Source organism: Kribbella sancticallisti, assembly GCF_039530625.1.
Classification (GTDB): Bacteria; Actinomycetota; Actinomycetes; order Propionibacteriales; family Kribbellaceae; genus Kribbella; species Kribbella sancticallisti.
This window is the reverse complement of the sequence record NZ_BAAAOS010000056.1, coordinates 312917-369767: the sequence shown is the minus strand read 5'-3', so window position 1 is coordinate 369767 and position 56851 is coordinate 312917. Positions and strand designations below refer to the sequence as shown.

Annotated in this window: 52 protein-coding genes (2 of these 52 cut by a window edge); 16 read left to right on the top strand and 36 right to left on the bottom strand. The window is 68.7% G+C overall.

Annotation, left to right across the window (positions count from 1 at the left end; genetic code table 11):
* Nucleotides 1–236 carry the 3' portion of a PspC domain-containing protein gene (locus tag ABD255_RS36605; protein ID WP_344221376.1) on the top strand. 94 nt of this gene lie to the left of the window's left edge, so only the last 236 of its 330 coding nucleotides appear in the window; the start codon falls outside the window, past its left edge; it ends in the stop codon at nucleotides 234–236.
* A 111-nt stretch (nucleotides 237–347) separates the two neighbouring features.
* On the top strand, nucleotides 348–1616 hold the full coding sequence (locus ABD255_RS36600) for a M48 family metalloprotease (protein WP_344221375.1): 1269 nt from the start codon (nucleotides 348–350) through the stop codon (nucleotides 1614–1616).
* On the opposite strand, the gene ABD255_RS36595 is transcribed toward ABD255_RS36600, so the two are convergent.
* Nucleotides 1613–2578, bottom strand: coding sequence for a glycerophosphodiester phosphodiesterase (locus ABD255_RS36595; RefSeq protein ID WP_344221374.1), 966 nt, complete (start codon nucleotides 2576–2578; stop codon nucleotides 1613–1615). The two genes, ABD255_RS36600 and ABD255_RS36595, sit on opposite strands and share 4 nt — an antisense overlap.
* 131 nt (nucleotides 2579–2709) lie before the next feature.
* Between ABD255_RS36595 and ABD255_RS36590 the strand changes: the two genes are divergently transcribed.
* Together ABD255_RS36590 and ABD255_RS36585 are read left to right on the top strand one after the other, a co-directional pair.
* Entirely contained in the window at nucleotides 2710–4443 is a 1734-nt protein-coding gene (locus ABD255_RS36590) for an ABC transporter ATP-binding protein (RefSeq protein WP_344221373.1), read from the top strand.
* On the top strand, nucleotides 4440–6176 hold the full coding sequence (locus ABD255_RS36585) for an ABC transporter ATP-binding protein (protein WP_344221372.1): 1737 nt from the start codon (nucleotides 4440–4442) through the stop codon (nucleotides 6174–6176). The genes ABD255_RS36590 and ABD255_RS36585 overlap by 4 nt, the downstream gene beginning before the upstream one ends.
* A 71-nt stretch (nucleotides 6177–6247) precedes the next feature.
* Here ABD255_RS36585 and ABD255_RS36580 read toward each other — a convergent pair whose 3' ends face one another.
* Entirely contained in the window at nucleotides 6248–6805 is a 558-nt protein-coding gene (locus ABD255_RS36580) for an rRNA adenine N-6-methyltransferase family protein (RefSeq protein ID WP_344221371.1), read from the bottom strand.
* Between the two features lie 63 nt (nucleotides 6806–6868).
* Nucleotides 6869–8005 carry a CapA family protein gene (locus ABD255_RS36575; protein WP_344221370.1) on the bottom strand — a complete coding sequence of 379 codons (1137 nt, stop codon included), beginning with the start codon at nucleotides 8003–8005 and terminating at the stop codon, nucleotides 6869–6871.
* Between the two features lie 181 nt (nucleotides 8006–8186).
* Here ABD255_RS36575 and map point away from each other — a divergent pair, with 181 nt between their 5' ends.
* The gene (gene map / locus ABD255_RS36570) at nucleotides 8187–8954 is read left to right on the top strand and encodes a type I methionyl aminopeptidase (RefSeq protein WP_344221462.1); all 768 of its coding nucleotides are present in this window, start codon (nucleotides 8187–8189) and stop codon (nucleotides 8952–8954) included.
* 105 nt (nucleotides 8955–9059) lie between these two features.
* Here the strand turns inward: map and ABD255_RS36565 are convergent, their stop codons facing one another.
* Nucleotides 9060–10205: an Rv2578c family radical SAM protein gene (locus tag ABD255_RS36565; RefSeq protein WP_344221369.1), complete on the bottom strand. Its 1146-nt coding sequence runs from the start codon at nucleotides 10203–10205 to the stop codon at nucleotides 9060–9062.
* 44 nt (nucleotides 10206–10249) lie between these two features.
* Nucleotides 10250–11083 carry an NmrA family NAD(P)-binding protein gene (locus tag ABD255_RS36560; protein ID WP_344221368.1) on the bottom strand — a complete coding sequence of 278 codons (834 nt, stop codon included), beginning with the start codon at nucleotides 11081–11083 and terminating at the stop codon, nucleotides 10250–10252.
* A gap of 180 nt (nucleotides 11084–11263) precedes the next feature.
* Here ABD255_RS36560 and ABD255_RS36555 point away from each other — a divergent pair, with 180 nt between their 5' ends.
* Nucleotides 11264–12040 carry a TetR/AcrR family transcriptional regulator gene (locus ABD255_RS36555; protein ID WP_344221367.1) on the top strand — a complete coding sequence of 259 codons (777 nt, stop codon included), beginning with the start codon at nucleotides 11264–11266 and terminating at the stop codon, nucleotides 12038–12040.
* On the opposite strand, the gene ABD255_RS36550 is transcribed toward ABD255_RS36555, so the two are convergent.
* Nucleotides 12030–13640 carry a tetratricopeptide repeat protein gene (locus tag ABD255_RS36550; RefSeq protein WP_344221366.1) on the bottom strand — a complete coding sequence of 537 codons (1611 nt, stop codon included), beginning with the start codon at nucleotides 13638–13640 and terminating at the stop codon, nucleotides 12030–12032. The two genes, ABD255_RS36555 and ABD255_RS36550, sit on opposite strands and share 11 nt — an antisense overlap.
* 41 nt (nucleotides 13641–13681) lie before the next feature.
* Nucleotides 13682–14644 (bottom strand): endonuclease/exonuclease/phosphatase family protein, encoded by a 963-nt coding sequence (locus tag ABD255_RS36545; protein ID WP_344221365.1) that lies wholly within the window; start codon nucleotides 14642–14644, stop codon nucleotides 13682–13684.
* A gap of 186 nt (nucleotides 14645–14830) precedes the next feature.
* Here ABD255_RS36545 and ABD255_RS36540 point away from each other — a divergent pair, with 186 nt between their 5' ends.
* The gene (locus ABD255_RS36540; RefSeq protein ID WP_344221364.1) at nucleotides 14831–16600 is read left to right on the top strand and encodes an HSP90 family protein; all 1770 of its coding nucleotides are present in this window, start codon (nucleotides 14831–14833) and stop codon (nucleotides 16598–16600) included.
* Complete coding sequence (locus tag ABD255_RS36535) at nucleotides 16597–19272, top strand: hypothetical protein (protein ID WP_344221363.1); 2676 nt, start codon at nucleotides 16597–16599, stop codon at nucleotides 19270–19272. Before ABD255_RS36540 ends, ABD255_RS36535 begins: the two co-directional genes overlap by 4 nt.
* 270 nt (nucleotides 19273–19542) lie before the next feature.
* On the opposite strand, the gene ABD255_RS36530 is transcribed toward ABD255_RS36535, so the two are convergent.
* Nucleotides 19543–19794, bottom strand: a complete 252-nt coding sequence (locus ABD255_RS36530) for an amphi-Trp domain-containing protein (protein ID WP_344221362.1) — start codon at nucleotides 19792–19794, stop codon at nucleotides 19543–19545.
* Between the two features lie 324 nt (nucleotides 19795–20118).
* On the opposite strand from ABD255_RS36530, the gene ABD255_RS36525 reads away from it, so the two are divergent.
* Both ABD255_RS36525 and ABD255_RS36520 read left to right on the top strand, forming a co-directional pair.
* On the top strand, nucleotides 20119–20577 hold the full coding sequence (locus ABD255_RS36525; protein ID WP_344221361.1) for a helix-turn-helix domain-containing protein: 459 nt from the start codon (nucleotides 20119–20121) through the stop codon (nucleotides 20575–20577).
* Between the two features lies 1 nt (nucleotide 20578).
* A complete protein-coding gene (locus tag ABD255_RS36520) occupies nucleotides 20579–21130 on the top strand; it encodes a PIN domain-containing protein (RefSeq protein ID WP_344221360.1) in 552 nt (183 codons plus the stop codon).
* Nucleotides 21131–21630: 500 nt separating this feature from the next.
* Here ABD255_RS36520 and guaA read toward each other — a convergent pair whose 3' ends face one another.
* The 10 genes from guaA to ABD255_RS36470 form a co-directional block, all read right to left on the bottom strand.
* Nucleotides 21631–23187, bottom strand: coding sequence for a glutamine-hydrolyzing GMP synthase (gene guaA / locus ABD255_RS36515; protein WP_344221359.1), 1557 nt, complete (start codon nucleotides 23185–23187; stop codon nucleotides 21631–21633).
* Between the two features lie 22 nt (nucleotides 23188–23209).
* Complete coding sequence (locus ABD255_RS36510; RefSeq protein ID WP_344221358.1) at nucleotides 23210–24013, bottom strand: cytochrome P450 family protein; 804 nt, start codon at nucleotides 24011–24013, stop codon at nucleotides 23210–23212.
* 5 nt (nucleotides 24014–24018) lie between these two features.
* Nucleotides 24019–24297, bottom strand: a complete 279-nt coding sequence (locus ABD255_RS36505) for a hypothetical protein (RefSeq protein ID WP_344221357.1) — start codon at nucleotides 24295–24297, stop codon at nucleotides 24019–24021.
* 11 nt (nucleotides 24298–24308) lie between these two features.
* Nucleotides 24309–25067 (bottom strand): ATP-dependent dethiobiotin synthetase BioD, encoded by a 759-nt coding sequence (gene bioD / locus ABD255_RS36500; RefSeq protein ID WP_344221356.1) that lies wholly within the window; start codon nucleotides 25065–25067, stop codon nucleotides 24309–24311.
* Nucleotides 25064–26260, bottom strand: coding sequence for an 8-amino-7-oxononanoate synthase (locus ABD255_RS36495; RefSeq protein ID WP_344221355.1), 1197 nt, complete (start codon nucleotides 26258–26260; stop codon nucleotides 25064–25066). Before ABD255_RS36495 ends, bioD begins: the two co-directional genes overlap by 4 nt.
* Entirely contained in the window at nucleotides 26260–27570 is a 1311-nt protein-coding gene (gene bioA, locus ABD255_RS36490) for an adenosylmethionine--8-amino-7-oxononanoate transaminase (protein WP_344221354.1), read from the bottom strand. Before bioA ends, ABD255_RS36495 begins: the two co-directional genes overlap by 1 nt.
* A 34-nt stretch (nucleotides 27571–27604) precedes the next feature.
* Nucleotides 27605–27793 (bottom strand): biotin synthase auxiliary protein BsaP, encoded by a 189-nt coding sequence (gene bsaP / locus ABD255_RS36485; protein ID WP_344221353.1) that lies wholly within the window; start codon nucleotides 27791–27793, stop codon nucleotides 27605–27607.
* On the bottom strand, nucleotides 27790–28785 hold the full coding sequence (bioB, locus tag ABD255_RS36480) for a biotin synthase BioB (protein ID WP_344221352.1): 996 nt from the start codon (nucleotides 28783–28785) through the stop codon (nucleotides 27790–27792). The genes bsaP and bioB overlap by 4 nt, the downstream gene beginning before the upstream one ends.
* A gap of 544 nt (nucleotides 28786–29329) precedes the next feature.
* Complete coding sequence (locus ABD255_RS36475; RefSeq protein ID WP_344221351.1) at nucleotides 29330–31039, bottom strand: GMC oxidoreductase; 1710 nt, start codon at nucleotides 31037–31039, stop codon at nucleotides 29330–29332.
* Between the two features lie 76 nt (nucleotides 31040–31115).
* Nucleotides 31116–32708 carry a succinic semialdehyde dehydrogenase gene (locus tag ABD255_RS36470; protein ID WP_344221350.1) on the bottom strand — a complete coding sequence of 531 codons (1593 nt, stop codon included), beginning with the start codon at nucleotides 32706–32708 and terminating at the stop codon, nucleotides 31116–31118.
* A 138-nt stretch (nucleotides 32709–32846) separates the two neighbouring features.
* On the opposite strand from ABD255_RS36470, the gene ABD255_RS36465 reads away from it, so the two are divergent.
* Both ABD255_RS36465 and ABD255_RS36460 read left to right on the top strand, forming a co-directional pair.
* Nucleotides 32847–34286, top strand: coding sequence for a tetratricopeptide repeat protein (locus ABD255_RS36465; RefSeq protein WP_344221349.1), 1440 nt, complete (start codon nucleotides 32847–32849; stop codon nucleotides 34284–34286).
* 53 nt (nucleotides 34287–34339) lie between these two features.
* A complete protein-coding gene (locus ABD255_RS36460; RefSeq protein ID WP_344221348.1) occupies nucleotides 34340–35257 on the top strand; it encodes a TIGR03086 family metal-binding protein in 918 nt (305 codons plus the stop codon).
* On the opposite strand, the gene ABD255_RS36455 is transcribed toward ABD255_RS36460, so the two are convergent.
* From ABD255_RS36455 to groES, 7 genes are all read right to left on the bottom strand, one after another.
* Nucleotides 35254–35655 carry a hypothetical protein gene (locus tag ABD255_RS36455; RefSeq protein ID WP_344221347.1) on the bottom strand — a complete coding sequence of 134 codons (402 nt, stop codon included), beginning with the start codon at nucleotides 35653–35655 and terminating at the stop codon, nucleotides 35254–35256. The two genes, ABD255_RS36460 and ABD255_RS36455, sit on opposite strands and share 4 nt — an antisense overlap.
* Before the next feature lie 36 nt (nucleotides 35656–35691).
* Nucleotides 35692–36798 carry a GuaB3 family IMP dehydrogenase-related protein gene (locus ABD255_RS36450; RefSeq protein WP_344221346.1) on the bottom strand — a complete coding sequence of 369 codons (1107 nt, stop codon included), beginning with the start codon at nucleotides 36796–36798 and terminating at the stop codon, nucleotides 35692–35694.
* A gap of 28 nt (nucleotides 36799–36826) precedes the next feature.
* A complete protein-coding gene (guaB, locus tag ABD255_RS36445; protein WP_344221345.1) occupies nucleotides 36827–38341 on the bottom strand; it encodes an IMP dehydrogenase in 1515 nt (504 codons plus the stop codon).
* Between the two features lie 126 nt (nucleotides 38342–38467).
* Complete coding sequence (locus ABD255_RS36440) at nucleotides 38468–39922, bottom strand: hypothetical protein (protein ID WP_344221344.1); 1455 nt, start codon at nucleotides 39920–39922, stop codon at nucleotides 38468–38470.
* Nucleotides 39915–40535 (bottom strand): RNA polymerase sigma factor ShbA, encoded by a 621-nt coding sequence (gene shbA, locus ABD255_RS36435; RefSeq protein WP_344221343.1) that lies wholly within the window; start codon nucleotides 40533–40535, stop codon nucleotides 39915–39917. The genes ABD255_RS36440 and shbA overlap by 8 nt, the downstream gene beginning before the upstream one ends.
* Before the next feature lie 213 nt (nucleotides 40536–40748).
* Nucleotides 40749–42368 (bottom strand): chaperonin GroEL, encoded by a 1620-nt coding sequence (groL, locus tag ABD255_RS36430; protein ID WP_344221342.1) that lies wholly within the window; start codon nucleotides 42366–42368, stop codon nucleotides 40749–40751.
* A 117-nt stretch (nucleotides 42369–42485) separates the two neighbouring features.
* On the bottom strand, nucleotides 42486–42782 hold the full coding sequence (gene groES / locus ABD255_RS36425; protein WP_328329211.1) for a co-chaperone GroES: 297 nt from the start codon (nucleotides 42780–42782) through the stop codon (nucleotides 42486–42488).
* Between the two features lie 313 nt (nucleotides 42783–43095).
* Between groES and ABD255_RS36420 the strand changes: the two genes are divergently transcribed.
* Together ABD255_RS36420 and ABD255_RS36415 are read left to right on the top strand one after the other, a co-directional pair.
* A complete protein-coding gene (locus tag ABD255_RS36420; RefSeq protein WP_344221341.1) occupies nucleotides 43096–43740 on the top strand; it encodes a peptidoglycan-binding domain-containing protein in 645 nt (214 codons plus the stop codon).
* Nucleotides 43741–43762: 22 nt separating this feature from the next.
* Complete coding sequence (locus ABD255_RS36415) at nucleotides 43763–44947, top strand: class I SAM-dependent methyltransferase (protein WP_344221340.1); 1185 nt, start codon at nucleotides 43763–43765, stop codon at nucleotides 44945–44947.
* Between the two features lie 101 nt (nucleotides 44948–45048).
* Here ABD255_RS36415 and ABD255_RS36410 read toward each other — a convergent pair whose 3' ends face one another.
* Genes ABD255_RS36410 through ABD255_RS36395 form a run of 4 tightly spaced genes read right to left on the bottom strand, consistent with a single transcriptional unit; the run spans nucleotide 45049 to nucleotide 47768 of the window.
* Entirely contained in the window at nucleotides 45049–45804 is a 756-nt protein-coding gene (locus tag ABD255_RS36410) for a dienelactone hydrolase family protein (protein WP_344221339.1), read from the bottom strand.
* Nucleotides 45805–45838: 34 nt separating this feature from the next.
* On the bottom strand, nucleotides 45839–46288 hold the full coding sequence (locus tag ABD255_RS36405; RefSeq protein WP_344221338.1) for a GNAT family N-acetyltransferase: 450 nt from the start codon (nucleotides 46286–46288) through the stop codon (nucleotides 45839–45841).
* On the bottom strand, nucleotides 46285–47340 hold the full coding sequence (gene tsaD / locus ABD255_RS36400; RefSeq protein WP_344221337.1) for a tRNA (adenosine(37)-N6)-threonylcarbamoyltransferase complex transferase subunit TsaD: 1056 nt from the start codon (nucleotides 47338–47340) through the stop codon (nucleotides 46285–46287). Before tsaD ends, ABD255_RS36405 begins: the two co-directional genes overlap by 4 nt.
* Nucleotides 47337–47768, bottom strand: coding sequence for a GNAT family N-acetyltransferase (locus ABD255_RS36395; protein WP_344221336.1), 432 nt, complete (start codon nucleotides 47766–47768; stop codon nucleotides 47337–47339). Before ABD255_RS36395 ends, tsaD begins: the two co-directional genes overlap by 4 nt.
* A 137-nt stretch (nucleotides 47769–47905) precedes the next feature.
* On the opposite strand from ABD255_RS36395, the gene ABD255_RS36390 reads away from it, so the two are divergent.
* Nucleotides 47906–49087 (top strand): RNA-guided endonuclease InsQ/TnpB family protein, encoded by a 1182-nt coding sequence (locus tag ABD255_RS36390; protein ID WP_344221461.1) that lies wholly within the window; start codon nucleotides 47906–47908, stop codon nucleotides 49085–49087.
* Between the two features lie 36 nt (nucleotides 49088–49123).
* On the opposite strand, the gene tsaB is transcribed toward ABD255_RS36390, so the two are convergent.
* Genes tsaB through ABD255_RS36360 form a run of 6 tightly spaced genes read right to left on the bottom strand, consistent with a single transcriptional unit; the run spans nucleotide 49124 to nucleotide 54712 of the window.
* Entirely contained in the window at nucleotides 49124–49792 is a 669-nt protein-coding gene (gene tsaB, locus ABD255_RS36385) for a tRNA (adenosine(37)-N6)-threonylcarbamoyltransferase complex dimerization subunit type 1 TsaB (RefSeq protein ID WP_344221335.1), read from the bottom strand.
* A 2-nt stretch (nucleotides 49793–49794) separates the two neighbouring features.
* On the bottom strand, nucleotides 49795–50838 hold the full coding sequence (gene tsaE, locus ABD255_RS36380) for a tRNA (adenosine(37)-N6)-threonylcarbamoyltransferase complex ATPase subunit type 1 TsaE (RefSeq protein WP_344221334.1): 1044 nt from the start codon (nucleotides 50836–50838) through the stop codon (nucleotides 49795–49797).
* Complete coding sequence (locus ABD255_RS36375; protein WP_344221333.1) at nucleotides 50835–51953, bottom strand: alpha/beta fold hydrolase; 1119 nt, start codon at nucleotides 51951–51953, stop codon at nucleotides 50835–50837. The genes tsaE and ABD255_RS36375 overlap by 4 nt, the downstream gene beginning before the upstream one ends.
* 5 nt (nucleotides 51954–51958) lie before the next feature.
* Nucleotides 51959–53107, bottom strand: coding sequence for an alanine racemase (alr, locus tag ABD255_RS36370; RefSeq protein WP_344221332.1), 1149 nt, complete (start codon nucleotides 53105–53107; stop codon nucleotides 51959–51961).
* Between the two features lie 15 nt (nucleotides 53108–53122).
* Entirely contained in the window at nucleotides 53123–53770 is a 648-nt protein-coding gene (locus ABD255_RS36365) for an HAD family hydrolase (RefSeq protein ID WP_344221331.1), read from the bottom strand.
* A 9-nt stretch (nucleotides 53771–53779) separates the two neighbouring features.
* Nucleotides 53780–54712, bottom strand: coding sequence for a LysR family transcriptional regulator (locus ABD255_RS36360; RefSeq protein WP_344221330.1), 933 nt, complete (start codon nucleotides 54710–54712; stop codon nucleotides 53780–53782).
* An 82-nt stretch (nucleotides 54713–54794) separates the two neighbouring features.
* Between ABD255_RS36360 and ABD255_RS36355 the strand changes: the two genes are divergently transcribed.
* Entirely contained in the window at nucleotides 54795–55835 is a 1041-nt protein-coding gene (locus ABD255_RS36355; RefSeq protein WP_344221329.1) for an aminotransferase class V-fold PLP-dependent enzyme, read from the top strand.
* 51 nt (nucleotides 55836–55886) lie between these two features.
* On the opposite strand, the gene ABD255_RS36350 is transcribed toward ABD255_RS36355, so the two are convergent.
* Nucleotides 55887–56851: the 3' portion of a GH12 family glycosyl hydrolase domain-containing protein gene (locus ABD255_RS36350; protein ID WP_344221328.1), read on the bottom strand. The gene runs 238 nt beyond the window's last position; only the last 965 of its 1203 coding nucleotides appear in the window; the start codon falls outside the window, past its right edge; the stop codon is at nucleotides 55887–55889.

Here is a 56851-nt window from a genome sequence, read left to right as displayed (position 1 = left end):
TCGCCGAGTACTTCAACATCGACGCGACCCTGGTCCGGCTGGCCATCGTGGGCCTGACCCTGATCACCGGCGGCGGCGCGCTGCTCGGCTACGTGGTCGCCTGGATCGTGATGCCGGAAGCCGACGGCAAGGCTGTCTGGCAGTCGGTCCAGCAGCCCAACCAGCAGGCGCAGCAGCCCACCCCCGAGTCCGACATCGCCGCCCGCATCTACGACGACAAGCCGCCGGCGGCGTGACGGCCGGACGCACGGCAGCAAGCTGACAGAGCCACCAGATAGGCCACCGGCCCTCTCACTTGCTGCCGTGCCGACGTCGACAGACGCTGCGGTGCCCACTAGGTTGCCGCAGTGCAGACCGAACAGGGCATCAGCAACTGCCCGCAGTGCGCCCACCAGATTCGAGTCGACCGCCGGTACGTGATCTGGTGCGACAAGTGCGACTGGAACGTGCATCCCACCGGTACCGATGATCAACCGCTGCCGGCCTGGCGTCAGCGCCTGGAACACAAGCTGGCCGACACCCTGTACCGCGAACTGGAGCACGGCGCGACCCACCGACCAGGCTGGGACGCAGCGCGGATCGGCGCGTACCTGATGTCCGCAGTGGTTCTCCTGGTTCCCGTGCTGAGCCTGCTCGCCGGCATCGCCCTGGTGGTCTTCTACCGGCCGCTCTGGTTGAGCATCCTCCTCTCGCTGATCCCCTTCGGCGTGGCCGTCCTGCTCCGGCCGCGTGCATACCACCTGTCTTCCGACGCGCACATCGTCGAGCGGGCCCAGGCCCCGACGCTGTTCGCCCTGCTGGACGAGATCGCTGCCGCCATCGGCACCAAGCCGATCGTGGCTGTCGCCGTGAACGCCATCCCGAACGTCTTCTTCGCCCGGGTCGGCTGGCGCTTCCAGCCTGTCCTCGGTCTCGGCCTGCCGCTTTGGGAGAGCCTCAGGCCGCAGGAGCGAGTCGCGATCCTCGCCCACGAGCTCGGACACGGCAAGAACGGCGACGCCCGGCACGGCTGGGTAGTCGGAACAGCCGACTCAGTGCTTTGCGAGTTGCAGGCGACCTTCAGCGAGGAGCCGTACGACCAGTACCGGCAGGACCTCATCTATGCCAGGGATGGCGACACCTCAGTGAGCCTCGTCGGCAAGCTGCTTGATGTGACCCTGGGCAACGCCGTACGCGGGTACGCCTGGCTACTGAACAAGGTGGATCTTCGGAGCAGCCAACGAGCGGAGTACCTGGCCGATCGTCGGGCAGCCGAGATCGCCGGGTCTGACGCGACTGCCCGGGCTCTGGAGCGGACGCTGCTCGCTGAGGCCTCCTACAGAGCCCTGGAGCGAGCAGTGCGCTTCGAGAAGGACGTGGCGCCGCTGGAGGCGGTCCGGCGTGCTGTCACCGAGGTGCCCGCGCGTGAGATCGAGCGGCACGCCCGAGTCAGCCGCATCCGGGACACCCGGGTCGACTCCACTCACCCGCCGACGTACCTGCGCACCAAGTTGATCCGGGCCAGGCCCTCCCAGCACGCGCTCGTAGTACTGGGGACTGACCAGAGCCGAGCTATCGACCGTGAGCTGGCTCCGGCGGCTGAGGCCGTGCTGAAGGAACTACGGGCGCAGTTCTAGACCTTGAGGGCGGTCTTGGCGACTGCGGCTACTGCTATGTCGGGGTGGTCGGCGAAGACGCCGTCGATGCCGGTTCGGGCGAACTGGGCCAGCTCGCCGGCCAGGTCGAGGCCGGTGGGCAGGAAGCGGCGTTCGGCTCTGAAGGTCCAGAGCTGGACCGACAGGCCCGCGCGATGCGCCTGCTCGACCAGTCGGGTGGGTTCACCCAGGCAGCCGCTTGCCGTGCGGGGGATGACCAGGTCCTTGTGCGGAGCCAGCACCTGGGCATACGTCGAGATCTCGCGCAGGCCGGCGGGTGCGATCAGGTCGGCGAAGGTCCGGGCGTCGCCGTGGCGCAGGAAGTCGTTCGGCGCGCTCTCGGAGTCCACGAGTTGCACCAGCGGGACGTTCGTCATCACCGAGAGCCGGCGCAGGCTCGTCGGCTCGAACGACTGGATCATCACCTCGCCCTTGTGCAGACCGAGCGCGACCAGCCGTTCCGCGAGCAACTCCTCCAGCGGAAGGCCGAGGCGCCGGAAGTACGCCGGGTGCTTGATCTCCGGGAGTACCCCGATCGGGCGGCCGAGCCGGGCCGACTCCTGCCGGGCCAGCGCCACCACGTCGTCGAAGGTGCAGATCCCCTCGCGGCCGTCGTACGCCGTGTTGCCGGCGCGCAGGGCGGGCATCCGTTCGCGGGCCCGCAGCGTCCGGAGCTCGGCGTAGGTGAAGTCCTCGACGAACCAGCCGGTGACGGCGGTCCCGTCGACGATCTTGGTGAGCTTGCGGTCCGCGAACGCCGCGTGGTCGGCGACGTCCGTCGTACCGGAGATCTCGTTCTCGTGCCGGGCGACCAGGACGCCGTCGAGGGTGGCGACCAGGTCGGGTTCCAGGTAGTCGGCCCCCAGGGCCGCGGCCAGGCGGTAGGCCGCCGGCGTGTGTTCCGGGCGGTAGCCACTCGCTCCCCGATGCGCGATCACCAGCATGGCTCCAGCACAGGCGGTGCAGATGGCGCCCGGGCAACTCGTTGCCCAACGCAAGATGAAGCCGCACCGCCGACTGGGTGGCCGGTAATTCGCATGCTTTTGTCGGTGGTCGCGCCTAGCCTCGAAGGGTTATGAAACAGCTTCCGTTGGCCGACCCCGGCATCCCCGATCACCGCTCGCCTGCCCGCTATCTGCTCTGGGTGGCGCGCGGGCAGAAGGCCACCCTCGCGGGCGGGATGGCGTTCGGGATCCTGTGGATGGGCTCGCAGGCCTTCGTGCCCGCGATCCTCGGCCGGGCGATCGACGAGGGCATCGCCGGCGGCGACACCGAGCGGCTGCTGTTCTGGTCGTCGATGCTGTTCGCCGTCGGCGTGCTGCAGGCGCTCGCCGGGATCATGCGGCACCGGTTCGCGGTGGTGAACTGGCTGAGCGGCGCCTACCGCACGGTCCAGGTGGTCACCCGCAAGTCGGCCGACCTGGGCGCCACCCTGCCGAACCTCGCGACCGGCGAGGTCGTCAGCGTGGGCGCCGGCGACCTGGCCTACATCGGCAACGTGCTCGAGGTGTCCGCCCGGTTCGCCGGTGCGGTGGTCGCGTTCGTGGTCGTCGCGGTGATCCTGCTGTCGTCGTCCACCCTGCTCGGGCTCGTCGTGCTGATCGGCGTCCCGGTGATGCTGATCGCCTTGGGCCCGCTGCTCAGTCCGCTGCACAAACGCCAGATCGCGCACCGCGAGTCGATCGGCGAGCTGAACTCGCTGGGCTCCGACATCGTCGGCGGCCTGCGGGTGCTGCGCGGCATCGGCGGCGAGGAGTCGTTCTCCCGGCGCTACCGGCAGGAGTCGCAGACCGTCCGCTCGGCCGGCGTGAAGGTGGCCCGGATCCAGTCGCTGCTGGACGCCGCCCAGGTGTTCCTGCCCGGCATCTTCATCGTGATCGTGGTCGGTCTCGGCGCCCACGTCGCGCTCCGCGGTGAGCTGAGCGCGGGCACGCTGGTCGCCTTCTACGGCTACGCCACCTTCCTGGTGATGCCGCTGCGCACCGCGACCGAGACCGCCGACAAACTGATGCGCGGCCTGGTCGCCGCCCGCCGGGTGAACCGGGTGCTGGCGCTGACGTCCGAGGTGATCGACCCGGCCGAGCCGGTCCGGCTGCCGGATCGCGGCGATCTGGTCGATCCCGTGTCCGGGATCCGCGCCCGCGACGGCCTGCTGACGGCGATCGTGTCCGCCGAGCCGGATCGGGCCGCCGTGCTCGCCGACCGCCTCGGCCGGTACGACGAGACCAGCGAGGTCCGGTACGGCGGGGTCACGCTGGCGAGCGCGACGCGAGCCGATCTGCGAGCCAGGATCCTGGTCAGCGACACCGGTGCGCAGATGTTCACCGGCACGCTGCGCCAAGAGCTCGACCCGGATCGTCGCCGGACGGACGACGAACTGATGACAGCGATCCGTACCGCGTCCGCCGAGGACGTCCTGGTCGCGTTGACCGAAGGGCTCGACTCCGAGGTCGAGGAGAAGGGCCGGTCGTTTTCCGGTGGGCAGCGCCAGCGACTCGTACTGGTTCGCGCGCTGCTGGCGGACCCGTCCGTGCTGGTGCTGGTGGAGCCGACCTCCGCGGTGGACGCGCACACCGAGGCGCGGATCGCGGAGCGGCTGCGGGACCACCGGGCCGGGCGCAGCACGGTGGTGCTGACGTCGAGCCCGCTGCTGCTGGACCGGGTCGACGAGGTCATCTTCGTCGCCGCCGGCCGGGTGGTTGCCAGTGGCAAGCACCGGGACCTGCTCGCGACCGAACCGCAGTACCGGGAGACCGTGACCAGGCAGACCGAGACAGAGTTGATTGATGGCGTGGAGGTGCTCGCATGAAGCAGATCCTGCCCGTCGCGGACTCCGCCGAGGTCCGCCGTCACGCCCGCCGGCTGGCCCGGCGGCACCCGCGCGCGCTGATCACCACGATGGGCCTGCACGCTCTCGCCGCCGTGTCCGGGCTGGCCGCGCCACGCCTGATCGGCACGCTGGTCGAGGACGTCCAGCAGGGCACGACCGCCGGCCAGGTCAACCAGGTGATCCTGGTGATCGCCGTCTTCATCGTCGTGCAGTCGCTGCTCACCCGGTGGGCCCGGTTCCGCTCCTTCGCGCTCGGCGAGCAGGTGCTGGCCGAGTTGCGCGAGGAGTTCGTCGACAACGCCCTGGCGCTGCCGATCGGGACGGTCGAGCGAGCCGGCACGGGTGACCTGCTGTCGCGGACCTCGCGGGACGTGGACGCGTTGTCACGGACCGTGCGGTTCGCGGTGCCCGAGACGATCGTGGCGTTCGTGACCGTGCTGTTCACCGTCGGCGCCACCCTGCTGGTCGGGGTCTGGGTGCTGGTCCCGCTGATGGCGATGGTGCCGGTGCTCGCCTTGAGCACCAAGTGGTACCTGCGCCGCGCCAAGGACGGGTACCTGCGGGAGAACGCGGCGTACGCCCAGATGACGAGTTCGCTCGCCGAGACCGTCGAAGGCGCCCGCACGGTGGAGGCCCTGCAGCGCTACGACGACCGCGTACGCCGTACCGACGCCGACATCCGCGGGTCGTACGACGCCGAGCGGTACACGCTGCGCCTGCGGACCGTGTGGTTCCCGGTCGTCGAGATCGGGTACATCGTGCCGATCGTCGGCACCCTGCTCTTCGGCGGCTGGCTGCACATCAACGGGCACGTCACGCTCGGCGCCGTGACAGCGGCCGTGCTGTACGTGACCCAGTTGATCGATCCGGTGGACCGGCTGATCTCGTGGATGGACGAGTTGCAGGTGGGTGGCGCGTCCCTCGCCCGGCTGCTCGGCATCACCGACGTGCCGGACGACCGGACGCCGTCGGGGCGCGCGCCCGCCGGCGAGGTGGTCGCTGCTCGCGACGTGCGCTTCTCGTACGTCGACGGGCGGGACGTGCTGCACGGTGTGGACCTGACCGTCCAGCCTGGCGAGCGGATCGCGATGGTCGGGCCGTCCGGGGCGGGCAAGTCCACGCTCGGCCGGCTGGTCGCGGGAATCCACCCGCCGCGGACAGGATCGGTGACGGTCGGCGGGGTCGGCATGACCGAACTGCCGCTGGACGACCTCCGCAAGCAGGTCGCGCTGGTCACCCAGGAGCACCACGTCTTCGTCGGCACGCTGCGGGACAACCTCTCGATGGCACGCTCGGACGCGACCGACGCGGATTTGCTGGACGCGTTGGCTGCCGTCGACGCCCGCGACTGGGCCGAGGCGTTGCCGGAAGGGCTGGACACCCGGGTCGGTTCCGGGAAGCACTCGCTGACTCCGGCGCAGGCACAGCAGTTGGCGCTGGCCAGGTTGGTGCTGGCCGATCCGCACACGCTGGTGCTCGACGAGGCGACCTCGCTGATCGACCCGCGGGCGGCCCGGCACATGGAGCGTTCACTCGCGGCCGTGCTCGAGGGCCGGACGGTGATCGCGATCGCGCACCGGCTCTACACCGCGCACGACGCCGACCGGGTCGCCGTGGTGGAGGACGGCCGGATCAGCGAACTCGGCAGCCACGACGAACTGGTCGCCCGCCAAGGCTCGTACGCCGCGCTCTGGAACTCCTGGCACGGCTGATCGGCAACGTCGAAGGGCCCCGCTTCTCACCTCTGAGAATCGGGGCCCTTCGGCCTTCCCGGTGCAGGGCACTACGATCGGGTCCGGCCGCGTTTCCGCAGGATCAGGACGGCTGAATCGACATGGGGTGGTGGGGTGAAAGCCTTGCGGGGAAGGCGAATCCCGATCGACAGGTCGTAGTGCCGGCTCCAGCGGGCCGCCGCGGGAGCCTGGTGGTTGGTCCAGCGGTTCACCACCTGACGCTGCAGCACGAGATCCGCCGACACCAGGCGTGAACCGGGTGCGAGCAGTCGCTTCAGCAACAGTGTGGAGATCCCGTACGGCGGGCTGGAGACGACCCGGAACGGCCGCGACGGCAACCGCAGATCACCGGCGTCGGCACGAACCACCGTCACCGGATCATCCGCGAACCGCCGACGCAACCGGTCGGCACGACCAGGGTGGAGCTCTACGGCGACCACCTGGGCTCCGGCCCGGACCAACGGCGCGGTCAGCGCACCGAGGCCGGCACCGACGTCGAGAACGAGTTCACCGGGGCTGACCCCGGCGGCGTCCACGACGCGTTGGGCCCAACGACTATCGAGCGGATGCCATCCCCAGGCACCCCTCGCCTGCCCGGAGCCGGGCACGACGGACCATCACGAAGAAGTTGATAGACATGCTCCGACCCTAGAGGCGCGGACACCGTTGGCTCAAAGCATTTTCGGCGCAGCCCCCAGCGACGTGACGGTCGCGCTCGTACGCCGCTCCGCCAGTTCCAGCCGAGCCTTGCGAGCGGCCGAGATGCCGGGCTCGGCCAGCCCACGCCGTACTTCGAGGACTCGCACGGGCAGCGTGTCCGTCATCAACAGCGGCGCGTACTCCGGCACCTGCGCCTTCCACCGATCGCCGTCCTTGCGGAAGGTGAACTTCACCAGCAGGCCCTCCGACTTGCGGCTCTCGGGCCGGCGGTGGGCGGCGACGAGATTGCCGAGTCCGTAGACGACCCACTTGCCGTTCAGTTGCTGGATCGGCTGTACGACATGCGCGTGATGCCCGAGCACCAGGTCGATGTTGCTATCGGCAAGGAGTTGCTCGGCGATCTGCTTCTGCTCCGGGTTGATCTTGGTGGAGTACTCGTCACCCCAGTGGCAGCTGACCACGACGATCTCGGCACCGTTGCCCCGGGCCTTCTGCGCCATCGCCTTGATCTTGGCGACGTCGAGCTTGCCGGCCCGCCAGGTCTCGCCGTCCGGGTACGGCATTCCGTTGAAGCCGTAGGTGTAGCTGAGCAGGGCGACCTTCACGCCGTGCACGGTGACGATGGTCGGCGTTGCCGCCTCTTCGCGAGTGCGCGCAGTACCGGTGTGCTTCAGGCCGGCCTTGTCGAGCAACTTCAGCGTGCGGTCGATCCCGGCCGCGCCCTTGTCGAAGCTGTGGTTGCTGGCGGTGGAGCAGGCGTCGTACCCGGTCTTCTTGAGCGCCGGGACGATTTGCGGCGGTCCCTGGAAGAGTGGGTAGCCGGAGGGCGGCGTACCGAGTGGGGTTTCCAGATGGCAGAGAGCCAGGTCGGCCGACTGGACGAGGGGCTTGACGCCTTGGAGCAGTGGGGCGAAGTTCCAGTCGCCGTTGTCGCCGTCACGCTTGGCCGTGTTCCACAGGCGCTCGTGCAGGAGGACATCGCCGGTCGCGACCAGGGTGAGCTGATCGGCTCCGCCGGCGTTCTTGCCCTGCGCGGTGGTGGTGGTGGACGGCGTTTTCGGTGTCTCGGCCGCTTGAGTGTCCGCGATACAGCCGGTCAGAACGACCGGCACTGCGAGCAAAAGGCCCGCCCACCTCAGTTTTCGCACGTCTCCCCCAGGGTGTTCGGTCCGCAGCACCGGACCTGCAAGGGAGACGCCTCAGCGGGCGGAAAGGTTGGGCGGCGGGCGATCAGGCCGCGCTCGCGGTCCCCACTGGAGAGCGGTGGCCGAACCGCGACCGTGATAAAAGTACCGGTATAACTATCACGTGATGTTGAGGACTCAGACGATGGTGGAACTGAAGACGGCGGCGGAGATCGAGCAGATGCGCGCGGCCGGCCGGGTGGTCGCCGCGGCGCTGACCGCGGTAAAGAAGGAGGCCGCCGTCGGCGTCTCCCTGCGCGAACTGGACGAGGTCGCCCGCGACGTACTGCGGTCGGCCGGCGCGGTGCCGCTGTTCGAGGGTTATCAGCCCGGGTTCGCGACCAGCCCGTTCAGCGGGGTCATCTGCACCTCCGTCAATGACGCGGTGCTGCACGGCCTGCCGAGCGACGTCCGGCTGGCCGACGGGGACCTGCTGAACGTCGACTGCGGCGCCTCGGTCGACGGCTGGTGCGCCGACTCCGCCACCAGCTTCGTCGTCGGTACGCCGCGCGCCGAGGACCTCGAGTTGATCGCGACCACCGAGCAGGCGCTGGCGGCGGGCATCGCGGCCGCGGTACCGGGTGCTCGGCTGGGCGATGTGGGTGCGGCGATCGGCGAGGTCGGCCGGCGGGCAGGCGTCGGCACCAACCTCGACTTCGGTGGGCACGGCATCGGGCGCCGGATGCACGAGGAACCCCACGTCCCGAACGGCGGCCATCACGGCCGCGGCCTGAAACTCCGGCCCGGGCACGTGATCGCCATCGAGCCGTGGTTCTGGCTGGGTGCTGGCAGCGTCTATGTCATCGATGAGGACGGGTGGACGCTTCGCTCCGCTGATCAGACTCGTGGTGCGCACGCCGAACACACGGTCGCGATCACGGAGCACGGCCCGGAGATCCTCACCCAACGCTGAAACAGCACCTAGGAACCGACGCAGGCGAAGCAACTGCAGACAACCCGCCCCAGGTAGTCGGTGGCTGAGGTTACTGCTGAGTGGCTCAGGTGCTTGGTGGGCTGGTCAGAAGAGTGTTTGTTGGTCTGGTGGTGGGGTGATGGGTGGGACCTGGGCCGGGGCGTGGCGGGTGTAGTTGACCGGTTGTTGGCGGGGGCCTCGGAAGCGGGTGTCTACTGGTTCGCCCCAGCCGGAGTTGGAGCCAGGGCCGGTGGCTTCTACTACTCCATCTGACCGGCCGGGCGACTTGGAGCGGTGGCGGGAGCCTTTGCCGAAGCCGTGTTTGTCGAGCAGAGGGCGGACCTTGGCTTCGAAGGCGTGCCGGAAGCTGGGGGCAGCGTTGGCGCCGCGGGCATACAACTCGTCATAGCGTTTGACCAGGTCGGGGCGTTCCTGGGCGAGCCAGGACATGAACCACTCCTTCACGCCCGGCCGAAGATGCAGGACCAGCGTGGTGACTCCGGTCGCGCCCGCCGCAGCCAGTTCGCCGAAGAGGTGGTCGAGTTGCTCGTCGGAGTCCGTCAGCCAGGGCAGCACCGGCGCCACCATCACCCCACACGGAAGGCCCGCCTCGCGGATCGCGCGGATCAGGTCGAGCCGGCCGCGCACTGAGGGCACGCCCGGCTCGACCAGCTTGCGAAGCTCCTCGTCGGCGAGCGCCAGCGACACCCCGATCCCGACCGGGACCTGCTCCGCCGCGGCCGCGAGCACGCCGAGATCCCGCCGGAGCAGCGTCCCCTTGGTCAGGATCGACAGCGGAGTACCGGAGGCGGCCAGCGCTTCGATGATGCCCGGCATCAACCGGTAGCGGCCCTCCGCGCGCTGGTACGGATCGGTGTTGGTGCCCAGAGCAACCTGTTCACCACGCCACGAGGGCCGGGCCAGTTCGCGCCGGAGCACGTCGGCCACGTTCGTCTTCACCACGATCTGCTGGTCGAAGTCGAGCCCCTGGTCCAGTTCGAGGTACCGGTGGCTCGGTCTGGCGAAGCAGTACCGGCAGGCGTGGGTGCAGCCGCGGTACGGGTTGACCGTCCAGTTGAACGGCATCCCCGACCCCGGCACCGAGTTCAGCGCCGACCGGGCCAGCACCTCGTGGAAGGTGATGCCCTGGAACTCCGGGGTCGTCACGCTCCGCACCAGCCCCGCGATCGACGCGAGCCCGGGCAGAGTCCCGGGAGTCTCCGCCTCGATCCGTTGCCCAGCCCATCGCATGGATCATAGTCGAACACATGTTCGCCGGACTTTCAAACCCCGACTCACCGGAAGGCGTCGGCGTTGCGGACGGCCCACTCCCGGTACGGCAGGGCCGGCCGCCCGGTCACCTCCAGCACGGTCGGCTCGGGCGACATCAGGTACTCCGACATCATCCGGAACCCGTCCAGCAACCACTCCGCCGACACGGCGCCCATCTGAGGCGTCCACACCGCGAGCGCCTCCTCGCGCGTCAACTCCTCGAACTTCACCTCCCGCCCGATCGCCGCGCTGATCGCCGCGACCTCCTCCGGCTGCGTGATCGCCTCCGGCCCGCTCATCGTCAACTTCCGCCCGGTGTAGCTCTCATCCAGCAGTACTACGCGCGCCACCGCCGCGATGTCCGCCAGGTCGATCGGCGTCTGCACCGCCTGCGGGTACGGCGCTCGCACCACCCCTTCGGCCCTGATCGAGTCGGCCCAGTCCAGCGTGTTGTTCATGAACTGCCCCGGGCGCAGGTGCACGAACTCGAACCCGCCGTCCTCGATCGCGCGCTCGACTTTGTAGTAGTGCCAGTTCGCCGGATCTCCCTGCGCTTCGTACTCCGCCGGCTCTCCCGACAGCACGACAACCCGCCGTACTCCGGCCTGCCGGGCGCAGGTGACGAAGTCGTCGACGAACCGCGGCAGGGGTGCGAGATAGACGGTCTCTATGCCTTCCAAGGCGGCCGGGAGGGTTTCCGGGCGGCCTAGATATCCCTTGCTCACTTCGACACCGGATGGCAGGGCTGCCTTCGCCGGGTTGTTCGTCAACGCGCGTACCGGCGCTCCGGCTGTCACCAGTTCGTCCACGAGCAGCCGTCCGACGCTGCCGGTCGCGCCCGTCACCAGGATGGTCATCAGCTCACTCCTTCGGTCCGCGAGATATTCTCGTAGGGTATACGAAGATGCGGTTCAGGTGCCTGTGAGAAAGTTCGTCGAGGCGGTGCCGACGCTGGAGGTCGGTGAACGGCCGGGGCCGCGAGCGAGCTCCCAGGTGTGGTCCAGGTAGGCGGATCGGTGAAAGGTCGGTGGCGGACGGTGCGGCACAGCGGGGGTGGGGCGGCTGGGCGGACGTTGGCGTTGTTGTGGCGCAAGCAGCGGCCGGTGGCTCCGGTGGGGAAGCCCGCGCTCGGGCGGCGGCCGACGCTTGATCTGGACAAGGTGGTCGATGCAGGCATCGCACTCGCCGACGCGAAAGGGCTCGCCGCAGCCTCGATGAACGGGGTGGCGAAAGAACTCGGTGTCGGCACGATGACGCTCTACACCTACGTGCCGTCCAAAGATGAGCTACTCGACCTGATGGTCGACCAGGTGCTCGGCGAGCGCGATCTCCCCGGCCCCGGCGATCCCAGGCCGGCGGACTGGCGCGACCAGATCTACCTGTACTCCGACCAGACCCGCGCCATGTTCAGCAGGCACCCCTGGCTGGCCGGGATCTCCACGATCCGTCCGCCAGTGGGACCAGGCATGCTCGCCGCGCGGGAGTACCTGCTGTCCGCGTGCGCAGTACTGGGTTTGCCCGCGCGGCAGACGAACACGGCGGCGCTGGCGATCACGACGTACATCGACTCCGCCGCCGGGCTCGAGGCCGAGAGCGAGCAACTGGAGAAGTCGACCAGGCAGAGCCATGACGCCTGGTGGCACGAGCGGAACGACCTGTGGGAGACGTACTTCGACGTCGAGCGGCATCCCACCATGACAGCGATCTGGCACGCCGAGGGGTACGGCGACGGCACCCGCGAGGCCGCGGACGAGTCCTACCGGTTCGGCCTGGACCGACTGCTCGACGGCATCCAGTCCCTCGCTAAAGCCTGAGCTTCGCCGTCCGGTCGGCCACGTACCCCCGGGCGTTCTGGGCGCTCTCGACCTGTCCGACCGATTCGTAGAGCTCCGCCGACACCGTCGCGAGGTCGATCGCCTCGGGAAGCCTCCCCTGCAGGTCGCGGACCAGCGCGAACTCCCAATGCACCACGGCGTCACTCGTCGTGCTCTGCGGATCGTCCGCCGGAAGCTTGTCCACGACAGCCGTCGCCTCGGTCAGTAACTCCTCGGCTCGCTCCAGCTCAGAGACATGGCGCGCGGACTGGGCCGCAAGCCGTAGCGCCGCCACCTGCTCGTGCAACTGCCCCGCCCGCCCGTACTGCGCTGCCGCCGCGACCAGACTCTCCAGGGCTTCGTGGTCCCGGTTCAGCCCTTCGAGCAGCTCGCCCTTCTTCCGCAACACCATGCCGTACCAGTCCGGACCGGCATCGGCCGGCGCGTTCGCCAGCACCAGCTCGGCCTGGGACAGAGCCGCCTCGGGCTCGTCGAGGTCGAGGTAGGCGGCGAACAGGACGTTCCGCAGTACGTGCAGGCTTTCCGGCTCGGCCAGTTCGAAGACCTGCGGGTCGGTCAGCGCGGTCAGCACCTGCTCGCCGATCTCGACCGCCTGGATGTTCCGGTCGGCCAGGTGCATCCGGTGAGCCATCTCGATCATGGCCTTGGCCGGAGGCCGGCCGGTTAGTTGCTCGTCGCAACCACCATCGCCGAGCAGAGTGAGACTCTCGACCCAGGGCTGCTCCGCCAGCAAGCAGGCGACGAGCTCACTTTGGTACGTGTTCCCGTTGCGCCGATCAAACTCGGCGGCGATCCGCGCCGCCCGATCGGCGTACTCGCCGCCGCCTCCGTTGGCGAGTCCCGCAGCGACGGAGAACAGCAGTTCGTCGTACCGGGAGACGTCCGCGTCGATACCGTCTCGGTGCCGCTGGACCAGTTCCCTGGCACGCTCGGAGTTGCCGGTCAGAGCACAGAACCGGATGTGATGGGCGTGCAGGTAGAGGTCATCGGGCTCGTCACGGACCTGCCGATAGGACTGCAGGTGCGCGTCGGCCGCCGACTCCAGCTCTCCCAGCCGGACGTAGGCGGGCAACAGCATCGCCGGCACCGACTTTGCTTGCCTATGACAACTGCCGGAGATGTCCATCGCTGCCCACAGGACCGCCTCCGCGGGGCGCCCGGTCTCGATCAAGTGGATGAGCTGGTAGATCTGCTCGCATCCCTCGCACCACGCGAAGTCATCCCGCGGCGCCGCCACCCAGGCCTGGTACGCCGCCTCGGCCGCCTCCCGTTGGCCGAGGTGATGCGCGATCGTCCAGCGGCAGAAGTGCACGATCCGCAAGCTGTTCCCGGCCGCGAGGTGGCGCCGCTCCAGATCGTCGAGAAGCTGCAGCGTGCGGCCCCGCGGCAGTGCCGGGTACTCGTCGAACTGCAGGAGCAGATAGCCGAACGTGGTCAGCAGACTGTCCAGCTGGTCCGGATCGGGGTCCGCGTCGTAGCGCGCGACGGCGCGATCGAACGGCTCCAGGGCCTGGGCCGGGTCGGCACCGAAGATCAGGGTGTCCACCCGGGCGATCAGGTCCTCGAGGTTCTCTTCCACCCGAAAACTGTAGGCTTCGCGGGCAAAGACTTTTCCGGCTGCTACAGATCGAGGGAGATCCAGGCCGGGTCGTGGTCCGTGCCGTCGCGGGCCAGTTTGCGGCGGCGGCCGATGAACGCGCCGGTCAGCTTGGGCGCCAGCCCCGGTCCCAGCCAGATCTGGTCGATCAGGTCGAAGGAGCGCGGCTGCCCGGACGCCTTGAACGTCGAGGTCCAAGCCGGGCTCGCGGGCAGTTCGACCTTGGTCTTCACCACTCCGACCTCGGTCGGGTCGCGCAGGGCGTTGACGAGGCCCGCCTTCTCGAATGCCGCCAGCGCAGCCGAGTCCGGGGTGTCGTTCATGTCGCCGCAGAGCAGGTACCGCTGCCGGGTGCTGGTCCGGGCGGCGATGATCCGGGTGATCGTCTCCGCCTGCCGCTGCCGCAGCAACTCCGCGTCCGCGGCCGCCTGCAGCGGGTTTGGCACGGTGAAGTCGACGAACTTCGACTTCAGGTGCGTCCCGAAGATCGTCAGCAGCTTGCGCCCTTTGCTGTCCAGGATCTCGACCTCGACCAGGTCCCGGGAGAAGATCGGCCGCGACGACACGTCGGGATGGAAGACCCGCTGGTAGCTGGTCACCCCGCCGAGTGGCCGCCGGGACAGGATCCCGATGTCGATGAACCGGGTCGAGTCGTTGCCGTCGATCACCATCACGTGCGAATAGCTGTTGTTCAGGTGATCGCGGTTGAACTCCCGCAGGACGTCCATGTTCTCGATCTCCTGGACGATCCACACGTCCACGTCCGGCTCGAGCAGCCGCTCGGCGACCCGGTTCGTGTCCGCCGCCGGCTTGGTCACCAGCAACTTGCCGCGGCTGTCCAACTGCAGCCGCCGCCGATGCTCGTCGTCGAAGGTGTACGTCGCGGGCACCGTGCTCGACCCGCTCGCCAGCACCTCCACCGCACCGGCGAAGTTCCACCGGTCGAAGAGGTTGTTCAGATTGAAAGTCCCCACCGTGAGCGCCATCAAGTCCTCCCCAGGCTCAATGCTCCATTCCCAAGGTACGGCGCCGGGCACGCTTCGTCACCAACCCGGGGCGAACAGTTGCCGGCTCTTTTCAGACCCGAGCCCCGGACGCAAAGGTCGGCGGGTTGCTACCCGAGTGGCGTAGCGTGTCCCCGGCGCCGGGGGTCGGGCACGAGAGGGCTGGGGATGGCAAGCGAGAACTTCCAGGTCGACCTCCATGGGATCGTCGACCTGCTGAGCAATCACCTGTACAGCAGCCCGCGGGTCTACCTGCGGGAGTTGCTCCAGAACGCCGTGGACGCGATCACCGCGCGGCGGGGCAAGGACCCGGACGCGCCTGGGCGGATCGACCTGCGGGTCGAAGCGGACCGGCTGAGCATCACCGACTCGGGGATCGGCCTGCATCCGGACGAAGTACGGGAACTGCTGGCCACGATCGGCCGGAGCTCGAAGCGGGACGAGATCGGGTTCGCCCGGACGGAGTTCCTCGGGCAGTTCGGGATCGGGCTGCTGTCGGCGTTCATGGTCGCCGAGGAGATCGAGGTCCTGACCCAGCCGGCCGACGGCCCGGCCACCCGCTGGATCGGTACTGCGGACGGCCGCTACTCCATCACCGAGGCGGATCCCCGGTCCGAGACGGGCACCACCGTCACCCTCAGGGCGCGACGTGGAGCCGAGCAGTGGTTCAAGCAGGCCACTGTCATCGAGCTCATCCGCTTGTTCGGCGCTCTGCTTCCGCTGGAGATCCGGGTGAACGGCGAGCAGGTCACGGACGGTCGGGCTCCCTGGGAAGCCACGGGTGCCGCGCAGCGCGCGGAACTGGTCGGCTATGCACAGGACAAGCTCGGTTTCACCCCGTTCGACGTGATCCCGCTGAACATCCCGGCGGCCGGTCTCACCGGGGTGGCCTTCGTCCTCCCGTTCCCCGCCAACCCGACCGAGCGGGCCACCCACCGCGTCTACCTCAAGCGGATGCTGCTCGCGGAAGGTGTCGAAGGACTCCTGCCGGACTGGGCGTTCTTCGTCCGCGCGGTGATCGACACCGCCGAACTCCGGCCGACCGCGAGCCGCGAGGCCCTCTTCGACGACGGCAATCTCGAAGCGACCCGCGACGCCCTCGGCACCCAGTTGCGCGGCTGGCTGGTCCGGCTCGGCAGCACGGATCCGCAGAAGCTCGACCGCTTCCTCGGCATCCACCAACTCGGCGTGAAGGCGCTCGCGCTGCACGACGACGAGATGCTCCGGCTGGTCTACCGCTGGCTCCGGTTCGAGACCAACCACGGCCGGATGACCGCCGCCGAACTGCAGGAACGCCACGGCGAGATCCGTTACGTCGCGACGATCGAGGAGTTCCGCCAGCTGGCAGCGGTCGCCGCGGCCCAGCAGATCACCGTGGTGAACGGCGGCTACACCTACGACAGCGAGCTGATCGAGCGGCTGCCCGAGGTGATTCCCGACCTCACCACCAGCCGGTTCGACCCGACCGAGCTGAGCACCAGCTTCGAGACCCTCGATCCGGCCACCGAACTGGCGTTGCGGCCGTTCGTGAAGCTGGCCCAGGAGGCGCTCGACGGCGTCGGCTGCGAGGTCGTGCTGCGAGCGTTCGATCCGGCCGGCCTGCCCGCGATCTACCTGGTCGACCGGTCCGCCCAGTTCGCCGCCGAGCTCCGCAACACCAAGAGCAAGGCCGACGCGTTGTGGTCCGAGGTGCTCGGCGCACTCGACACCCACGACGACGGCCGTCCGCAACTGGTACTGAACCACCGCAGCCCGTTGGTCCGCCGCATGGTGTCGCTGAGCGATTCCGAGCTCGCCCGGCTGGCGGTCGAAGGCTTGTACGGACACGCGTTGATGCTCGGCTACCACCCGATCGGCCCGGCCGATTCCGCCCTGGTGAACCGGTCGTTCCTCGGCCTGCTCGACCAGGCCGTTCCCACCCAGGAGGACCCGCGATGACCGACGACCTGCTGGATCGGCTGCACCGCGCGGAGAGTACGCCGTACGGGAAGGCGCGGTCGGCGCTGCTGGAGGACGTGGTCCGCCGGGCGGACGCGGCGCAGAACGAGGACGTGGCGTTCTCCTCGCGACTCAGCCTGGTCACGTCGTACGTGATGGGCGGCGAGTCGCGGAAGTCGCTGGTGCCGTTCGCACGCTGTGTGGCGGACTGGGACGCGCAGCCCGACAAGTTCCGCGAGCACACGCACACGTTCCTGTGGTCCTTCAAGTACGCGCCGAGCACGCTGAGCCAGTTCCCGGAAGTGCCGCTGCGGCAGGCGTACGCAGTACTGGATGACATGGAGCGGCGGTGGCTCGAAGCTGGGCACAGCCTGCACGCCGTGCACCAGTATCGGTGGGTCGTCGCCAACCACGTCGGCGATGCGGAGGAGGCTGCGGAGCAGTTCCGGCTGTGGTCCACCGCGCCGCGGGACGACCTGTCGGACTGTGTCGGGTGCGACCCGACGTCGAAGGTGCAGCACCTGATCCAGACCGGCCGGAACGACGACGCGGTGGCGCTGGCGGTCGGCGTACTGGACGGGCGGTTGACCTGTGCGGAGCAGCCGCAGCAGATGCTGACCGAGCTGCTGCCGGCTTATGTTGCCGAGGGCATGTATTCCGAGGCGGTGGACGCGCATCGTCGGGCATACCGGGCGCTCCGCAACCTGCCGGGGGAACTGACCTCCTACTCGGATCACGTGGAGTTCCTGGCGCTGACCGGCAACCAGACGCGAGCCATCGAGCTGGTCGAACGGCATCTGCCGGAGCTGGCGGATCCGCCGAGCACACTCGCCGAGATGTACTTCGCGGCAGCCGCGTCGCTGGCGTTGCAACGGGTCAGCGGGCAGGACCTGATGATCCGGCAGCCGCAGGCGGACGACGTACCGGCTGGGCAGCTTGCCGAGGAGTTGGCTGAGCGGGCGTTGGCGATCGCGGCGCGGTTCGATGAGCGCAACGGGACTTCGCATCAGAGCTCGGTCGTTCGCTCGGTGTTGACTGCTGAGCCATGGGTCGACTATTTGCCGTTGTCCGAGACTGCGCGCCGGGCTCATGTTCGTCAGCAGGCATCCGCTGCGGCCTCGGTTGCTGGGGCTGTCGAGGTTGTCGCGGGTCCGGAGCCAACGGGTCGTGGCTGGCTGGATCGAGCGGAGGAGGCCTGGCAGGGGTACCGGCGGGATGAGGCCGTCGCGGCCTGGCAGGCGTTCGAGCGAGAGGTCCCGGAGGCCGACCGTACGCCGCTGGACCGGGCCCGGCTGCTCGACGGCCAAGGCCTGGCCTCGTACGACAACCCCGAGGTCTCGCTGGAAGCCTGGCGCCAAGCGCTCACTTTGTACGCCGAACTGGGCGAGGAGGTTCGCCTGCTGCGCGACCGCGCCCGGATCGCCAGGACCCTCGGCTACCTCGGCCAGATCGAGGAAGGCCTTGCCACCGGGGAAGAACCCCTGCGCTGGTTGATCGCGAACGACGAACCTCGGCGCCGGGCGGGTTGGCAGGACTCGCTCGCCACCATGTACGCACAGGCCGGGCGGTTCGAGGACGCAGTACGGGAACTGGTCGCGGCGCGCGAACTGCCCGAGACCGACGACGAGCAACGGGCGAACTCGGCGATCCTGCTGAGCAATCTGCTCACCCAGTTGGACCGCTTCGAGGACGCCGAGACCGCCGCGACGGCCGGGCTGACCGTCGCCGACGACCTGCCGAGGTCGGTGGCCTACCGTCAGCGCGGCCGGATCCGAACGCTGCTGGACCGCCCGGCGGAAGCGGTCGACGACCTGGAGGAGGCGATCGCCCTCGGCGTGAGCCTCCCCGGCAACGAGATCCACAACGGCTTGTGCCAGGTCGATCTGGCTCGCGCGTACCTGCTGACCGGACGAGCTCTGGAGGCAGCCGAGACAGCCGAAGAGGCTTCCGGCGTCTTCGAGGGAACGCCTGAGCTTGCGGGCTTCCTCGCCGAGGCGCGCGCAGTACTGATCGATGCCTATCGCGCGTTGGGCGAACTCGATTCGGCGTTGACCCACGTACGAGCCCAGCTGGCCGCTGCCCCTCCCGATGCCTACCCCCACTGGCTAGGCTCCCTCCGCCAGGACGAGGGCGCCCTGCTCGAACGGATGGACCGCGACAAGGAGGCGGTCGATGCCTTCCTAGCCGCAGCCGAGCACTTCGAGACGGCCGAACTCCCGATCGAACACGTCCAAGCCCTCCGCCTGGCCGGCCAATCCGCCCGCTACTGCGGCGACTTCGACCTGGTCGAACAACTCCTGTCCCGCGCCCGCCCGATCCTCGACCCGCTCCCCTCCGCGGACCAGGCCGTCCTCTTCCAACGGGCCGGCATCCACTGGGACCTGGCGATGCTCGCCTTGCAAAAGGGCGAAACGCCCGTCGCCGTACAGCACACAACCCAGGCCGCGGAGTCCTACGAACGCGGCGGTTTCGAGGGCCAGCACCTCAACGCCCGCCTCCTCATCGCCGAACACGGCACCACCGACGCCACCCTGCTGGAAGAACTCTTCAACACCATCCCCACCGGCGACGACCTCTGGCATCGCGCCGGCTGGCTCCTTGCCGACCGGCTACGAACCCTCAACCGCCCCGAAGAAGCCGCAGCCTTGGAGGCACGCCTTCAGTCCGACTAGCCGCGCGCCTGGTCGGTCGTCTTGGGGTGACCGGTGTTGGCGACCCTGAGCCAGACGGTCTTTCTACCGGGGTCGACCATAGTTTCAAAGGTAGTTCAGAACTAGCGCGAAACCAGTCGGCGGCGTCCCGGACTGGATGCCCGGCAAACCAACCGCCGGCGCGCAGCCCAAGCGCCCTCTCTGAATCAGAGAGCCCAGGAAGCGATTGCTTCCTGGGCTCGTGCTGCGGCAGGAGCGGATGCTTCCTGACCTCGTGCTGCGGTCCGTCCGTCAGACCTCGGAGTCGTCCTCGGGCTCCTCGCCGGCGTCAGCGAGGCTCCACTTGACCTGGAACTCGACCTCTTCCTCGTCGTCACCGCGCTCGTGCTCGACACTCACCTGCGCGTTCTTCGGCACGGTGAACCGCTCCCCCGCGATCTGAATCCGGAACGGCTTCCCGGCCTCCAGTGCATCAGCAAGCCGCCGAAGCTTCGCGGCGAAGTCGCCCACCGAGTACTCACGTTCAACATCTCTCTCAACCATGAGGCAATCCTTCCAGCAAACCGGGGCCATGCAGACCGGCCGGGCTTCGCATCGCAGGCGCAGGCCTTAGCAACTATTGTTTCCTAGTTCGCTGGCGATCCGATGCAGCCTCTCGGCAGATCATCAGGCCGGTCTCCATGAGCGCGGGAGGCCAGAGCACGGCCCAACAACAGGCGCTTCTCTGCCAGGAACGGAGAGCTACCGTCACCGACCGTCTCCGATAGCCAGACGCGATCAGATGTCGGTTGCGTTTGCTGCACTTATTGCGGATACTTCAATTGTCGACCACCGACGAGCACCGGCGATCGATAGAGGAGGACACGCATGAGCACCCCAGAACTCGGATCCGCCCGGCCGGACGCCGCCCAGGTTCACGCCGCTGACGTCGCCATGCGGCGAGTCAAGCGCTACTTGGCCAACCATGCCGAGGAGCGCGACATTCGCGTAGTGGTCGGTGGCGACCCCGACGACACTCTCGCTGTTCCGAGAAGCGCCATGGAACTCTTGGCCAGGGTGCTTGCGCACATGGCCGCCGGCCAAGCTGTCTCGGTAGTTCCTGCTCACGCCGAGCTGACGACTCAACAGGCAGCCTCTCTGCTGAATGTCTCCCGGCCATATCTCATTGGTCTCTTGGATGCCGGTGAGATCGAGTACCGCAAGGTTGGAAAGCACCGTCGCGTGCGCGCCGACTCCCTGATGGACTACAAGCGGAAGGACGACCACGATCGCCGCGAAGTTGCCGATGAGCTAACTGAACTCAATCGGGAGATGGGCCTGTACTGACGTGTCGTTCATCGTCATCTACGACGCCAACGTCCTCTATCCAAACAGCCTGCGCGATCTGCTCATCAGGGTGGCGCAGGCCGGGCTTGTCGAGGCGAAGTGGACCGAACTGATCCTTGATGAGACCTTCCGCAATCTCAAGGTCAACAGGCCAGACCTCGACCCGGGGAAGCTCGATCGCACCCGAGAACTCATGAACAAGGCGATTCGAGACGTCCTCGTCACTGACTACGAGCCGCTGACCGAAGGGCTTGAGCTGCCCGATGCCGACGACAGACACGTCCTTGCCGCAGCCATCAAGGCCAGTGCTCAAGTAATCGTCACCGAGAACACGAAGGACTTTCCTCAGGAGAAGTTGGCAGCCTGGAACGTCGAGGCTCAGAGCGCCGATGACTTCATGCTCGGCCTGATCGACTTGAACCAACAAGCGGTCTACGCCCAGGTGCAACGTATGGCCGACACCTGGCAGAACCCACCAGGCACTGTCGACGACGTGCTCGCCTCTCTCGAGCACGTTGGCCTCCTCGGTACCGTCGCCACACTACGCGGCTGACAGCCAATGATTCGGGACGAGTGATCTTCCCGGGCCACTGCGGTCTGTTCTTCGGCGCGGACAGAGTCCTCTCGCGAAATAACGTGGGTTCCGGCATGAAAAGATCGAACCCGGCGTCTATGGCCCGCAGGGCACCCCGAGAGTGATCAAACCTGCCAGGTGTGAGGTCAGCAGCAACTGCCGTCGAATCAGCCGTGGGACAAGCGGTGAATGCGCCAGCCGACCCAACCACACCAGGGGGCTGGAACCACAGCCACCTACCCGACCAACGAACCACCCAAGGGGCGGGCGGGTGAACCAGCCGCACGCCGAACCAGCCCCCGGGGAACCCAGCACCGCCACCAACCCACGACGAACCAGCCGTGGGGCGGGCGGGTGAACACGCCAGCCGACCCAACCACAGCAGGGGCGCGGAACCACCGCCGCCAATCCCCCCACCGAACCACCCAAGGGGCGGGTGGGTGAATCACCTCAGGCAGAACTACATCAGCGGGTAAGAACTACTCCCACTCGATCGTGCCCGGCGGCTTGCTGGTGATGTCCAGCGTCACTCGGTTGATCTCGTCGACCTCGTTGGTGATGCGGGTCGAGATCTTCTCCAGTACGTCGTACGGCAGGCGGGCCCAGTCGGCCGTCATCGCGTCTTCGCTGGTGACCGGGCGGAGGACGACCGGGTGACCGTACGTGCGGCCATCGCCCTGGACGCCGACGGAGCGGACGTCGGCGAGCAGGACGACCGGGAACTGCCAGATGTCGCGGTCCAGGCCGGCGGCGGTGAGTTCGGTGCGGGCGATCAGGTCGGCGGCGCGGAGGATCTCCAGGCGGTCCTTGGTGACCTCGCCGATGATCCGGATGCCGAGACCGGGGCCCGGGAACGGGTGCCGGTAGACCATCGCCTCGGGCAGACCGAGGGCGAGGCCGAGCTCGCGGACCTCGTCCTTGAAGAGCGTGCGCAGCGGCTCGATCAGCGAGAACTGCAGGTCGTCGGGGAGCCCGCCGACGTTGTGGTGGGACTTGATGTTCGCCGTGCCGGTGCCGCCGCCGGACTCGACCACGTCCGGGTAGAGCGTGCCCTGCACCAGGAACTCGATGTGCCGCTCGGCGTCCAGCTTCCGCGCGGTCGCCTCGAAGGTGCGGATGAACTCGCGGCCGATGATCTTCCGCTTCTCCTCCGGGTCCGTGACCCCGGCCAGGGCGCCGAGAAACTGGTCCTCCGCGTCCACGACCTCGAGCCGGATCCCGGTCGCGGCGACGTAGTCCTTCTCGACCTGCTCCGACTCACCCGAGCGCTGCAGCCCGTGGTCGACGTACACACAGGTGAGTTGGTCGCCGATCGCCTTGTGCACCAGCGCGGCCGCGACCGCCGAGTCGACGCCACCGGACAGCGCGCACAGCACCTGCTTGTCGCCGACCTGCTGACGGATCAGCTCGACCTGCTCGTCGACGACGTTCGTGGTCGTCCAGTCGCCCTTGCAGCCGGCGATGTCGTAGAGGAAGTGCTCGAGAACCGCCTGCCCGGCCTGCGAGTGCAGCACCTCCGGGTGCCATTGCACGCCGGCCAACCGACGGTCCAGGTCCTCGAAGGCCGCAACCGGCGCGCCCGACGAAGCAGCCAGTACTGCGAAGCCGGCCGGCGGCGCGTGCACCGCATCACCGTGCGACATCCACACGTTCAGGTCCTCGGGGACCCCCGCCAGCAGCGTGCCCGCCTCGCTCACAGTGACCGGGGTCCGGCCGAACTCGCGCAACCCGGTACGCCGTACCTCGCCGCCGAGCGTCTGCGCCATCGCCTGGAACCCGTAGCAGATTCCGAACGCGGGCACCCCGGCCTCGAACAGCCCGGAGTCGACCCGCGGCGCGCCCTCGGCGTACACGGACTGCGGTCCGCCGGACAGGATGATCGCCTTCGGATTCCGCGCCAGCATCTCCTCGACCGGCATCGAGTGCGGCACGATCTCGGAGTACACCTTCGCTTCGCGCACGCGGCGCGCGATCAGCTGCGCGTACTGCGCACCGAAGTCGACGACGAGTACGAGGTCATGCTCAGCAACGGTCACCCGCAAAGCGTATCGGTGCAGGTCAGCTGGGCTCTAATCCGCTGTCCACAGCCTCGACCAGCACCCGCGCCGGAGCCCTGAACGACAGCAGGTCGATCATCGGCGGCTCCTCAACAACCCGTACTGCGCTCAGCAGCGGCGCGGCACATTCGAGCGCGACCCGGGCCTCGAGCCGAGCCAGTCCCGCACCAAGGCAGCGGTGGATCCCCAGCCCGAAGGCGAGGTCGGCCGGACCACCGTGGCCCGTCAGCCCGAGCAGGACCGGCTCTCCCGCGGGCAGTTCCACCTCGCCGACAGATACGGGCGCGGCGGTGACTCGGCGCCAGGTCGGCACGGACGAGGACTTCCGAAGTACCTGCTCAACTACGGCGGCCGGCTCATCCACAGCCCGCCCGATCGACCGGTGGAAGGCGGTGGAGATCAGCTGAGTCGTCGTCTCCTGCCCGGCGATCAACAGAAAGTACGCGACCGCGCACACCTCTTCATCGCTCAATCCCAGCTCAACCAGTACGCCGAACAGGTCGTCGCCCGGCAGCTTCCGAGCTGCGGCGACCCGCTTCCGCAACCACCCATAGAACTCGGCGGCACTATGCGCGAGCTCCAACTGCCGATCCTCGTCAGGCCAGCCCCAGAACAGCTCTAGCGACTCCCGGCTCCACGCCTTCAACGCCGGTACGTCGACGTCCTGCAGGCCGAGCATGTCCAGCAACACCAGCGCAGGCGGCTCCGCTGCCACGACCTCGACCAGATCGACGGGACCCGAGTGCAGCCCCTCAGCAGCCAGCTCGACGCGCTCGGAAACCAGCTGACGGGTCAACGGCTCCACAGCCGCTACCCGGGCCGGACTGAAGAACGCGCCACAGCAGCCCGGATCGGGCGATGCGACGGCCCAGCGTTGTTGGCCAACGTCGGCGGCAGGGCGAATCCGACACCTTGCAGCACGCGCAAGGCCTTCACGCTCAGAGCGGTGTGAGCAAGCACAGCGTTGTCGGGGCGGAAGGTCTCCGGATCCAGCAGCACCTCGCGCACCTCGGCTGGTTCGACTACGACCCACATCCCAAGCTCCTCGTCGTAGCGAGCCGGGCACTTGGTCACGTCGTCCTGAAACACTGTTTTCCTCGTTAGAACAGTGTGTTAGGGCCGGGGAACCAAGCCGGTGCCGCAGCGGTGAAGGCTTCGCGGGACAGGGAGCCTGCGCCGGCTGGGACGCGGCCGATGACTGGTACTCCAGTCGTCGTCGGGAGGTCTTCCAGGTTGCAGCGTTCGGCCAGATCAGGCACTGCGGGCCAGGAGCCGATGACTAGTCCCGCGATTAGTAGACCTCGCGCGCGAAGGGCTTCGATGGTCAGACCGGTGTGGTTGAGGGTGCCGAGGCCGGGGCGGGTGACCACCACGAAGGCGAACGAGACGGTCAGGTGAGCGGCCAAGTCGGCGAGGTCGTATCCGTCGTCGTCGAGGCCGACGAGCAGCCCGCCGGCTCCTTCGACGAGTACTAGGTCGCGGGTGAAGGTCAGGTTCTCGATGAACTTCGCGTGCTCCTCGACCGACGGCAGCGGCACCCCTTGCCGCCGGCCGGCGGTCGTAGGAGCCAACGGATCGAGAAGCCGGACACCTTCGTGGAGATCGGTCACCCCGCTCAACCGCCGAACGTCCTCGAGGTCGCCGGCTTCGTCGGCTCTCACACCCGTCTGCGCCGGCTTGACCACAGCAACCGAACGACCGGTCGCTGGACCTGGTGAAGGAAAGGCGGGCGGTGCCGGAGCGGAGGGGTCGGAAGCGGGCGGGCGCCGGGAGCCGAGGGCTGTTGCGGCTAGGGCTGCGGTGACGACTGTTTTGCCTACGCCGGTGTCGGTGCCGGTGATGAGCAGGATCTGGGTCATGAGACTTCCTTGATCGCCGCCGGGATGACCTCGCAGGCGCGGTCCAGGTCGGGGCCGGAGAGGCCGGCGTGGGCGGTGAGGCGGAGGCGGCTGATGCCGTCGGGGACGGAGGGTGGGCGGAAGACGCCTACTCGTACGCCGGCGGAGAGGCAGATTCCGGCGGCGCGGACGGCTGCCTGGGGGCTGGGCATGGGGACTGAGACGACGGCACCTGATGCGGGGGTGACGCCGCAGGCGGAGGCTAGGCGGGCGGCCGTGGTGTGGATGGCGTTGGGACGATCGGGTTCTTCCCTCAGCACCTGAAGCGCGGCTAACGCTGCGGCGCAGGCGGCGGGGTTGAGGCCGGTGTCGAAGATGAAGGAGCGGGCGCGGTTGATGAGGTGCTCGCGCAGTACGGGCGGGCCGAGGACGATGCCGCCCTGGCTGGCGAGGGACTTCGACAGGGTCATGGTGACGATGACGTGGTCCAGGCCCGCGAGGTCCGCGGCTGCGACGGAGCCTCGGCCGGCGCCGGTTACACCTAGGCCGTGAGCTTCGTCGACCAGCAGCACGGCGCCGTACTCCGATGCGACCGCGGCCAGGGCGGGCAACGGCGCGGCGTCGCCGAGGACGCTGTAGACGGACTCGACGAGGACGACCGCGTGGGGCTCGTTGCGTTCGGCAAGAGCTTTGCCGATCGCCTCGACGTCGTTGTGGGGCGCGATCTCGACTCGGGAGCGGGACAGGCGGCAGGCATCCACCATCGACGCGTGCACGTGCTCGTCGGAGATGAGCAGGGTGCCGGGACCACCGAGCGCGGTGATCACGCCGAGATTGGCCAGGTAGCCGGAGGAGAAGACGAGCCCCGTCTCCTGCCCGGCATAAGCCGCAAGCTCGGACTCCAGTTCAGCGTGCAGCGCGGTCGTGCCGGTGACGAGTCGGGAAGCCGTCGCCCCCGTGCCCCACTCCCTTACGGCAGCAACCGCCGCCTCCACCACCCGCGGATCACGAGCAAGACCGAGATAGTCGTTCCCAGCCAGATCAATCAGTACTTCGCCCGCCGCCCGCGCCCGCAGCCGCCGCGTCAGCCCCCGCGATTCCAGCGCAGCAGCCTTCGGCGCAAGCCAATCCACCAGCACCGACGAACCACTCGTCGGCGTGCCGTCCCGCGACGAGGACGCGCCGAGGCCGTCGCCGGCGCTCTGCGCGTCCATCAGTTGCCCTCGGCAATCGCTTCGGTGACGGCGTGGCCGATCGTCGCGATCTCCTCGTCGGTGCACACATACGGCGGCATCGTGTAGATGAGATCCCGGAACGGCCGAACCCAGACGCCCCGACGCAGTACGGCGTCCGTCATCCGCTTCACATCCACCGGCCCACCCAACTGCACAACCCCGACAGCACCCAGCACCCGCACATCCTTCACCCCAGGCAGCGACGCCGCCGGAGCAAGCCCGGCCGACAGACCAGCCGAGATCGAAGCCACCCGCCCAGCCCAGTCCTGCCCCAGCAGCAGATCAATGCTCGCCAGCGCGACCGCACACGCGAGCGGATTCGCCATGAAGGTCGGCCCGTGCATGAGCGCCCCACCCGGACCACCCGACACCGTGTGCGCGACGTCCGTAGTACAAAGCGTCGCCGCCATCGAGAGATACCCGCCGGTCAGCGCCTTCCCGACACACAGAATGTCCGGATCGACCCCAGCATGCTCAGAAGCGAAGAAAGTCCCCGTGCGCCCGAAGCCCGTCGCGATCTCGTCCAGGATCAGCAGGAAGCCATGCTCATCAGCCAACGATCGCAACAGCCTCAAGCAAGCAGGACTGTACGGATACATCCCACCCGCACCCTGCAGGATCGGCTCGACGACGATCGCCGCCACCTCATCCGCGTACTGCGCCGCGACCTGCCGCATCGCCACCGCCCAGGCCAGGTACTCCGGGTCGTCGTCCGCGCGATCAAATCCGGCCGGGGGCTGCGGTCCGAACACCTGCTCCTTCAGCGCACCGGTGAACAGCGAGTGCATCCCGTTCACCGGATCGCAGACGCTCATCGGCGCGAACGTGTCGCCGTGGTACCCGCCTCGCACCGTCAGCATCCGGGTCCGGCCGTTGTTGCCACGGGCAACCTGATACTGCAGTGCCAGCTTGATCGCGACCTCGACCGAGACCGAGCCGGAGTCGCAGAAGAACACGTGCTCGATCGGCGCCGGGCTGATCTCCACCAGCCGTTCGGCCAGCCGGATCGCCGGCTCGTGCGTGAGCCCGCCGAACATCACGTGGCTGAACTCGTCGACCTGCCGCTTCAGCGCCTCGTCGAGCACGGGGTTCCGGTAGCCGTGGATCATGCACCACCAGGACGCCATCGCATCGATCGCCTCGACCGACCCACCGGCTCCGTCATCGAGCTGCAGGCGAACCCCGTCGGCTCTCGTGACCAGGTGCATCGGCGCCGGCTGGGTCAACGACGAGTACGGATGCCAGAGCAACTCGGCATCCCGCCGCAGCAGTTCCTCACCTGACCGCATGGGTCTGTTCGCTCTCATTCAGTGGTTGAGTCGGTCAGCCCGCCAGGTCGCCGTGCGCGGAGCAGCGGGCGGTCCAGCCCATCGGGTGGACCTGAACGATCATCCGGCGGCGGCAGTGGACGCAGTACCGGGGTGGTTCCAGCGCCAGTGCCTGACGGCAGTCCTCGTGACTGCCGTCGGCGACCTCGCGGCCACAATGACCGCAGTACACGAGCGTGGTCACAGCGTCTTCTGGAGTTCCTTGACCGGCATCTTGAGGTCGGCCAGCAGATCCAGGTCGGCGGTGGCCGGCCGGCCCAGCGTGGTCAGGTAGTTCCCGACGATGACGGCGTTGATGCCGCCGAGCAGACCCTCGCGGGTGCCGAGGTCGCCCAGCGTCAGCTCCCGGCCGCCGGCGTAGCGCAGTACGGTCTTCGGCATCGCCAGCCGGAACGCGGCGATGGTCCGCAGCGCGTCCTTGCCGGCCATGATCTCCATGTCGCCGAACGGCGTGCCCGGCCGCGGGTTGAGGAAGTTCAGCGGTACTTCGTGCGGCTCCAGCTCGGCCAGTTGTGCGGCGAGCTCGGCGCGCTGCTCCAGAGACTCCCCCATGCCGACCAGGCCGCCGCAGCACAACTCCATGCCGGACTCGCGCACCATCAGGCAGGTCTCCCAGCGCTCCTCGAAGGAGTGCGTGGTCACCACGTCACCGAAGTACGACCGGGCGGACTCGAGGTTGTGGTTGTAGCGGTGGACGCCCATCGCCTTGAGCACGTCCACCTGCTCCTGAGTGAGCATGCCGAGCGAGCAGGCGATGTTGATGTCGACCTCGGCGTTGATCGCCTCGATGCCGGCCTTCACCTGCGACATCAGCCGGGCGTCCGGGCCGCGGACGGCGGCGACGATGCAGAACTCGGTGGCGCCGGTCTTCGCGGTCTCCTTGGCGGCCTCGACCAGCTCCGGGATGTTCAGCCAGACCGACCGGACCGGCGAGGTGAACTGGCCGGACTGGGAGCAGAAGTGGCAGTCCTCGGGGCAGCCGCCGGTCTTCAGCGAGATGATCCCCTCGACCTCGACCTCTTCGCCGCACCACTTGACCCGTACTTCGTGGGCCAGGGCGAGCAGGTCGTCCAGCATTTCGTCCGGTGAGCGCAGCACCTCGACCAGCTGCTCCTGGGTGAGGCCGACGCCTCGCTCCAGAACCTGCTCACGCGCCACCTCGAGGATGTCGTTCATGGTTCTCCTGCCTCATCGAACGGTCGGCCCACAGTAAGGCAGCCGGGCACTCTTTCTCTGCGAGGGGCGTCACCTGGAACACCGGCCCCTGAACTGCCTCAGCGGAACCCGGCCAAAAAAGTTTTGGAGAATCTCGTGACCTACCGTGAACCGTCTCGTTGATGTGTGCAGAGGCGGTGAACGCAAGAACACAGCCTCTCGATCACGAGGAGCGACTGAAAGGTCGCACATTACGATCGGCACGCAGAGTGGTTACGACCACTCTCCGCAGGTCGAAATGGCTCGAATCGGTAGTAGAGTGAGGCACATGAGCTCGGGTCGCCAGCTGTGGTTGGTGACCCGATCCCAAAGCGCCGGGCGCCTCACCCCGGCTTGAGTGGGTCCCTCGGGAAACGATTTGGGCGGAAACGTTCCCGAGGGACCTGCTCCCTTTTACGGACCAAAGAGGAAAGCCTCAGGATCATTCCTGAGGCTTTTTCACTTTCACTCCAGGCATTCCTGTCCCGTGACTCTCAATGGTCACGGGACATTTGTTGTCACTGTGTCACGGTTTCGTCACAGCCTGTTTTGCCGTGATGTCCACAATCGGTAGCCGAAGGGCACCGGGCGCGTCCGCCGGCACCACGGGCTTGGCCGGCGTGACCGCCGCCACCCTCCGGTACTCCGCTCCGAGGGCGGGCCGGGCGTCCTCCTGACCCTTGTTCGGCCAGAACGCCAGCGCCCGCTCGGCCTGCGCGGTGATCGTCAGCGACGGGTTGACCCCCAGGTTCGCCGAGATGGCCGAGCCGTCCATGATGTGCAGACCCTCGTAGCCGTAGACCCGGTGGTACGGGTCCACCACCCCGGTCCCGGCCGAGTCCCCGATCGCGCAGCCGCCGATGAAGTGCGCCGTCATCGGCACGTTGAACGGCTCGCCGATCGTGCCGCCCGGCGTACCGCCCATCAACTTCGCCATCCGCCGGACCACCTCGTTGGCGACCGGGATCCAGGACGGGTTCGGCGCTCCGTGGCCCTGCTTCGAGGTCAGCCGCCAGCGGCCGAACCGGTCGCGCTTGCCGAAGGTGGTGATCGAGTTGTCCGCGGTCTGCATCACCAGCGCGATGACGGTCCGCTCGGACCAGTGCTTCAGGTCGTACAGGCGGCGCAGATTCTTACGCTGCACTCCCATCTCACGCAGCCAGGTTCGCCAGCGCGGACGGTCCCCGTCCCCGTCGGTCAGCACGGTCTGCAGCAGCGACATCGCGTTGCTGCCCTTGCCGTAGCGGACCGGCTCGATGTGGGTGATGTCGTCGGGGTGGAACGACGAGGTGATCGCGACGCCCTTGGTGTAGTCGACCGACCGGTCCCTTGCGATTGCCCCTAGCAACGATTCGGAGTTGGTCCGGGTCAGCACGCCGAGCCGGTCCGACAGCTTCGGAAGCTTTCCTTCGTCCCGCAACCGGTGCAGCAGCTTGGCCGTCCCGAGCGCGGAGGCGGCGAAAATCACCTGCTGGGCGGTGAACCTGCGGGTCAGCCGGCGGTTCGACGTCCGCCGGGTCTCGATCGCGTAGCCGCCGCCGGGCAGCGGCTCGACCGAGGTCACCGTGGTCATCGGGAACACCTGCGCCCCGGCCTTCTCGGCCAGGTAGAGGTAGTTCTTGGTCAGCGTGTTCTTCGCGTTGTGCCGGCAGCCGGTCATGCACTCGCCACAGTCGATGCACCCCGTACGCCGGGGGCCGCTGCCGCCGAAGTACGGGTCGTCGACCTCGACGGCGGGCTCGCCGAAGAACACTCCGACCGGCGTCGGGTGGAACGTGTCCCCCACGCCCATGTCGTCGGCGACCTGCTTCATCACCTGGTCGGCCGGGGAGAAGTGCGGGTAGGTGGTCACGCCGAGCATCCGCTTGGCCTGGTCGTAGTACGGCGCGAGCTCGGACTTCCAGTCGGTGATGTGGGCCCACTGCCGGTCGGTGTAGAACGCGGGCAGCGGTTCGTACAGGGTGTTCGCGTAGACCAGGCTGCCGCCGCCGACCCCGGCGCCCGACAAGATGATCACGTCGCGCAGCGCGCTGATCCGCTGGATCCCGTACCAGCCGAGCTTCGGGGCGAAGAAGAACCGGCTCTTGTCCCACGAGTTCTTCGCGAACCCCGCGTCGTCGAAGCGCGCCCCGGCCTCCAGGACCGCGACGTCATATCCCTTCTCCACCAGGCGGAGTGCGCTGACACTGCCACCGAACCCAGAGCCGATGATGACGACGTCGTGGTCGAAGCTCATCCACGTCCTCGCTTCGCTCCGAGCGCGGATGAGGCACACATCGCACCGTGTTGATCGATGCCCTCGCTTCGCCCGGTCATGGGCGGCCCAGCTTCTTGAGGATCCGGAGCGCGCCCGTCATCAGTTCGGCGTACGCCTCGTCCTTGAGGCCGTGGGAGGCGGCGATCGGGAGCAGGCGCTGGGTCGCGATCGCCTGCGAGTCGACGTACCGGCGGATGCCCTCGATGCCCTGGCGGCGGCCGAGTCCGGACGACCGCATCCCACCCATCGGGGTGTCGATCGACCCGAACGTCGCCGCGTAGCCCTCGTTGACGTTGACCGTGCCCGCGACCAACTGCGCCGCGACCGCCCGGCCGCGCCGGCCGTCGCGGGTCCAGACGCTCGCGTTCAGCCCGTACTCGCCCTCGTTCGCGCGCTGGATCGCCTCGGACTCGTCGGAGAACCGGTAGAGCGAGACGACCGGCCCGAAGGTCTCCTGGTCGAAGCACTCCATCTCCGGCGTCACCCCGGACAACACGGTGGGCTCGTAGAACAACGGGCCGAGATCCGGCCTCGCCTTACCGCCGGCCAGTACTACGGCGCCCTTGGCCCGGGCGTCCTCGACCTGCCGCGTCACCGTCTCGAGCTGCGCCTTGGAGACCAGCGAGCCCATGTCCACGTCCCAGCCGGTCCCGGCCGACAGCTTGATCCGCTTGACCCGGTCCAGGAACGCCGTGACGAACGCGTCGTAGATCTGGTCGGCGACGTACAGGCGTTCCAGCGAGACACAGAGCTGACCCGCGCTGTTGAAGCATGCCCGCACGGCTCCTTCGGCAGCCCGGTGCACGTCCGCGTCCCGCAGTACGAGCATCGGGTTCTTGCCGCCGAGCTCGAGGCTGCAGCCGATCAGGCGTTCGCCGGCCTGCTGGGCGATCAGCCGGCCGGTCTTGGTCGACCCGGTGAAGCAGATGTAGTCGGTGTTCTGGATGAGCGCACCGCCGACCGTCGGGCCGTCGCCGTTCACCGGCTGCCAGGCCTCGCGCGGCAGGCCCGCTTCGTAGAGCAACTCGATCGCCCGCAGCGCGGTCAGCGGGGTTTGGCTGTCCGGCTTGTGCACGACGGTGTTACCCGCGAGGACCGCGGGCAGGCCGTCCGCCATGGCCATACTGAGCGGGTAGTTCCAGGGCGAGATGATGCCGACGACACCCTTCGGCACGAATCGCTGCTCGGCCCGGGTGAGCACCGGGAACATGCCCAGCTTGCGCTGCGGCCCGAGCAACTCGGCGGCCTTGCGGCCGTAGTACCGGGCGGTGAGCGCGACGTGCGCGACCTCCTCGAAGGCCTGCTTGCGGGCCTTGCCGGACTCGACGATCACCAGGTCGACGAGCTCGTGCCGGTGGTCCAGGACCAGGTCGTGGTAGCGCAGCAGGATCGCCGCGCGGTCGGCGAGCGAGGTGTTCTTCCAGCCCCGCTGGGCCCGGCGCGCCGAGCGGACCGCGGCGGTCACGTCGTCCGGACCGGACAGGGGCAGCTCGGCGACCGGCTGTCCGGTCGCGGGCGCGTAGGTGGTGCGCGTGCCCGCCGAGGCCCGCAACAGACCGGCCAGCCGACGGATGACCGACTGGTCGGTCGCGTAGGAGGCGGTCGGGTCGAGCTCGGGGTCGGCAGGAATCGAGGTCTGCTCGCTCATCTGTCCAGGCTACCTGTCGGTAACAGCTTGTGTCAGCAGTTGGCCACGGCACCGATCTTCCCGGCCCGGACACGAGCGGCTACGCGGTTCGTGGCGCTAAGGTGAGCGACTGAGCCTGTGAAGGAGTGGATTGTAAAGATGGTGGACAGCGGGGGGCTTTGGACGCCCCCTGAAGACGAACTCGGCGAGGCTCTGCAGACAGCCCAAGTGCTGATCGAAGAAGGACGCGCCGACGAGGCCGGGCCGTACCAGCAGCGGGTTATCGAGCTGGCCAGGGAGCGAGCCGGGGAGCGCCCGGACCACTACGAGGCCAAGCACCTGATGGCGGCGACGCAGTACGAGCTGGCCGGGTCCCTGAACGCGTCGGGCCGGCACGAGGAAGCGCTTGCCGCTCTCCATGAGGCTCAACTCGGCTACACCGAGCTGAGCGATGCCGGTGAGCTCGACGCCACTTCCTTCCTCGCCGACGTCCGCGCCCGACGCGCGATGACGCAGGCCCACCGCGGCCACGGAGCGACCGCAGTACTGGAGGTGGACGGCGCGGTGATCGCATACGGCCAACTGGTCGGCGGCGAGAACGGCATCCTGCACCAACCCGACTTCGCCCGGGTGCTGGCGATGAACGCGCTCATCCTGCGCCGGTACGGCGACCCCGACCTGGCCGTCGCCTCCGCGGACGCGGCGACCCAGCTCTTCCTGCAACTGGCCGACCAGATCAACGCGAGCCCACAGGCCCTGTCCTACGCGAGGTACCTGTGCTCGTCGACCGCCGTGTCGGCGGACATCCATGCCTCCGAGGGCCGCCTGGACCTGGCCCTCGAGGCGGACGAGATCGGGCTCAGCACCGCGGACACGCTGGCCGACTCCGAGTCCGCGACCGACCTGCGCACCCTGGTCTCCGCCCTCACCCGCAAGGGCAAGCACCTCGGCATCGTCGGCCGGATCATCGAAGGCGAGAACTGCCTGCGCACCGCCTACGCGACCGACCCGAAGACCGCCGCCCTGGTCAACGAGGAGCTCGACCGCGGCATCCCGCCCTCGCTGACCACCGCGCTGGAGACCGCCGAGATCAAGCTCGGCCCGTACGAGCAGTACCACCGGCTGATGGCGCTCAGCGAACCCGCACCCGGGATGACGCTGGCGACGGTGTCGGGGCGCACGGACCCCGAGTCGGCCGCGGTCCGCGCCACCGAACTGGCCGAACTGGTCCGGCCGATGCTCGCGCACGACGCCGAGACCGCACTGACGCTGGGCCTCGAGGCGCACTACCTGTTCGCGATCTCGTCGGAACGCGAGTCGCACCGGATGCGGTACGAGACGAGCACCTACGCACCGGTCTGGGCTCAGGTGCTGCTGGACATCTCCGAGGCGTACCACGCGGCCGGGCAGACCGAGATGGCCCTCGACCTGGCCGGCTGGAGCGCCGAGGTGGCCACCGCGCTGATTCCCTTCACGACGACGGATCACGAGGTGAAGGACCTGGCCGGTGCTTGCCTACGGCACCATGGCGACCTGCTGGCGGCGAAGGGCGACTTCACGGCCTCACAACACGCCCACGAAGCGGCTCAGCAACTGTAGGACCATTGACGGCCGCTGTTTGCCGGGCGCAGTCTGGCGGCAGGGGGTGTGTGATGGACGTAGTAGAACTGCACCGACGCGCCAGCGAGGAGTTCGTCCGGCAGGTGGCCGCCGTCCGGCCGGATCAGTGGGATGCTCCGACGCCCTGCGCGGACTGGGATGTGCGGACGCTGGTGAACCATGTCGTCGGCGAGGAACGCTGGACCGTTCCGCTGATGGAGGGCAAGACGATCGAGGACGTCGGCGACTCGCTCGACGGTGACCTGCTCGGCGACGACCCGGCCGAGGCCGCCGCGCACGCCGCGCGCGCCGCCCAGAACGCCGTCACCGAGCCCGTACTGCGGGGCGGCACCGTCCGGCTCTCGTACGGCGAGGAGCAGGCGGCCGAGTACGTCTACCAACTCGCGGCGGACCACCTCGTCCACGGCTGGGATCTCGCGGTCGCGATCGGGGCCGACGCGCGGATGGACCCCGCGGTGGTCGACGGGGTGGCGTCCTGGTTCAAGGATCGCGAGGAGATCTATCGGGGTGGCGGCGCGATCGGCGCCCGGGTGGACGGGTTCTCTGACCCTGCGAACGCGCTGCTCGGTGCCTTCGGCCGGGATCCCTCGTGGACTCCGGGGCATCCGGCCGTCGCGTTGCTCGGCGAGGCGTTCGCGCGGGGAGACGTGGACGCGATCATGGCGCAGATGACGCCGGACTGCGTGTTCGAATCGACCTCGCCCGCACCCGACGGCTCCCGCTTCGAGGGAGCGGACGCAGTACGGGAGCAGTGGCGCAAGCTGTTCGACGAGACGCCGGAGCCTTCGTTCGAGACCGAGGAGGCGGTGGTGCTGGGTGACCGCGCTGTCGTCCGGTGGAAGTTCTCCTGGCGCGGACCGGACGGCGAACGCGGTCACGTCCGCGGCGTCGACGTACTGCGGCTGCACGACGGCAAGGTCGCCGAGAAGTTGTCCTACGTGAAGGGTTAGGAGTCCTGCGGGTCTGTTCGCAGGGCACCGACGAAGAGGCCGGCTTCCATCTCGGTCATGCCGGTCTCACTCACCACGAGGGCGGTCGCCTGGTGCAGTTCGCCTGCGCCCTTGAGAGCACGCGTGCGCTCGGCCAGGTTGGTGCCGGGCAACCGGACAACAGGGGTGTCGGTGACGGGTGGCACGTAGCGGCCGAGCCGGATCTCGTCGACCAGATCCTTGGCCTGCTTGAGCTCGAGCCCGGTGCGTTCCACCACGTACTTCACCGCGAACACGGACTTCTTGGTGGTGAGCAGAAAGCGGATCTGGTCCACATCGGAGGAGGAGAGTCGGCCCCGCGCGGCGGCGAGGGCAACGTTGTCGGCGTCCTTGCTGCTGTTCCGGCTGAACAATCCCATGCCCTCATCCTTCCAGAACCGGACAAAGGGCGATGATCAACCGACGACGACCTCGACCCGCTGGAACTCCTTGAGTTCGGTGTAACCAGTGGTGGCCATGGCGCGCTTGAGGGCGCCGACAAGGTTCATCGTGCCGTCCGGGACCCAGGACGGACCGAACAAAATCTGCTCCATCGTGCCGGTGACGCCCACCTCGACCCGCTCACCGCGGGGCAGATCGGCGTGCCATGCCTCGGCACCCCAGTGGAACCCGCCGCCGGGAGCGTCACTCGCCCGGGCCAGCGGCGAGCCGACCATGACAGCGTCCGCGCCACACGCGATCGCCTTCGCCACGTCCCCGGACCGGCCGACCGACCCGTCCGCGATGACGTGCACGTACCGGCCACCGGACTCGTCCATGTAGTCGCGCCGAGCCGCCGCCACATCCGCGACGGCGGACGCCATCGGCACCGCGACGCCGAGCACCTTGCGGGTGGTGTGCGCCGCGCCGCCGCCGAAACCGACCAGCACTCCGGCCGCTCCCGTCCGCATCAGGTGCAGTGCGGCCTGGTGGGTGGCGCAGCCCCCGACGATGACTGGCACGTCGAGGTCATAGATGAACTGCTTCAGGTTGAGCGGCTCGGCCTGGCCGGAGACGTGCTCCGCCGACACCGTCGTACCGCGGATGACGAACAGGTCGACGCCCGCGTCCACGACGTGCTTGGCGAACTGCTTGGTCCGCTGCGGCGACAGCGCACCCGCGACCGTCACTCCGGAGTCGCGGATCTCCTGCACCCGCTGGGAGATCAACTCGGGCTTGATCGGCGCCGAGTAGATCTCCTGCAGCCGGTGGGTCGCCTCCTCCTTGCTGATGCTGGTGATCTCCTCCAGCAGCGAAGTGGGGTCGTCGTACCGGGTCCAGAGGCCTTCGAGGTTCAGCACGCCGAGACCGCCGGCCTTGCCGATCGCGATCGCGGTGGCCGGCGACATCACCGAGTCCATCGGCGCGGCCAGGATCGGCAGTTCGAACCGGTACGCGTCGATCTGCCAGGCGGTCGAGACCTCCTCGGGGTCCCGGGTCCGCCGCGACGGCACGATCGCGATGTGGTCGAACGCGTAGGCCTGCCGGCCCCGCTTGGCGCGGCCGATCTCGATCTCGGTCATCTGGATTCCTTCTGGTTGCGCAGGCGGGTCAGCGGCCGGAGTAGTTCGGCGCCTCGACCGTCATCTGGATGTCGTGCGGGTGCGACTCCTGCAGCCCGGCGGAGGTGATCCGGACGAACGTGCCCTTCTCCTGGAGCTCCGGGACGGTCCGCGATCCGCAGTACCACATCGACTGCCGCAGGCCGCCGATCAACTGGTGCGCGACGGCGGACAGCGGGCCGCGGTACGGGACCTGGCCCTCGACGCCCTCGGCGATCAGCTTCTCGTCGCTGCCGACGTCGCTCTGGAAGTAGCGGTCCTTGGAGTAGGACTTGCGCAGGCCGCCGGCCGACTGCATCGCGCCGAGCGAACCCATCCCGCGGTACGCCTTGAACTGCTTGCCGTTGATGAAGACCAGGTCGCCCGGCGACTCCTCGCAGCCGGCCAGGAGCGAGCCCAGCATGACCGTGTCGGCGCCGGCCACCAGGGCCTTGGCGATGTCGCCGGAGTACTGCAGGCCGCCGTCGCCGATCACCGGTACGCCGGCGGGCTTGCAGGCCAGGGAGGCTTCGTAGATCGCGGTGACCTGCGGGACGCCGACGCCGGACACGACGCGCGTGGTACAGATCGAGCCCGGTCCGACGCCGACCTTGACGCCGTCCGCGCCCGCGTCGACCAGCGCCTGGGCACCGGCCCGGGTGCCGACGTTGCCGCCGACGATGTCCACGCCGCGGACGGCCGGGTCGGCCTTGAGCTTGCGGATGATTTCCAGTTGCGCCTGCGAGTGACCGTGCGCGGTGTCCACCACGAGCACGTCCACCCCGGCCTCGACCAGCGTCATGGCCCGCTTGTACGCCTCACCGAAGAAGCCGATCGCGGCGCCCACTACCAGCCGGCCCGAGCCGTCCTTCGTCGACAGCGGGAACTTGTCGCGCTTGACGAAGTCCTTCAACGTGATCAGGCCGGTCAGCTTGCCGGCCTGGTCGACCAGCGGCAGCTTCTCGATCTTGTGCCGGCTCAGCAGCTTGATCGCGTCGTCGGCGGAGATGCCCTGCGGGCCGGTGACGAGCGGCTGCCGCGTCATCACCTCGTGGATCGGCCGATTCGGGTCGTTCTCGAACCGCATGTCCCGGTTCGTCACGATGCCGACCAGGACGCCGGCGTCGTCGACCACGGGGACCCCGGAGATCCGGTACTGACCGCAGAGCGCGTCGGCCTCGCCGATGGTCGCGTCCGGGCCGATGGTGATCGGCTGCGCGATCATGCCGGACTCGGACCGCTTGACCAGATCGACCTGCTGGGCCTGGTCCTCGATCGAAAGGTTGCGGTGCAGCACGCCGAGACCGCCCTGGCGGGCCATCGCGATCGCCATCCGCGCCTCGGTGACGGTGTCCATCGCGCTGGACAGCAGCGGGATGTTCACCTCGATGTTCCGGCTGACCCGGGACTTGGTGATGGCCTCGGAGGGGATGACGTCGGACTCGTTCGGCTGCAGCAGCACGTCGTCGAACGTCAGGCCGAGGACGGCGAACTTGTCGGGAACTCCAGCGGGTGTGATGTCCATGAGGAAGGCAGGCACCTTTGCACGGCGAGAACGGGACCCCATCCTATGCCGGGGGCACCTGCCGCCCCGAATCGGTCCTCCACAGGCCGCCGCGCAGGCCCCGGTGCGGAGCCTGCCCGGAACCGGTCAGCGAGAGCCCATCGGGCCGTTCAGGACGGTGAGGATCTGCCGCAGCGTCATCGGGGCCATCGAGCCGTGCGCCCTGGCGATCGCGGCGTGCCTGCCCTCGGCGTACCGGCCGCTGGAGTGCTTGCCCTTGGCGTACTGCGCCTTGGCGTAGCCGAGCGACTTCTTACCGTTGGAGTGCTTGGCCTTGGACTTTGTCTCCTTGGCGACGTACTGCTCCAGGCGGGTGGGCTCGGCCGACTCGGTGGTCGGTAGCGCCCGGGCCACGACGGTCGCGAGCACCTCCGTGGGCTCGTCCCCGGCCGGCTCGTCGCCGCTGGTTCCGTCGTCCTGCGAGTCACCCGACTGGTCGCCTGCCTGGTCACCGGTCTGGTCGCTCGGGGTGGTCTGCTCGGACCCGCCGGTGCTCGTGTCGCCACCCGGGCTGGTCTGATCACCCGTGCTGGTGTCGCCACCTGTCGTGGTGTCGCCACCCGTCGTGGTGTCGCCACCCGTGGTGGTGTCCTCACCCGCGCTGGTGTCGCTCCCGGCGCCCGTGTCACCGGAGCCGGTCTCGCCACCGCTGGACGGCACGGTGGTGGGGTTGGTGCTCGGGTTGCCGGTGGAACCGTTGTCCCCCGAACCGTTGTCGCTCGAACCGGTGCCGGTCGTCGGCGGCGTGGTCGGGGCCGGCGTCTGCGGCGCGTTGGTCGGCTCGGTCGTCGGCGGCGTGGTCACCGGCGGATCCGTCGGCGTCGGCTCGGTGGTCGGCGGCTCGGACGGCTGGTCCGTCGGATCCGAGGTCGGCACCTCCACCGGCTTCTCGTCGACCGGCTCCTCCTCGGCCGGCGGATTGGCCGGCACCTCCACCTTGGTCGGCGCCTCGACCACCGGCGGGCGGGCCAGCGGCGGCTGGAGCACTGTGTCCACGTCGGCCGGCGGGATGCCGGGCGCCGCGAGACGCTGCTCCTCGCGCTTCTCGTCGGCCGCCTTGGCCTCTTCCTGCTTCTCCTTGTAGTCCTTCGCGACCTTGACGATCTTGGTCTTGTCGACCACCGGCAGCCCGTCGAGCTGCTCCAGCGGCGAACTGGTCTCCGGCCGGACCGCGTCGACGACCTTCTTGATCACCTCTTCGTACGGCGACAGCGGGTCGCCGGTGACCGCCGCGGCCACCCCGGAGACCGACAACGCGGCCACCGCGGCGATGCCCAGGGCCACACCCCGGGCGGCCATCTTGCGCGCGAACGGATCCATCGCCGGGTTCATCGCGGCACACCGTGCCAGGAAGCTCTCCGGATCGTCGATCGTCTCCACCGGGAGCTCGTCCTCGACCTCCACCGCCAGCCGCAGATCGGCCAGCAGCTTCAGGGCCGGGTCGTGCTCACCCGCCGACCAGGCGGATTCCCCACCGGCTGCGAGCAGGTCGAGCAGCGCGTCATCGGCCTCTATCGCTTCTAGATCAAAACGGTCAGCCATGTCGCCCCTCCCCTGCCCCTCGTTCCGACTTTGCCTCATGCCCCACAAACCCCCTGAGCGTGTTCAACGCCCGATGCTGTGCGACCCTCACCGCCCCCGGTGTCATCCCCAGTGCCCGGCCGGTCTCCTCGGCTGACATCCCCGCTACCACCCGGAGCCGCAGGATCTCCCGCAACTTCTCCGGCAATCTGTCCAGCAGTCCCATGATGTGCTGGACCTCTGAATGTCTGACCGCGTGCTCCTCCGGCGTCGGCGACTCGTCCGCCCCGTCCGGAAGATCCGGTGTCGACAAGTCCGCGACCGCGAACGCGCGCTGCGCATCGGCGACTTTACGCGCCGCGATGCCGTACACGAAGGCCTCGAACGGCCTTCCCTCGTCCCGGTAGCGGTTCAGCGCCCCGAAGACGGCGACACAGACTTCCTGCGAGACGTCGTCGACCATGTCGGCGCCGCCCGGGTAAGTCCACAGCCTCGAGCGCACGTAGCGGTGGGCGACGGCCCGCACCCTGGTGAGCAGGTCGTTCAGAGCTACGCCGTCACCGGCCGCCGCCGAAGCGGCGAGGTCACGGAGCTCGACCCGATCATGGGTGTGCGGTACATGGACCTCGGTCACCCCTCGCCCCCCTCGTTGCGGACCGGTCAGCCTGCAAGATAGTACGGCGCTCAACCCTCGTTGCCTAGTGGCAATAGGTGATCTCGGAGCTTTTTTCACTACGAACAGTGATCGGTACCGCGGCCACCCTCAGGCCGCACCCGGGTGGGACGAGAAACCGCCCGGCTGGTCCGAAGACCGGCCGGGCGGTTGGTGGTGCGAAGAGCGAGGAGATCAGTGGCCGTGACCGTGGCCGTGACCGGCCGCGGCGGGCTCCTCTTCCTCGGGCTTGTCGACGACCAGGGTCTCCGTGGTGAGGAGCAGGGCCGCGATCGAGCCGGCGTTCGCCAGCGCGGAGCGCGTCACCTTGACCGGGTCGAGGACGCCCTGCGCGAGCAGGTCGCCGTACTCGCCGGTGGCGGCGTTGAAGCCGCTGCCGACCTCGAGCTCGGCCACCTTGGCGGTGACGACGTAGCCCTCGTAGCCGCCGTTCTCGGCGATCCAGCGCAGCGGCTCGACGATCGCCTTCCTGACGATCCGGACACCGGCGAGCTCGTCACCCTCCAGGTCCAGGCCGTTCTCCAGCACCGCGGCGGCGTGGACGAGAGCGGAGCCGCCACCGGCGACGATGCCCTCCTCGATCGCCGCACGGGTCGCCGAGACGGCGTCCTCGATGCGGTGCTTCTTCTCCTTCAGCTCGACCTCGGTGGCCGCGCCGACCTTGATCACGCAGACGCCACCGGCCAGCTTGGCCAGCCGCTCCTGCAGCTTCTCGCGGTCCCAGTCGGAGTCGGTCCGCTCGATCTCGGCCTTGATCTGGTTGACCCGGGCGTCGATCTCGTCGGACTTGCCGGCACCCTCGACGACCGTGGTGTTGTCCTTGCTGACCACGATCCGGCGGGCGGTGCCGAGCACCTCGAGCCCGACCTGGTCCAGCTTGAGGCCGACCTCGGGGGCGATGACCTGCGCACCGGTCAGCGAGGCCAGGTCCTCGAGCATCGCCTTGCGACGGTCGCCGAAGCCCGGCGCCTTGACGGCGACCGAGGTGAAGTTGCCGCGGATCTTGTTGACCACCAGGGTCGACAGGGCCTCGCCCTCGACGTCCTCGGCGATGATCAGCAGCGCCTTGCCGGACTGCACGACCTTCTCCAGCAGCGGCAGCAGGTCCGCGACCGCGGAGATCTTGCCCTGGTGGATGAGGATGTACGGGTCGTCCAGCACCGCTTCGCCGGCCTCGGCGTCGGTGATGAAGTAGGGCGAGATGAAGCCCTTGTCGAACTGCATGCCCTCGGTGAAGTCCAGCTCGGTGCCGAAGGTGTTCGACTCCTCGACGGTGATGACGCCGTCCTTGCCGACCTTGTCGAAGGCCTCCGCGATCAGCGCGCCGATCTCGGCGTCGCGGGCGGAGATGGTGGCGACGTGGGCCATGTCGCCCTTGTCGTCGACCGGGCGGGCGGTCTCGATCAGCTTCGCCGAGACGGCCTCGACGGCGGCCTCGATGCCCTTCTTCAGGCCCATCGGGTTGACGCCGGCCGCAACGGCCCGCAGGCCCTCGTGCACCAGCGCCTGCGCCAGCACGGTCGCGGTCGTCGTACCGTCACCGGCGATGTCGTTGGTCTTGGTGGCAACTTCCTTGGTCAGCTGCGCACCCAGGTTCTCGAACGGGTCGTCCAGCTCGACCTCACGGGCGACGGTGACACCGTCGTTGGTGATGGTCGGTGCGCCCCACTTCTTGTCCAGCACGACGTAGCGGCCCTTCGGCCCCAGCGTCACCTTCACCGTGTTCGCGAGCTTGTCGACGCCGCGCTCCAGCGCGCGCCGCGCGTTCTCGTCGAACTCGAGGATCTTCGGCATGGAAAACTAGTCCCTCTCTGAGTTTCTGCGTGGGTGCTCGCGGCCGCCCGAACCGACTCCGCTCCGGAGCCAGGTACCGGCGCCGGAGCGGTGTCAGTCAGGACGAACGAGCGATCGTCACTTGGTGACGACTGCGAGGATGTCGCGGGCGCCCAGGATCAGGTAGTCCTGGCCGTCGTACTTGACCTCGGTGCCGCCGTACTTGGAGTAGATGACCTTGTCGCCGACGCTAACGTCCAGCGGGACACGGTTGCCGTTGTCGTCGATGCGGCCGGGGCCGACGGCGAGGATCTCGCCCTCCTGCGGCTTCTCCTTGGCGGTGTCCGGGATGACCAGGCCGGACTTCGTGGTCTGCTCGGCTTCGAGCGGCGCAACGAGGATGCGGTCCTCGAGCGGCTTGATCGTGACCGACACTTGCTGACCTCCACGGTCGAGTTCTTGGTGTGTTCTGGGGTGCTGCGAGCGGCCGTTCACCTCTGCCGTCGCGGGGATCAGAGGCCGGGCCGCTGGCACCCTCCAGTGGAGAGTGCCAACACCGAATCTAGGCCGCGATTAGCACTCGGTCAACTCGAGTGCCAGAATCTCGCCCCCGGCGAACGTCCGCACCCGTAGTGATCTCGCCGCTGCTTTCCGCCACCGAGCTCTGGGCGAAAGGCAGGCGGGCGTGCGACCGTCTTGTCTGAAGGCATCCCGGCCGCCCCGGGATCGACCGCCCCGAGGAGACACCATGGCCCTCCGCATCCCGTCCCTGAGGAGTTTGCCGAAGCTCACTTCGCGCAAGACCGCCGTCATCGTCGTGATCCTGCTCAGCCCGATCGCGGTCGCCGGTCTGGCGGCGAAGGGGCAGGACCAGCCGGCTTCGGGCGGGGCGCCCGCGCCGGGCGGCGGTGCGCCCGCAGTACAGGTGCAGCCGGCTGAGGATGCCGCGGCGAGCGACGTGCGGACGGAGGCTGAGGTGCAGGCGGAGGCTGAGGCACAGGCGGCGGCCGCGCTGGTCCAGTGCCGGACGGCTCGGCTGATACCGGTCGGCAGGACCGGGTGGGGCGTGCCGATGCCGTCGGTCTGGCAAAGCACCAGTACCAACTGCAACCTCATGTACGGCGACAACCCGAACCGGGGCTCCGCGCGCTCGGGCGACCCCGATACCGCGATCCGGACTCTGCAGCGCAACCTGAACTACTGCTACGGCTACCGCCTCACAGTGGACGGCGTGTACGGCAGCAACACCCGTGCAGTGGTCAAGGCCGTCCAGAAGCGGCACAAGCTCACAGCAGACGGCATCTACGGTCCCAAGACCCGCTCGGCGATTAACTGGCGGCTGTTCTCCTCCAAGACGAACACCTGGAGCAAGGCCTGCTCCAGCCCGCTGTAGCTCGCCGGGCAGACTTGGGCGGGTGGACCCCTCGTCGATCACCTCACTGCTCACCGCACCCGGGTCCGCAGTACTGGCTGAGGCCTGTGCGGAGTTCACCCCCGGCGGCGAGTTGAGGCTGGTCGAGCAACTCCGACGCCGGTACGACGCTGCGGTGGTGACCGCCGCGGTCACGCAGGCTTCGCTGCGGCACCGGGCTGTGGCCAAGTTCGGGGCGGCCGATGCCGCGCGGATGTACTTCACCCCGGACGGGCTTGAGCAGGCCACTCGGACAGCAGTCGGCGTGCACAGAGCCACCCGCATCGCTCAGACGCTCCCCGGCACCACCGTGGTCGATCTGGGCTGCGGGATCGGTGGCGACCTGATCAGCTCGGCTCGGGCCGGACTGCGGGTCACGGGGGTCGAGCGGGATCCCGCCACGGCTGCTGCGGCTCGGGCCAACCTTGCGGCTCTGGGACTCCCCGGGGAGGTGCTGGTCGGAGACGCCGAGGCGCAGGACGTCACGCAGTACGAGGTGGTGTTCGCGGATCCGGCGCGACGGGCGGACGGCAAGCGGGTGTTCGACCACAACGCCTACTCCCCGCCGTGGTCCTTCATCACCGAACTGCTGTCAGGTACTGCGTGCGTCAAGGTCGCCCCGGGCATCCCGCACGAGGCCGTACCGGACGGGGTCGAGGCGGAGTGGGTGAGCGACGCCGGTGAGGTCAAGGAGGCCGCACTGTGGTCCCGCAAGCTCTACGCCGGTACTACACGCCGCGCGACCCTGCTGCCGAGTGGAGCCACTGTCACCTCGGCACCCGAGGCCGATAGCGGCCCAGTCGGGCAGTACATCTACGAACCGGACGGGGCCGTCGTAAGAGCCGGCTTGGTCACCGCGGTCGCCGCAGCGGTAGACGGCTGGCTCCTGGACCCACGCATCGCCTATGTGACCTCAGACGACCTTGTACCGACCCCGCTGGCATCCGCCTACCAGGTGGTCGAAGAACTGCCCTACAAGGAGAAAGCCCTGCGTTCTTGGGTGCGCAAAGAGGGCATCGGCACCCTCGAGATCAAGAAACGCGGCGTCGACTTCGACCCCGCAGTCCTCCGCAAGAAGCTGTCCCTCAAGGGTTCGGCGAGCGCCACCCTCATCGTCACGAGGATCGGCCGCGACGCCGTCGCCTACTCCTGCCACCGAGTTGCGCCAACAGGGCATTCGAACATATGATCGACCCCATGAGCGGGCTCCTGACCGGCTTGCCGACGGACGAGGTGCTGCGTCTGTTGCCGCACCCAGTCAGGAGCCCGCCACTAATCCCCCGCTGACAGCTAGAGCTGTTCGAGGGTTTTGGGGTGTAGGACTCTGAGGCGGAGACGGGCGGTGGCTATGTCGCGTACTCCGGCTGATGGGCCGCCGGTGGGGTTCCACAGTGGGAGGGGTTCGGTTTTGTTGGCTGTGGTGGGGGTGGGGAAGTCGACGGGATTGCCGAGGGCCAGGGTGACGAAGCGGCGGACTAGGTCGTTCCAGTCGGCGGGGCGGTGGAGCATGGCGTGTTTCTCGGCATCGACGGTGACGAGGGCGACTGGGATGCCGGCGGCTCGGAGGCGGTGGGTGTAGGCGGCGGTCAAGGCTGGGGAGGTGATGCGGTCGAGGGTGCCGTGGGCGAAGACGACAGGGCCTCGGAGGGCGACGAGAGGCTCGCCGGCGGGGAGCCATGGAGCTAGGCCCAGGACGCCGGCGACCAGCGGGTGATTGCCGGCGGCAACGACTGCTCGGCCGCCCATCGAGTGGCCGATGAGGAACACTCGGCGGATGGACGACGGCAGGCCATCCAGCACTGTTTCCAAGTCGCGGGCGGGGTGGGCCTCGGGGCCGTTCCAGCCGCGGTAGCGGTAGCGCATCAGGCCGACGGCGGCATCAGGTGCTGCCGAGCGAGCAGCTACCGCGAAGGGCCACATCCGTAGGATCGGTGCCCGCCAGGCACCGGCGGCGGCAAGGGAATCAACGCCGCCGCCGTGGGCCAGCAGCACCAAATCCGAAGCACCCCGCGGCGCGGCCACCAGATCGATCCCCGGCAGACTCATGACTGCCCGTTCAGCAGGTTGATGCCTGGCACACTCATGATTGCCCGTAGAGCACAGCGGGGTCCTGCTGGACCACCAGGAAGCGGCTCGGGTCCGCCACTTCCTTGAACCCGTAGGACCGATACAAGTCGTGTGCGTCCGCCGTCGCCAGCATCGTCCGTCGCAGCCCTTGCAACTCGGGGTGGTCAAGCAGCGTCGACACCACGAATCGCCCGAGCCCGTGGCCACGATGCGACGGCAGCACGAAGACATCCGCGATCCACGCGTACGTCGCCCGGTCCGTCACCGCCCGCGCGTACGCGACCTGCGCACCCTCGGCGTCGTAGACCCCGACGTTCAGGCTGTTCGCGACCGCCCGGGCCACCACGTCGCGCGGCACCCCCGGCGCCCAGTACGACGTACGCAGGAAGCCTTGTACTACGTCCAGATCCACCCGCGCCGCGTCATCGTCGGCGACGTACCCGCCCGGGTGCTCCCACCTCATCGGTTCAGCACCGTGGTGATCGGCATGGACGAGTCGGCCGGCAACCCCAGCGGCGACGGCGCCTGCCCGGCCCGGACCAGTTCGGACCCGAGCGCGGCCACCATCGCGCCGTTGTCCGTGCACAACCCCGGCCGCGGCACCCGTACTGCGATGCCCGCGGCCGAGCACCGCTCCTCGGCCATCGCCCGGAGCCGCGAGTTCGCCGCGACGCCGCCACCGATCAGTAGGTGCTCGTAGCCGCGGTCCTTGCAGGCGTCGATCGCCTTGCGTGTCAGCACGTCGCAGACAGCCTCCTGGAAAGCAGCCGCCACGTGGTTCACCGGAACGTCTTCACCATCACGCCGCTTCGCCTCGACCCAGCGCGCGACAGCCGTCTTCAACCCCGAGAACGAGAAGTCGAACCGGTGCCGCTCGAGATCCCGCTGACTCGTCAGCCCGCGGGGAAAGCGAACGTACAGCGCGTCCCCGCCGTCCCGTGCCGCCTTGTCGATATATGGACCGCCGGGGAACGGCAGCCCGAGCACCCGCGCGACCTTGTCGAACGCCTCGCCGGCCGCGTCGTCGATGGTCGCGCCCATCGGTTCGACGCCGACGGTGATGTCCTCGACCGCGAGCAGCGACGAGTGCCCGCCGGACACGAGCATCGCGATCGCGCCCTTGGGGATGTCGCCGTGCTCCAGTGTGTCGACGGCGACGTGCGCGGCGAGGTGGTTCACGCCGTACAGCGGCTTGTCGAGCGAGAGCGCCAGACCCTTGGCCGCGGCGACGCCGACGAGCAGGGCGCCGGCCAGGCCGGGGCCGCTGGTGACGGCGATCGCGTCGACGTCGGTGGGCTTGATCCCGGCGGTCTCGCAGGCGCGGCGGATCGTCGGCACCATCGCCTCGAGGTGCGCGCGACTGGCGACCTCCGGCACGACGCCGCCGAACCGGGCGTGCTCCTCGACGCTGGACGCGATCGCGTCGGCGAGCAGCGTCTGGCCGCGGACGATCCCGACACCGGTCTCGTCGCAGGACGTCTCGATGCCCAGGATCAGGGGCTCGTTCTCACTCATGCCGCATTCTCCAACCGCATAATCACCGCATCCTCGCCGCCGGCGTAATAGCCCTTGCGCCGGCTGATCTCCTCGAAGCCGAAACCGCGGTACAGCGCACCGGCCGACTCGTTGCCTGCAGCAACCTCCAGCAGGACCGTCCGGCCGGCGCAGCGCCGCAACCCCGCCGTCAGCAACTGCCCACCAACCCCTGTACGCCGTACTTCCGGCGCGACCGCGATCCGCAGCAGATCCACCGGGTCCTCCGCCGCGGCAGGAACCAGGAGTACCAGATACCCGACGGCAGTCCCTTCGTCCGCCACCAGGATCACTCGGTCGTCGGACAGTCGCTCGAACTCCGTCGTCCAGGCGACCGTACTCCACGCCATCAGCCCGAAGCACATTTCGTCCAAAGCAACCAGAACGGGTAGGTCGTCCGCTGTCGCCACTCGAATCGCAGGTCTCACTTGGGTCGTCGCGGGGATGCCCCGTTGATCAAGGTGGGGCAGGAGCCGCGTCTGCCTCCCTTCGGAGATCGGGGACTGTCGGTCCCGGCTGATTGGATCGTTCCGTGTCCCGGTTCCGGATGTACCCGACTCTCGCGCAGCAAGCTGCGTTGCTGGAACACTGCAGGCATGCCCGGTATGTGTGGAACCTGGCGCTCGAGCAGTGGTCGATGTGGACACGCGACAAGAGACCGACGCCAAGCTTTGCGGAGCAATGCCGGCAACTGACGGCGGCGCGGGCCGTGTTCGGCTGGCTGCGGGCCGGTTCGCAGACCGTGCAGCAGCAGGCGCTGCGGGACTTCGACCGAGCTGTCAGGAACTTCTATGCCGGTACCCACCGGCGGCCGATGTGGCGCCGGGCCGACCTGCATGAGGGGTTCCGTATCGTCGGTGGTCAGGCATCCCGGGTAGTGAAGCTGAACCGGACGTGGGCCGCGGTCAACGTGCCGAAGGTCGGCTGGGTACGATTCCGGCTGTCCCGCGCGATTCCCGCTGCGAAGTCCTACCGCATCACCCGCGACCGGGTGGGTCGCTGGCATCTCGCGTTCGCCGTGGTCCCGCCGCCCATTCCCGCACCGGGTACGGGCGAGGTCGTCGGTGTCGACCGCGGCGTCACCGTCTCGGCGGCCCTGTCTACCGGTGAGCTCTTGTCGTGCCCCGGCCTGTCGAACCGTGAACAGGAACGGTGCAAGCACCTGCAACGCCGCCTGTCCCGCTGCCGTCGCGGCTCCAACCGGCGTCAGCGGGTGAGGGCTGCGATCGCCAGGCTCTATGCCCGTGCCCGCGATCGCCGCAAGGACTGGGTAGAGAAGACGAGCACCGACCTTGCACGACGATTCGATGTCATCCGGGTGGAAGATCTGCGCATCGCGCAGATGACCAGACGCCCCAAGCCCAAACCCGATCCCGAACGTCCAGGTAGGTACCTGCCGAACCGTCGCCGTGCCAAGGCAGGTCTGAACCGTGGCATTCTGGTCAGCGGCTGGGGCGGCCTGGTGGCCCGGCTGGAGGACAAAGCAGCAGGACGAGTCGAGAAAGTGAACCCTGCGTACACGTCGCAGACCTGCAGCGTCTGCGGGCACCGCGCACCGGACAACCGCGAGAGCCAAGCGGTCTTCCGATGCGCGGGCTGCGGACATCAGGCGAACGCGGACGTGAACGCAGCAGTCAACATCGCGGCCGGACGGGCCGTCAGCGCACGCCGAGAGACGCCGGCACGGATCTCGCTGAAGCGTGAACCTCAACTCGCTACCTTTGCGTAGGGGTTGGAATCCCGTCCCTTGGGGGCAGGGAGGACGTCAATTGGGCAGCACGCTCTTGGGGCCACCGGACATCGTTACGTCGGGCCGCCGCAGGTAGAGCGGGTCCGGAGCGACCACCGGGAGGGTCCCGGTCGCCACTCCGAGCGCGAGTACCTCGGCCGACGGGTACTCGATCACGTCGGCGGTGTCGACTCCGAGCGCCTCCGCATAGAGCACGGCGCCGCGGCCGATCACGGGGAGGCCAGACAGCACGTGAGCCACTTCGGCCGGGCGATCCACCGCCGGCCCTTCCAGCCGCCGCCGACTGCCGTCAGCCGCGGGGCCGTCGTACAGGGCCCAGTAGATCTCCTTGCGGCGCGCGTCGGTCGCGACGGCGACTGGCAGGGCGAGAGAGGACTGGCGGGCCAGGATGTCGAGACTGCAGACGCCGGCGACCTCGATGCCGAGCATGTCCGCCATCGTCCGCGCCGTCACCAGCCCGACCCGCAGTCCGGTGAACGGGCCAGGTCCCACGCCGACCGCAATCTTCGTCAGATCCCGCGGCGAGCATCCAGCAGTCGCCAACGCGTCGGCGATGGCAGGCGCTAGCAGCTCGCCGTGCCGCAGAGCATCCACAGTGGAAGAAGAAGCCACCACAGCACCGCTGACCGGATCAGCCAACGCCACGGTGACAGCCGCACTGGAGGTATCAAAAGCAAGCAGCACGGCTAGCTCCTCTCCGGCTCCGCCGGAGCGGAGGAGGTGGGGTGGGAGGACGCCGCGCGCGCCGGCTCCACCGTCGGATCTGCCGCCGGCTGCGCCGGCGCAGTCGATGGAGTCGGCTCAGTCCGCGCAGTCGGTGGGGTCAGGTGCACGCCGGCCTCGGCCCAGCGGGGGCCGGCCGGAGTCACTCTCAGGTCTCGGGTTTCGTCGGTGTCGTTGTCGCCTCGGGTGATGACGATGTCCAGGCGGTCCGGGGCGAGCGTCTCTGCCAGGCCGTGGCCCCATTCGACGACGGTGACGGCGTCGTCGAGGCTGGCGTCCAGGTCCAGGTCGTCGAGTTCGGCGATGCCGCCCAGTCGATAGGCGTCCACGTGGACCAAGGCGGGACCGCCGGCCAGGGACGGGTGCACACGGGAGATCACGAAGGTCGGCGAGGTGATGGCACCCCGCACCTTCAAGCCGGCGCCCAGGCCTTGAGTGAACGTCGTCTTGCCGGCACCGAGATCGCCCGACAGAACCAGTACGTCGCCCGCTCGCAACTGCCCGGCGAGCTCCTCGCCGGCAGCCCGCATGTCCTCAGCAGTCGGAACGGTCAGCGAGATCGGCATCGCCTTCGCATAGATCAGATTCTGGCCTTCGCGGGACACCACCGAATACCCGCGACGCCGCCAGAACTCGACCGTGTCCGGCAGTTCCACCCGCGCGATCAACCGGACCCGGCGCAACCCACGAGCCCGCGCGGCGTCCTCGGCGCAGCCGACCATCGCCGAAGCGACGCCACGGCCCTGGAAGCGCGGGTTCACCGACACCCGGCGCAGCCCGAGCACCTCGCCGTCGACCTCGTAGAGCATCGCTCCGGCCGGCACGCCATCGATCAGCACCAGCAGCCCACCGTGCGCGGCGACAGCGGCGCCGACGGTGGAGGCGTTCTCGGACAGTGCGGTGGACGGCGGGTCGAGAGTACGGCGGGCGGAGAAGGCGTGGTGGATCACCGCGACGATCTGGTCCACGTGCTCCGCGGTCGCGTCCACCACGTGCAGGTCGGTCATGTCTGTCCCAGGGATAGTTCGGCCCGCTCGATCATGCCGAGCAGTGCTGCGGTGAACTCACGATGATGCTCGATCAGGCCGAGGTGCCCGCAGTTCTTCACCTCGACCAGTTCGGCGCCGGGCACGTGCCGGACGATCTCCTCGGCGTGCTCGAACGGCGTCAGGTGGTCGGAGTCGCCGCCGATCACGACGCACTCCACCTTCTGCAACGGCTCCAGGGATTCGTACTTGTCGTGCAGCGCGAAGATCGGATAGAACTCCGCGATCACCGAGATCGGGGTCGCGGCGATCATCTCGTTGACGAACTCGGTGAAGGCCGGCGGCACCTCGGAGCCGAACGAGTACTTCCGGGTCAGCAGGTAGCTGATGTCCGTACCGGCCTTCCGGCTGCGCTCGACCACGTCGGGGATCCGGGCCAGCGCCGCGACCGTCGGCGTCGCCAGCGCGCGGACCATCATGCCGACCCGGCCGGGCAACGCGATCGGGACCCGGTCGAGACCGCCCGCGCTGGTGGAGCACAGGCCGACGCCGATCACCCGGTCCCCGAACAGTTCGGGGTGCTGCTCGGCCAGCGCCATGATCGACATGCCGCCCATCGAGTGCCCGATCAGGATCACCGGACCGGTCGGCGCGTACTCGTTCAGGATCCCGTACAGGTCGCGGCCGAGTTGCTCGATGCTGACGTTCTCCTTCGGCGACCGCCCGGACCGGCCGTGCGAGCGCTGGTCGTAGAAGACCATCGTGCCGATCCCGGTCAGGTCGCGGCGCTCGAAGTGCCAGCAGTCCATGTTCAGCCCGTAGCCGTGCAGGAAGATCAGTGTCAGGTCCTCGGGCGGACGCGCCACCTTCCGCCGCAGCGGGCGCTGGGCGGGCGGCTCGGGCCGGCGGGACCGCAACAGAGCGTCGACCTCGACGTACAGCTCGACGCCGTCGTCCGCGGTGAAGACGTGAGGAGTACCGCGCAGCGAGCCGAACGGCTCGGCCTCGAGCTGCGCGCGCTGGCCGGACCGCCGGCCGATCACCTGGCGTTCGACGGCGACGCCGGCCGCGGCGCCCGCGGCGAGCACGCCGACCGCGGCGCCGATCAGGCCGGCAGTGCGCCCTACGTTGGCCATGCCGGTCACCTCCCGCTGTCGACGTACCGGCGGGGAATCCGTGCGCCCAGCCGGGTGACGATCTCGTAGTTGATGGTCTGCGCGGCGTCCGCCCAGTCGTCCGCGGTCGGCTCCCCGTCGACACCCGGCCCGAACAGGACGACCTCGTCGCCTGCCGCCGCGTCGTCGTCGTCGAGATTGACCACGCACTGATCCATGCAGATCCGGCCGACGATGGTACGACGCTCGCCCGCGACCTGGACCGGGGCCTGGCTCGAGGCGTGCCGCGGCAGGCCGTCGCCGTACCCGAGCGGGATCAGTCCGAGCGACGAGGGCTTCGGCGCGGTCCAGGTCAGCCCGTACGAGACGCCGGCGCCGGCCGGGACCCGTTTCACCATCGCGAGCCGGGCCCGCAGTGTCATCGCGGGCCGCAACCCCAGCTCGTCCGAGGGCAGCGCGCGCCCGAACGGGGACAGCCCGTACGTCGCGATGCCGGGCCGGACCAGGTCGAAATGGGTCTCGGGCAGCGCCAGCGTGCCGCCGGAGTTCGCCAGGTGCTTCACCGGCGGGTCGACGCCCAGCGCCTCCGCGACGTCCACCGCGGCCAGGAAGCCGGCCACCTGCGCCTCGTTCACCGGGCTCTTCGGCTCGTCGGAGGAGGCCAGGTGGGACCAGATGCCGGTGATCTCGATCCGGCCGGTCTTCTCCTCGGCCAGCGCGGCCTTCAGTAGCGCCGGCCAGTCCTCCGGCACCGCACCGCCGCGGCTCATCCCGGTGTCGATCTTCAGGTGCACCCGGGCGGGCCGGTCGACGACACCCGCGACGATCTCGTCGATCTCCCACGGGGCGCCCGCGGACAGGTCGATGTCCGCGGCGATGGCCTGCTCCAGCGGCTCGCCCGGGGTGGTCAGCCAGCAGAAGATCGGTCCGTTGTCCCCGGCGGCGCGCAACCGCAGCGCCTCCTCGAGCACCGCGACGCCGATCCAGTCGGCTCCCGCCTCCCGGACCGCCGCGGCGACCGGGAGCATGCCGTGGCCGTAGGCATCGGCCTTCAGTACCGTCATCAACTTGGCCGAGGCCAGGCGTGAACGCAGCGTGGCCACGTTGTGGCGGATCGCATCGAGGTCGACAACCGCTTCGGCACGCACCTTGGAGGGCTCTTGAGGCTCAGACATAGCCTCTCCAGTCTCTCAGGCGACTCGAATCAACGCGGGGAGGGCGGTCATCTGGTGGAAGATCGCGTCCGCCGAGGCCAGCTTCTCCTCGGCCGTCATGGCGGCGAAACCGAAGACCTTCATGCCCGCGGCGTTGGCCGCGGCGACGCCGAGCGGGCTGTCCTCGACGACGACGCAGTCGGTCGGCTTGACCCCCATCGAGCTCGCCGCGTACAGGAACAGGTCGGGCGCGGGCTTGCCGTGCTGTACGTCCTCGGAGCTGTAGATCCGGCCCTCGAACCGCTCCCAGAAGCCGACCGCCGTCAGCGCGGTGTGGATCCGCCGGTGCGTCCCGGACGAGGCCAGGCAGTAGGTGATGCCCTCGGCATCCAGCTGATCGAGCACCTCGCGCACGCCGGGAACCGGCTGGAGCCGGGCGAATCCATCGAACAGCCGCTGGTGGTAGCGATCCTCGAGATCCGCGGGCAACGGTGCCCCGAGCTTGACCTCGGCCTGCTGCCGCATCGACACCATGCTGCCGCCCATGAAGTCCCGGACCGCCTCGTCGAACGTGTACGGCAGGCCCGCCTCGGTCAGCAGGTCGGCCAGGATCGTGTTCGCCAGCCGCTCCGAATCCACCAGCACGCCGTCGTTGTCGAAGATCACCAAGCCAGGTCCGGTCACCTTGGAACCCTACGACAGGTGGACCAGCCGGCCGGCGGTCTGATCGGCCACCGCTCGGAGGGCTTCGATACCTGCCACGACGGCCGCGCTCTGCAGCAGTTCGGTGCGGAGCAGGACCCCGATCCGTCGTCGGGGTGAGGTTCGTACCCGGAGGACGGCCACGGCGTCGTTCGGCGCGGCCAGCAGGGCGAGCGCCGGGAGGAGGGTGATCGCGAGTCCTTCGGCCACCAGCCGCTGCACCACCACGTAGTCGTCGCTTCGATGACGAACGTCCGGCTCGAACCCGGCAGCGCGGGTGGTGGAGAGGAGGTTTTCCTCACAACGCGGGCAGCCGGCGATCCATCGCTCGCTCGCCAGGTCCCCCAGGTCGACAGGCCGCCGCCGACGAGCCAACCGGTGGTCTGCCGGCACCACCGCCCGCAGAGGATCTTCAAGCAGCGGCACCGTCACCAGATCACCACCGCTGTCTGCTTCCCCGGTGGCGTGGTCGAAGACCACGGCGAGGTCTGCGTCGCCTGCGGTGACGAGGGCGCGCGCTTCGGGTGGTTCGGCTTCCGTCAGCCGTACTTCGAGCCCCGGCGCCCGGGCCTCCAGTTGCGCGAGCGCGGGTGGCACCAAAACAGCAGCCGCCGAGGGAAACGCCACCACCGACAAGCTGCCGGCCTGCATCGAAGCCAGCGCCTGCAGTTCCGTCCGAGCCGCGGTGAGCCGGGAAGCCAAGGCATCCGCATGGGCGAGAAGCGCAGTACCGGCCTCGGTCAGGGTGATGCCGCGGACCGACCTGAGCAGCAGCGGAATACCGACCTCCCGTTCGAGCCGTTGCATGTGCTGCCCGACGGCCGGCTGCGTCCACCCGAGGGCGGTGGCAGCCGCGGACAGCGAGCCGTGGCGCGCGACCTCCCGAAAGATCAGCAACCGCCGCGGATCCAGCTCAGTACTCATTCCTCTATCAAAGCATTTCTTTGACCAAGCCTCAGAAAGACGCCGTAGCGCATGAGCTTGCCTACGACCGAAAGTAGAGCTCATGGTGAGCATCGAGCAAGCACAGAAGGAGTTCGACCCGACCGTGGTCTACCTGAACACGGCGACCTTCGGCCTACCACCGCGCACGAGCTGGCACGCACTCGAGCAGGCGCTGACCAACTGGCGCGGCGGCACGGCGAACCCGGTCGAGTACGACGAACCACTCGGCCGCGCGCGTGCGGCGTACGGGGAACTGGTGGGTGCCGAGCCGAGCCTGATCGCGGCGGGGAGCCAGGTATCGGGCTTCGTCGGCCTGGTAGCCCAGTGGCTGCCCGTCGGCGGCGAGGTGCTCGTCGCGGAAGGCGAGTTCACCAGCGTCACCTTCCCGTTCTTCGCTCTCGGGCATCGGGTCCGGGAGGTGCCGCTGGAACGGCTCGCGGACGAGGTTCGTCCCGAGACCGCGCTGGTGGCGGTGTCTGCCGTGCAGTCGGCGGATGGGCGAGTCGCGGACCTGGAGGCGCTCCGGGCGACCGGAGTACGGATTCTGCTGGACACCACCCAGGCCGCGGGCTGGCTGCCGATCGACGCCTCGCAGTACGCGTTCACTGTTGCCGGCGGCTACAAGTGGCTGCTCGCACCGCGCGGCACCGCGTTCTTCACCGTGCAACCCGAACTGCTCAACGAGCTCACCCCGATCAACGCCAACTGGTACGCCGGCGCCGACCCGTGGGACAGCATCTACGGCTCACCCCTGCGACTGGCTCCGGACGCCCGCAGGTTCGACCTCTCCCCCGCCTGGCACTCCTGGGTCGCCGCCGCTCCCGCCCTCGAGTTGATCCGCGACGTCGGCGCCGAGGCACTCCATCGGCATGCGACGACCCTCGCGGACCAGTTCCGCGCGGAAATCGGCCTGGACTCTCCCGAGCGGCCGTCGGCGATCGTGTCCGCGGCCGCCGACGAGGCGGTACCGGCGCTGATGGCAGCGGCCGGGATCGTCGCCGCAGTCCGGGCCGGCCGGTTGCGCCTGTCCTTCCACCTGTCCACGACCGAGGCCGACGTCGCACGGGCGGTCGATGTTCTAGGAGGCCACCTGCGCGACTGATCGGGTCCTACCGGTGTCCCGGACCGCGAGGCCCGGGACACCGGTAGCCGATCAGCTCTCGGTGATGGCGAAGTCGGTGAAGTTGAACCGCTGCTCCGTGTTGTTGGTGTCACAGATCTCGACGCCGTAGTCCACCTGCCAGGTGGTCGAATTGGCCGGGATCCACTTGCGTGCCTCGAGGTCGCGGAAGAACAGCTGCAGCGGCATCGTGCCGGACAGCTGCGGCGTCACCGAGACGTAGGTGAAGATGCCACCGGGGCTGTTCACGCCGCCGGACTTCCAGACCTGGTACTCCTTGCCGCCGATGGTCGTGGTGCCGACCTGGGTGCCGGCCGGGCGCTGGTTCCAGTTCTCGGTCCAGATCATCAGCTCGTTGTCGAAGTTGTTGTTGATCCAGATGTCGAACGCGACGTTGTAGATGCAGCCGGCGCAGCGCGGCGTGTTGGCGGCGAACCGGGCCGACTGGATCCGCGACAGCGGAACGTCGTCGTAGTCCTTGTGCACGTTCGGGTAGGCGCGGACAGCGGTGCCGTCCGGCTGCTTGGCCACCTCGTACCAGTTGTCGTAGTTGCAGGCGCCGAGGGTGTAGGTGCCGTTGTCGTTGTTCCACATGTTGTTGTGGACGTAGTACGAGCCGAACGTCCGGCCTTCACCCTGGTTGTTCGTCGAGGTGGTGGTGAACACCGGGTTGGTGCAGTTCTTCACCGGGCTCGTCGTACTCGTCGGGGTCGGCGTGGGCGTCGTCGGAGGCGTCGTGACCGGCGGTGTCGTCGTCGTGGGCGGTGTGGTGGGCGGCGTCGTGGGCGGCGTGCTGACCGGCGGTGTCGTCGGCGGCGTCGTAGGCGGCGTGCTGACCGGCGGCGTGGTCGGCGGCGGCGTGGCGTCGCCGGACGCGAAGTCGTAGTGCACCGAGAACCGTACGGTCCGCCCGGTCGGGTACCTGCTCCCGTCGTGGCGGGTCACCCGGAGGCGGTAGGTCGTGTCGGTGGTCAGGCGCGGGTCGATGGACAGGATCG

Excerpts from the sequence above, each read along its gene's own strand:
- guaB (WP_344221345.1), bottom strand. The coding sequence starts at position 38,341 with ATGGACATCACACCCGCTGGAGTTCCCGACAAGTTCGCCGTCCTCGGC.
- ABD255_RS36410 (WP_344221339.1), bottom strand. The coding sequence starts at position 45,804 with ATGAGTCTGCCGGGGATCGATCTGGTGGCCGCGCCGCGGGGTGCTTCG.
- ABD255_RS36355 (WP_344221329.1), top strand. The coding sequence starts at position 54,795 with ATGGTGAGCATCGAGCAAGCACAGAAGGAGTTCGACCCGACCGTGGTC.
- ABD255_RS36405 (WP_344221338.1), bottom strand. The coding sequence starts at position 46,288 with ATGAGGTGGGAGCACCCGGGCGGGTACGTCGCCGACGATGACGCGGCG.
- ABD255_RS36540 (WP_344221364.1), top strand. The coding sequence starts at position 14,831 with ATGGCAAGCGAGAACTTCCAGGTCGACCTCCATGGGATCGTCGACCTG.
- ABD255_RS36390 (WP_344221461.1), top strand. The coding sequence starts at position 47,906 with ATGTACCCGACTCTCGCGCAGCAAGCTGCGTTGCTGGAACACTGCAGG.
- ABD255_RS36565 (WP_344221369.1), bottom strand. The coding sequence starts at position 10,205 with ATGCGATGGGCTGGGCAACGGATCGAGGCGGAGACTCCCGGGACTCTG.
- ABD255_RS36440 (WP_344221344.1), bottom strand. The coding sequence starts at position 39,922 with ATGGCTGACCGTTTTGATCTAGAAGCGATAGAGGCCGATGACGCGCTG.
- ABD255_RS36455 (WP_344221347.1), bottom strand. The coding sequence starts at position 35,655 with ATGGGATTGTTCAGCCGGAACAGCAGCAAGGACGCCGACAACGTTGCC.
- tsaD (WP_344221337.1), bottom strand. The coding sequence starts at position 47,340 with ATGAGTGAGAACGAGCCCCTGATCCTGGGCATCGAGACGTCCTGCGAC.
- ABD255_RS36475 (WP_344221351.1), bottom strand. The coding sequence starts at position 31,039 with ATGAGCTTCGACCACGACGTCGTCATCATCGGCTCTGGGTTCGGTGGC.
- ABD255_RS36375 (WP_344221333.1), bottom strand. The coding sequence starts at position 51,953 with ATGGCCAACGTAGGGCGCACTGCCGGCCTGATCGGCGCCGCGGTCGGC.
- groL (WP_344221342.1), bottom strand. The coding sequence starts at position 42,368 with ATGCCGAAGATCCTCGAGTTCGACGAGAACGCGCGGCGCGCGCTGGAG.
- map (WP_344221462.1), top strand. The coding sequence starts at position 8,187 with ATGGTGGAACTGAAGACGGCGGCGGAGATCGAGCAGATGCGCGCGGCC.
- ABD255_RS36360 (WP_344221330.1), bottom strand. The coding sequence starts at position 54,712 with ATGAGTACTGAGCTGGATCCGCGGCGGTTGCTGATCTTTCGGGAGGTC.
- bioA (WP_344221354.1), bottom strand. The coding sequence starts at position 27,570 with ATGCGGTCAGGTGAGGAACTGCTGCGGCGGGATGCCGAGTTGCTCTGG.
- ABD255_RS36585 (WP_344221372.1), top strand. The coding sequence starts at position 4,440 with ATGAAGCAGATCCTGCCCGTCGCGGACTCCGCCGAGGTCCGCCGTCAC.
- ABD255_RS36590 (WP_344221373.1), top strand. The coding sequence starts at position 2,710 with ATGAAACAGCTTCCGTTGGCCGACCCCGGCATCCCCGATCACCGCTCG.
- ABD255_RS36460 (WP_344221348.1), top strand. The coding sequence starts at position 34,340 with ATGGACGTAGTAGAACTGCACCGACGCGCCAGCGAGGAGTTCGTCCGG.
- bioD (WP_344221356.1), bottom strand. The coding sequence starts at position 25,067 with ATGACCCAGATCCTGCTCATCACCGGCACCGACACCGGCGTAGGCAAA.
- alr (WP_344221332.1), bottom strand. The coding sequence starts at position 53,107 with ATGTCTGAGCCTCAAGAGCCCTCCAAGGTGCGTGCCGAAGCGGTTGTC.
- ABD255_RS36420 (WP_344221341.1), top strand. The coding sequence starts at position 43,096 with ATGGCCCTCCGCATCCCGTCCCTGAGGAGTTTGCCGAAGCTCACTTCG.
- ABD255_RS36545 (WP_344221365.1), bottom strand. The coding sequence starts at position 14,644 with ATGGCGCTCACGGTGGGGACTTTCAATCTGAACAACCTCTTCGACCGG.
- tsaE (WP_344221334.1), bottom strand. The coding sequence starts at position 50,838 with ATGACCGACCTGCACGTGGTGGACGCGACCGCGGAGCACGTGGACCAG.
- ABD255_RS36450 (WP_344221346.1), bottom strand. The coding sequence starts at position 36,798 with ATGACCGAGATCGAGATCGGCCGCGCCAAGCGGGGCCGGCAGGCCTAC.
- ABD255_RS36465 (WP_344221349.1), top strand. The coding sequence starts at position 32,847 with ATGGTGGACAGCGGGGGGCTTTGGACGCCCCCTGAAGACGAACTCGGC.
- ABD255_RS36470 (WP_344221350.1), bottom strand. The coding sequence starts at position 32,708 with ATGAGCGAGCAGACCTCGATTCCTGCCGACCCCGAGCTCGACCCGACC.
- ABD255_RS36530 (WP_344221362.1), bottom strand. The coding sequence starts at position 19,794 with ATGGTTGAGAGAGATGTTGAACGTGAGTACTCGGTGGGCGACTTCGCC.
- ABD255_RS36495 (WP_344221355.1), bottom strand. The coding sequence starts at position 26,260 with ATGGACGCGCAGAGCGCCGGCGACGGCCTCGGCGCGTCCTCGTCGCGG.
- ABD255_RS36595 (WP_344221374.1), bottom strand. The coding sequence starts at position 2,578 with ATGCTGGTGATCGCGCATCGGGGAGCGAGTGGCTACCGCCCGGAACAC.
- ABD255_RS36560 (WP_344221368.1), bottom strand. The coding sequence starts at position 11,083 with ATGACCATCCTGGTGACGGGCGCGACCGGCAGCGTCGGACGGCTGCTC.
- bioB (WP_344221352.1), bottom strand. The coding sequence starts at position 28,785 with ATGAACGACATCCTCGAGGTGGCGCGTGAGCAGGTTCTGGAGCGAGGC.
- ABD255_RS36525 (WP_344221361.1), top strand. The coding sequence starts at position 20,119 with ATGAGCACCCCAGAACTCGGATCCGCCCGGCCGGACGCCGCCCAGGTT.
- ABD255_RS36535 (WP_344221363.1), top strand. The coding sequence starts at position 16,597 with ATGACCGACGACCTGCTGGATCGGCTGCACCGCGCGGAGAGTACGCCG.